Origin of the sequence: Citrobacter sp. T1.2D-1, assembly GCF_950098555.1 — a bacterium.
Classification (GTDB): Bacteria; Pseudomonadota; Gammaproteobacteria; order Enterobacterales; family Enterobacteriaceae; genus Citrobacter_A; species Citrobacter_A telavivensis.
Genome location: NZ_CATNHH010000077.1, coordinates 54369 through 112039 on the forward strand (window position 1 = coordinate 54369; position 57671 = coordinate 112039).

Consider the following 57671-nt stretch of genomic DNA (forward strand, 5'->3'; position numbering starts at 1 on the left):
CAACCGGGAAGATAAATAGTCATCCGCTGTTACGCGATTCCAGCGCCTGGGTGACCTTGCGTAGCAGCGTGGGTAAGTCGGCTTTCGGTAGCACAACTTCAATTAGCGAGAGCCGCTGTGGATGCTCCAGCCGGGCCAGTACCTCCTCGAGTTGGATGGCCTGAGTCACCCGCCAGCATTCAGCCTGATCCGCAAGGCTGAATGCCCGTGGGATCTGCGTCCAGTTCCAGGAAGCAATATCGTTGTACCGCTGTTTCTCCCCGTGGATCGCTCGCTCAACGGTATACCCGTCGTTATTGAGCACCAGAATCACCGGCGTGTGCCCGTCACGCAGCATGGAGCCTATTTCCTGGATCGTCAGTTGCGCTGCGCCGTCGCCGGTTATCAGAATAACCCGACGTCCAGGTGCCGCCGTTTGTGCGCCAAACGCTGCGGGCAGCGAGTAGCCTATCGAACCCCAGAGCGGTTGTACTATCAGTTCCGCCCCCGTAGGCAGCGACAAAGACGCGGCCCCAAACGCCGCCGTTCCCTGATCGGCGAGGATCAGATCGCCGGGTACCAGCGCCTGCTGCACGGTATGCCAGAAATTCTCCTGGGTCAGCGCCCCTCTTTCGATGTGCGGCTGCACGGCCGCAGATTTAGCGGACGGCGGCGCAAAAGAGAGCTCCAGACACAGCTCACGCAACGTGGTGACCGCCTGTTCCATAGACAGACCACTGAACCAGGTTCCTCCCACCCGCGATGCCTGCGGCTGAACCTCAATGGTACGTTCCAGCGCCAGTTGCTGGGTAAAACCGGCAGTCAGCGTATCGACGAATCGGGTTCCCACACAAATCGTGGTATCCACCTGTTCTATCGCCTGACGGACATCGTCACTGCTGGCCCCCGCGCTGTAAGTGCCGACAAACCCCGGTTGCTGTTCGTCGAAAAGCCCCTTCCCCATCAACAGCGTGGCGTGGGCCATGGGCGTCTCAACCATCCAGCGTTGCAGGACCGGTTGTAGACCAAAGCGATGGGCGAGAAAATCTGCCAGCAGCGCAACGCGTGGACTGTTGATCAGCATTTGTCGTGCATGGTAGCGAAATGCCGTCACCACGTTCTCCTGCCATTCCGGCCCAGAGAGAGCCAGCTCCGCCGAGGGAGGCAATGCGGGACGTTTTGCTACATCAGCAGGCAGCATCAGGTAACCCGGGCGATGGGCGGTCAACATCGCGCACAGGACGCGGTCAATCTCGTAACAGGCGTTTGGCTCATCCAGCAGCGCACTGGCAGCACAGAGGGACTGGCTCATACGGTAGAAGTGCTGGAAATCGCCGTCGCCCAGCGTGTGGTGCATCAGTTCGCCCCGACGCTGCGCGCCGCTACACGGGGCGCCAACAATATGCAAAACGGGGACATATTCCGCATAGCTGCCCGCCAGGCCATTCATCGCACTGAGTTCACCCACGCCGAACGTGGTCAGCAACGCGCCTGCTCCAGCGACCCGTGCGTAACCGTCCGCCGCATAGGCGGCATTAAGCTCGTTTGCGCACCCGACCCAGCGCACGTGCGGATGATCGATCACATGGTCAAGAAACTGCAAATTGTAATCGCCCGGTACGCCAAACAGATGCCCGATGCCGCACCCGGCAATTCTGTCGAGCAGGTAATCCGCAACGGTATAAGGGGTTTGCATGACAGCTTTCCTTCTGACGGTAACCTCATGTTGAGTATTGAAGAAGCGTCGGGGCTGTCCAGAAAGCGGCGGCGATGAGGGTGGAAAGCAGAATTTACAGTGGCCGGGGTGAAAATGTCATTGAAAAATGATGAGTGTAAACGTATACACTTGAGAGCTGAATTCACTGCGAGGGAAGAAAATGGTTTACCAGCCTGATGAAAATCGCTATCAGAGGATGGCATTTCGCCGCTGCGGTCAGAACGGTCTGAAGCTACCCGCTATCTCGCTTGGCCTGTGGCATAACTTCGGCGATACCACCCAGGTGGAAAACAGCCGGGCCCTGCTTCAGCGCGCGTTTGATCTGGGGATCACCCACTTCGACCTCGCAAATAACTACGGCCCTCCGCCGGGTTCAGCGGAACGTAACTTTGGCCGTCTCCTTCAGGAAGATTTTTTGCCGTGGCGCGATGAGCTGATAATCTCCACCAAAGCGGGTTATACCATGTGGGAAGGCCCTTACGGCGACTGGGGATCCCGCAAATATCTGATTGCCAGCCTTGACCAAAGTCTGAAGCGGATGGGGCTCGAATATGTGGATATTTTCTACCACCACCGTCCCGACCCTGAAACGCCCCTGCAAGAGACGATGAAAGCACTGGACCACATCGTGCGCCAGGGAAAAGCGCTGTATGTGGGGCTCTCCAATTACCCTGCCGACCGCGCCCGTGAAGCTATCGATATCCTCAATGATTTGGGCACACCGTGTCTGATTCATCAGCCTAAATATTCGATGTTTGAACGCTGGGTAGAGGACGAACTGCTGGAGATGTTGCAGGAAAAAGGGGTGGGAAGTATCGCGTTTTCACCGCTGGCAGGAGGACAACTCACCGATCGCTACCTGAATGGGATCCCGGCTGACTCCAGAGCCGCGAGCGGAAGCCGTTTTCTGAATCCGGATCAGCTCACCGCCGGGAAACTGGAAACCGTACGCCAGCTCAATACGCTGGCCGAAAAACGTGGGCAAAAACTGTCGCAGATGGCGCTCGCGTGGATACTGCGTAACGATAACGTCACCTCGGTGCTGATTGGTGCCAGTAAAACCACGCAGATTGAAGATGCGGTCGGCATGCTGGCCAATCGTCATTTCACCGACCAGGAGTGCGCCGATATCGACAACATTCTGAACAGCACGCGTTAACTGCATTTTTAGCAATTCGTGCTCTCATTCATGATTTAAGAGTTAAGGCGATGAAATGGGGCTTTACGGCCCCGTAATATTACGTTAACAGGCCGACTACGGCTTCGATCGTGAAGGAGATAAAGAATGTTCAGGTCACTGATTCTGGCGGCAGCCTTACTGGCTTTTACACCGCTTGCCGCAAACGCGGGCGAAATCACCCTGTTGCCATCGATAAAATTACAAATTGGCGATCGCGATAATTACGGTAACTACTGGGACGGCGGACACTGGCGTGACCGTGACTACTGGCATCGCAATTATGAATGGCGTAAAAATCGCTGGTGGCGACATGACAATGGCTATCACCGTGGCTGGGATAAGCGTAATGCTTATGAGCGCGGATACCGGGAAGGCTGGCGCGATCGCGACGACCACCGGGGTCGCGGCAAAGGTCACGGACACCGTCATTAATTCCATTTTTATTGAAAGCCCGATGCGCAGGCCTCGGGCTTTTTCATTACCGGTTACAAACCCAGCGCCGTGCCAACCAGTAGCCACAGATTCAGCGCCACCACCAGCACCACAATCATCCAACCAATCTGTTTAACCCAGCGAGTGTTCACCAGATCGCCCATCAATTTACTGTCGCTGGTAAAAATCAGCAGCGGCACCAGCGCCAGTGCGATACCGAAGCTTAACAGCACCTGGCTCATCACCAGAATACGCGTCGGGTCAAGACCTATCAGAATAACGATAAATGACGGCATCATGGTGATGGTACGACGCACCCACAAGGGGATATGAAAGCGGACAAATCCCTGCATCACAACCTGCCCCGCCAGCGTTCCCACCACCGTTGACGACAGTCCCGCCGCCACCAGGCTCAGCCCGAATACCGTTGCCGCCGCGTGGCTTAATAACGGCTCCAGCGTCAGATAGGCTTGATCCAGATCGGCAATACCCGTATGACCACTAAAGTGAAACGCTGCGGCAGCCGTCGCCATCATCGCCAGATTGACGAACCCCGCAATGGTCATGGCGATAGCCACATCCCATTTTGTCGCCGCATAGCGCTGCTGACGAGTACCGCCGTGCAGATGTTGCGTTAACGAAGAGTGTAGGTAGATGACGTGCGGCATGATGGTTGCGCCCAACACCCCGGCAGCCAGAAACACCGCTTCAGAGTTTGGCAAGCTGGGGATCATCATGCCTTTACTCAGTTGCACAAAGTTGGGTTGGGAAAATATCAGTTCAACAATATAGGCCATGGCGACGAACAGCAGCAGGCCGCCGATCACTTTTTCCAGCGGCTTTTGCCCGCGCCGCTGGAGCATCAGGATCAGGAAGGTGGCGATCCCGGTCAATACCGCTCCCTGCAATAGCGAAACGCCGAGGATCAGTTTGAATCCTATTGCCGCACCGATAAATTCAGCAAGATCGGTCGCCATCGCGATGATCTCCGCCTGTACCCAATAGAACCAGACCACCGGACGCGGGTAGCGATCGCGAATTTGTTCAGCCAGATTCTTACCCGTGGCAATGCCCAGTTTGGCTGACAAGACCTGGATAAGCATCGCCATCAGGTTTGCCCAGACCACAACCCACAGCAGTTGATAACCAAAGCTGGCACCGGCCTGAATATTCGTCGCGAAGTTGCCCGGGTCGATATACCCGATAGCCGCAACGAACGCAGGCCCCATTAATGTGAGCCTTAACTTGCGCGCTGCTCTTCCACTGCTACTCTCAACGCGATCGTTTGTCATTTTCTGCCTCTGAAACATAGCCTGTGCTATGTTTTATGTTATGCCTGATGAGAATGGTTATCAAGTGCATGTAATAAAGGTAACCTTGATTTCTCTGACAGGCGGGAACGATAACGAGTGCGGGTACAGGAAATGCGCGCAGCATGTTTAATAATTGTTATTATATTAGCACAATAACTTAACTATTTACTTTCGAATTAGACATAACAGAAGTGTATGCCGGATCACTATTTTTGAATCTCGTCACAGGTCCTGATTATAGTGTGTGTTAGATCTCGTTTTCTTTGCACGCGTTGCATAGAATGTGCACGGAAATTTAACCTGCCTCATATTTGGAGCAAATATGGACCGCGTCCTTCATTTTGTCCTGGCACTTGCCGTTGTTGCGATCCTCGCATTGCTGGTAAGCAGTGACCGTAAAAAAATTCGCATTCGTTATGTCGTTCAACTGCTTGTTATCGAAGTGTTACTGGCGTGGTTCTTCCTGAACTCTGACGTCGGCCTCGGCTTCGTTAGAGGCTTTTCCGAAATGTTTGAAAAACTGCTCGGATTCGCCAATGAAGGGACGAACTTCGTCTTTGGCAGTATGAACGACAAAGGCCTGGCCTTCTTCTTCCTGAAAGTCCTGTGCCCTATCGTCTTCATTTCAGCGTTGATCGGTATTCTGCAGCATATTCGCGTGCTGCCGATTATCATCCGTTCTATTGGCTTCCTGTTATCCAAAGTCAACGGTATGGGCAAACTGGAATCCTTCAACGCCGTCAGCTCGCTGATCCTTGGCCAGTCTGAGAACTTTATCGCGTATAAAGACATTCTGGGCAAAATGTCCCGCAACCGCATGTACACCATGGCTGCAACGGCAATGTCCACCGTTTCCATGTCTATCGTCGGCGCGTACATGACCATGCTGGAGCCAAAATACGTCGTTGCGGCGCTGGTTCTGAACATGTTCAGCACCTTTATCGTACTGTCGCTGATCAACCCGTATCGCGTTGACGCCAGCGAAGAAAACATCCAGATGTCCAACCTGCACGAAGGCCAGAGCTTCTTCGAAATGCTGGGTGAATACATCCTGGCTGGCTTCAAAGTTGCGATTATCGTTGCGGCCATGCTGATCGGTTTCATCGCCCTGATCGCCGCGCTGAACGCCCTGTTCGCTACCGTGACCGGCTGGTTCGGCTACAGCATCTCCTTCCAGGGCATCCTGGGCTACATCTTCTATCCGATTGCCTGGGTGATGGGTGTGCCGTCCAGCGAAGCACTGCAGGTGGGCAGCATCATGGCGACCAAACTGGTTTCCAACGAATTTGTTGCGATGATGGACCTGCAGAAAATCGCCTCCACGCTCTCTCCGCGCGCTGAAGGTATCCTCTCAGTGTTCCTGGTTTCCTTCGCCAACTTCTCTTCTATCGGTATCATCGCGGGCGCGATTAAAGGCCTGAACGAAGAGCAAGGTAACGTCGTGTCCCGCTTCGGTCTGAAGCTGGTTTACGGCTCTACGCTGGTGAGCGTCCTGTCGGCATCTATCGCCGCACTGGTTCTGTAAGACAGCACTGACATAAAAACGGGGAGCGCATCCCCGTTTTTTTATCCCTGTAATTCCCCTAACGGCCTCGGTCGTCCAATCAAATACCCTTGCAGGTAGTTCACCCCCAGGCTTAACAGCAGCTCCCGCTGCGCAGGCGTCTCTACATATTCCGCCACCACGCTTAACGACTTTGCTTTTGCCAGATCGGTTATCGACTTCACGATCATCGCATCCAGAGAATCGGTCATAATATCTTTTACGAACACGCCATCGATTTTGATGATGTCTGCCTGCAGGCGCTTCAGGCGCTCATAATTGGCATAGCCGGTTCCAAAATCATCAATCGCAATCCTGAAGCCAAACCTGTGCAACTGTTCGATGTTTTGCATGCTGGTTTCCGAATTGGAAAACGCCTGCTCTTCAGTTATCTCAATGATCACCGTTTCTGGCGCGATACCATAACGGGTAAACAGGCGAATGATGCGCGGCGCCGTCTCTTTTTGCAGCAAGGTCAGCGGCATTAAATTGACCGAAAAAAGCGGCCCTGGCTCAGTAGAAGGATGCTCCGATAACCAGTTCAGCAAGGCTTCAACTACCTGCAGATCAAAGCGGGCGCTGAGGTTAAACTGTGCTATTAGCGGGATAAATTGATCCGGGGTCATGATGCCTTCATCGCTTTTCAGCCGCGCGAGAATTTCATCGTATCCTTTGCCCTGAGCGTCGCGGATAGGCTGCGCGTAAAGCAGAAGATCGCCACCATCGAGTGCTTTACGTATTTTATTGAGCAGCAGCACCCGTTCGGTTGTCTGACCTGTCGCCACTTCCTGGCTGTGAGTCAGTGCCAGCACCCGGTGATTTGCGCAGGATTGTTCCGCCAGCCAACTCAACTGACCCAACAGCGGTTGCAACGTCTCCTGCTTACCGTCCCATTGTCCCCAGGATGCGCCATAGCCCATGTCCAGCCCGGTGTTGTTCCAGTAAATTTTACGACTGTTCAACAGGTCGAGCATATGTTGCAGGCGGGCGTCCACCTCCGACCCATTGAGCACCAGCAATAATTCACTGCCGGGCAACTGGAAGATTTTTTCATCCTCAAGCATCAACGGTTGCAGCATACGGTGCACCGTGCGTTTGCTATGCACGCGCATCAGCATGCCGTAATGACGACTGAGAAACTCCATATTCTCCAGGCGCAGACAGCAGACGCTCTGCCCGGCCCCTTTTTGCAGGAACTGTTCCAGCGCGCGCAGATTCGGCAAGCGGGTTAAAGGATCGGTAAGCGCCTGCTGATGCCAACGACGATTTAACCATTCGCTACGCTGGTAGATACGCATCATATAGAGCAGACAAATACTGAACGAAACCAATACCGACAGGACGAAGGCCAACGAATACTCCGACCCGACGCCCTGTAAAAAATTGCGGTTGTAGGTCAGCAAGAACAGCGTTGAAACCGCCCAGCTCAGGTTCAAAAAAGGGTAAGTCAGCTTGCCCACGCCGGAGGTGAAAATGATAAAGAAAACAGGAACCAGATACCCGGCGATGTAATCGTTGTCATACGGGGTGCACATCAGGATGAGCAAAACAGCGATGACAGCGAGCCAGCACAAGGTAAATAAGCGAATTTCCTTCTTGAAACAGGGGGCGATATCTCTACGCCAGAATGTTCGGGCATAGTGTGGACTCACGATCATCCGCATCGGGTAATAAAAAAGCATGGTGAAAATTAGCACCGCGGAGATCAGGCTTAGAATATCGACAATCGTGAAAATAGCGGCTGCAGTACCAAAGAACGTCGAGACGGCCACCGGAAAGTCGAGATAATGACCCGCCAGATACATGCTGATTTTGATGCCCACAGGGGTAATAAAACCGAACAAAATGACGCGTCGCCAGATATTGCGATTGGGTAGCCCACAGCGCCAGCGCGAACCCAATTGCCAGCGAGCAATAGCGCAAACACCCACCACAACAAACATCTGGCAAAACAGAAGTACTGCCCCCTGGGCAAACGGCAGATGAAGATTCCAGAGGTTAGTAATATACAACGCTAACATGACGGGCAGAACACCGCGCCTGCCGAAAAGAAACATCATCGACAGCAGGACGCACAGCGGCAACCACGAAAGATAGATATAACTGGAATCCACAATCGCAAGCGGGGAAATCAAACGCGAAAACTGGATGGCTGCGATGGAGAGCACGATCGCAAGAGCGAATATTCTTATATTATTTATCAGGTTGCGCTTGACTGGCATGGATTGACTGCTCTCACGGAACGAACTATTAATCACATTAATAATAAGTTTATTCGCATCGCGAAGCAAACCTATGCCCACCAGAAACAGATGTCACAATTTGCAGAAAAGACTCTGGCTTATCAGCAACTGTATTACAAAAATGGAAGGTATGCAGAGATAAAAAAACCCCCGCTTTACAGCGAGGGTTCTGAATTTGGTGGAGCTAAGCGGGATCGAACCGCTGACCTCTTGCATGCCATGCAAGCGCTCTCCCAGCTGAGCTATAGCCCCACGATGCGTTTACGTACCAAAATTGTTGGGTTCAATTTTTGGTGGAGCTAAGCGGGATCGAACCGCTGACCTCTTGCATGCCATGCAAGCGCTCTCCCAGCTGAGCTATAGCCCCATTACGTAAAGCTTGTCGAGTTGACGGGCGGCATCATATGAATTCCCTTCGCATGTGTCAACGGCAAATTGAAAACGCCGATTCTAATCGCTGAAAAAGCAGACAACTGAATAGCAATGCGTAACAACTCGCATTCAGTAGTTAAACACGTCACGGTTTCCACTAAAATGGTGCTATAAAATGAACCACTAATTAACCATACGACTATTCAGGGAATCTTTATGTTCAAGGAGCGGATGACGCCAGAAGAACTCGCTAATCTGACGGGTTACAGCCGACAGACCATCAATAAGTGGGTACGAAAAGAGGGTTGGGCGACATCACCAAAACCAGGCGTCCAGGGCGGTAAAGCACGACTGGTGCATGTTAACGAACAGGTTCGTGAATATATCCGCAGCGCAGAACGCTCGGCGGAAGGGCTGTCTGACACCTTCTCGCCCCCAGGCGATGCCTCACTGGAAGCGCTACTGGTCAAACTGGTGAAAGAGATGACACCAGCCGAACAAAAACACTTTACCTCTTTGCTACTGCGGGAAGGGATTACCGGTTTATTACAACGCTTAGGGATCCGCGACAGCAAATAATATGAAAAGATTACGCAGCAAAATGACCACCGAAGAACTGGCGGATTGTCTCGGTGTGGCTAAACAAACCGTGAATCGCTGGATCCGTGAGCAAAAATGGGAAACGGAAAAATTTCCAGGTGTTAAAGGTGGTCGGGCAAGGCTCGTTCATATCGACACGCGCGTGCGAGAATTTATTCTGAACATCCCGGCGTTTCGTAACCATTCTGCATTTTATCAGGCTGAGGAGTCGCTGGCTGAATACAACCCTGCCATACGCAGTCATGCCTATCGCCAGATTATTGATGCCGTGGAAAATATGTCCGAAGAGGAACGGGAAAAGTTAGCGCTGTTTCTTTCACGCGAAGGCATCCGCGGTTTTCTTACTCGCCTGGGTCTGAACGATTCTGAGTGACGCAAATAAAAACGGCAGAGTCTCCCCTGCCGTTCTGCTAATGCGCCGATCGCTTACTGCTGCGCTTCACGCTCTGCAATAAAAGCCAGTGCTTTATTGATACGCTCGATGCTTCGGGTTTTACCAATCGCATGTACCGTTACGTCTAAGCCAGGAGACTGGCCCGCACCGGTTACCGCAACGCGCAGCGGCATACCAACTTTGCCCATCCCCACTTCAAGCTCATCGGCGGTCGCCTGAATGGCATGGTGCACGTTTTCAGCCGTCCACTCGGTAATGGCCGCCAGTTTGTCGCGCACGACTTCCAGCGGCTGACGCGCAACCGGACGCAGGTGTTTCTTCGCAGCATCAGCATCAAACTCGGCAAAGTCTTCGTAGAAGTAACGGCAGCTCTGCGCCATCTCTTTCAAAGTCTTGCAACGCTCGCCCAGCAGTTTCACCAGATCAGCCAGCTGTGGACCATTGCGCGTGTCGATGTTTTCCTGCTCGATGTGCCACTGCAGATGCGTTGCCACATACTCCGGTGCCAGCGAGTTAATGTAGTGATGGTTCAGCCACTGCAGTTTTTCCGTATTGAACGCGCTGGCAGATTTGCTGACCGCACCGAGGGAGAACAGCTTGATCATCTCTTCACGGGTGAAGATTTCCTGATCGCCGCTGGACCAGCCCAGACGCACCAGGTAGTTCAACAGGGCTTCCGGCAGATAACCGTCATCACGATACTGCATAACGCTCACCGCGCCGTGACGTTTGGACAGTTTTTTACCATCGTCGCCGTTGATCATGGAAACGTGGGCATACACCGGCACCGGTGCGTTCAGCGCTTTAAGGATGTTGATCTGGCGCGGAGTATTGTTGATATGGTCTTCACCACGAATCACGTGGGTGATCTCCATATCCCAGTCGTCCACCACAACACAGAAGTTATAGGTCGGGGAACCGTCGGTGCGGCGGATAATCAGATCGTCCAGCTCCTGATTACTGAATTCGATCGGGCCACGGATCTGGTCGTCAAAAATGACAGAACCGTCCTGCGGGTTGGCAAAACGGACAACGCAAGGCTCGTCATCTGCGTGATGTTCATGACCATGACGGCAGCGACCGTCGTAACGCGGCTTTTCGCCCTTCGCCATCTGCTCTTCACGCAGTGCGTCCAGACGCTCTTTGGAGCAGTAGCATTTATAGGCTGTGCCCGCTTCCAGCATCTCATCAATCACTGCGTTATAACGATCGAAACGCTTAGTCTGGAAGTACGGACCTTCGTCCCATTCCAGGCTCAGCCAGTTCATCCCATCCATAATGGCTTCGATCGCTTCCGGCGTGGAACGTTCAAGATCGGTGTCTTCAATACGCAGCACAAACTCACCGCCGTGATTACGTGCAAAAAGCCAGGAATAGAGAGCAGTACGCGCACCACCGACGTGCAGATAACCTGTCGGGCTTGGCGCGAAGCGAGTTTTGATTTTCATGAAATGGCCTTACGTTTATAAAGATGCCGACAACCGGCAAATCCGGGGAAAATGGAATGGCCGATATTCTATCACTGTGAGGTAAATCCTCAATGTTGTTACCGGGTAAACGCCGCGCATAGACGTTTTTGTTTAGAAATCATGCGTCAGAGACCGTTTCGCTATCGTTTTGTTTAAAATTACGACGAACGAACAATTTCTTTAGAAAAGGCGTTGACTCATTTTCAACTCTCCCTATAATGCGACTCCACACAGCGGGGGTGATTAGCTCAGCTGGGAGAGCACCTCCCTTACAAGGAGGGGGTCGGCGGTTCGATCCCGTCATCACCCACCAACTACTTTATGTAGTCTCCGCCGTGTAGATAAGAAATTGAGAAGTGGGTGATTAGCTCAGCTGGGAGAGCACCTCCCTTACAAGGAGGGGGTCGGCGGTTCGATCCCGTCATCACCCACCACTTTCTCACCAGCTAAATTTCTTATTGTGAAGTACCGAAGTGGGTGATTAGCTCAGCTGGGAGAGCACCTCCCTTACAAGGAGGGGGTCGGCGGTTCGATCCCGTCATCACCCACCACTTCGGGTCGTTAGCTCAGTTGGTAGAGCAGTTGACTTTTAATCAATTGGTCGCAGGTTCGAATCCTGCACGACCCACCAATGTAGAAAGGCGCCCTAAAGGCGCCTTTTTGCTATGCGCAGAATGTCACGATTCGAGCCTGATGGCGCTTCGCTTATCAGGCCTACACTGCTCAGTTAAGCCGCGTAGGCCGGATAAGACGTCAGTCGCCATCCGGCGATATCAGGATTCACAAGGCTCAAACCTGCTTACCTGATGGCGCTACGCTTATCAGGTCTACGGTTCTCCGTTACGTCGTTAAGGCGACAATCATATGGTCCAGTGCTGGTGTCGCCTGCTGCTGGTCATACACAATGTACAAATCTGCCGGAATACGCTCTTCTAATGGACGGAACACCACTCCCGGCCAGTTCATCTGCGCATAACTGTCTGCAATCAGCGTAATGCCGATCCCCATGCTAATCATCGCCAGTACGGTTTGCGGCTCCATCACTTCACGAATAATCATTGGAGAGAATCCGGCGCTCTGACAAACGCGTTGCAGAAACGCCCAGTCTGTGTGAATGGACGGCATGGTGACGAAATATTCATTGCGCAGTGCGGCTAACGGCACGGCCTCACGGGCAGTCAGCGGATGTTCTTCCGGCATCGCAACCAGAAAAGAGGATTCATGCAGCCGCAGGCTGGTAAATCCAGGCGCAGGGTCAATCGCCATTCGCCAGACACCAGCATCCAGTTCACGTCGCTCCAGCATAGCCATCTGCATTGCCGGCATATTTTCGCGAAACAACACCTCAACGTTGGGATTCGCCTTCAGGAATCGCCGCATGACCGGGCGCATTTTTCCCCACATCGCGGTGCCGATCACCCCCAGTTCGATCCGCCCTGCTTCACCGCGCCCAATCTGTTCGACTCGTGCCAGTACCTGATTAGCGCTGGAAAGCAGACGCCGCGACTCTTCCATCAGGATTTTCCCCGCATGGGTCAACGCCACGCTGCGGGAATGCCGGATAAACAACAGCGTGCCAAGCTCCTGTTCCAGCTCCTTAATATGAATGCTCAGCGGAGGCTGCGACATATTCAGACGAACCGCGGCGCGTCCAAAATGCAACTCTTCGGCGACGGCAAGAAAATAACGCAGTAACTTGAGATCGATACGATGCGTGCGTTCCATGGGTAATGCGCTCCTGAGGGGAAGAGTGATGCGCCAGGTTACCACATTGCATCGCAGAACTGGAACGGCGGGCAACACTCGCCCGCCGCAAAGGAGGATTAACGGGCCAGCGAGTGCTGAGTCAGTTTTTCAGGCTCATGCTTATACTTAAAGAACAGCGCGAAAATCACCGCCAGCGCCAGGGCATACGCCGCAAAGACGAGCCAGATAGTTTGCCAGTCCTTCACACCCTCCACAGAGAAGTAATCCACCGCCATACCGCTCAGGATGGAACCAACCCACGCCCCGACGCCGTTGACCATCGTCATAAACAACCCCTGCGCGCTGGCACGGATCCGAGATTCCACTTCCTGCTCAACGAAGACGGAGCCAGAAATGTTGAAGAAGTCGAATGCACAGCCGTAGACGATCATCGACATCAGCAGCAGGACGAAACCGAACGGTGACGGGTCGCCAAAAGCAAAGAAACCAAAGCGCAATGTCCACGCCAGCATACTCATCAGCATGACCGTTTTGATGCCAAAACGTTTGAGGAAAAACGGGATGGTCAGAATAAAGCCCACTTCCGCCATCTGCGAGACGGACAGTAAGATGGACGGGTATTTCACCACAAAGCTATCGGCAAATTGCGGATCGCGGGCAAAGTCGTGCAGGAAGGGATTACCGAAAACGTTGGTAATTTGCAGCACGGCACCCAGCATCATGGCGAACAGGAAGAAGATCGCCATCCGCGGATTTTTAAACAACACGAACGCATCCAGCCCCAGCTTACTGGCAAGCGACGCGCTCGCATTCTTCTCGGCCACCGGTATTTTTGGCAGCGTGAGTGCATAGATAGCCAGCAGCAGTGATGCGCCGGACGCAATGTACAGCTGCGCGCTGCTCAGTTCCAATCCCATCAGGCTCACAGTCCACATTGCAACGATAAAGCCAATCGTGCCGAAAACGCGGATAGGAGGAAATGCCGTTACCGGATCCTGCCCTGCCTGCGCCAGACAGGAATAGGAGACGCTGTTGGAGAGAGAAATAGTCGGCATGAAGGCCATTGCGTTGATCAACATCACCCAGAACATGGTGTCCGGGTCAGTCACCGTGGTCGCGTAGAGCAACACGCCTGCGCAGAGCAGATGACAGAACATATAAGCGCGCTCCGCACGCAGCCACTTGTCAGCAATAATCCCCATAATACCGGGCATAATAATCGCCGCCAGCCCTTTTGAGCTGTACACCATACCCACATTGGCACCGGTAAAATGAAGGGTGTTAATCATGTATGAGCCCAGGGTCACCAGCCAGCTTCCCCAGATAAAATATTGCATAAACGACATGATCTTTAATCGGGACGCAATACCCATTTTTCTCTTCCTTGCCGTAGAGTACGAACCCCGCCTGCTGGCGGGGTCATTATTATTCTCTGTTTCAGGCCAGTTTGCGCAGGAACCCGCAAATCAGGTCGATAAAGTTCTGTCGTGAAAGTTCAGCCGCCGCCAGGGTTTGCGCATGCGAGAGTTTCACATCACCCAGGCCTTCCGCCAGATTGGTGATCGCCGACACGGCAACCACTTTCAGTCCGCAATGGCGGGCGGTGATGACTTCAGGTACCACCGACATCCCCACCACATCACCACCGATAATCTGCATCATGCGGATCTCTGCTGCTGTCTCAAAGTTAGGCCCCGGATAGGAAACAAACACCCCTTCGCTCAGCGCGAAACCTTCGTCGGCTGCGACGCTCTGCAAAACCGCGCGATAGTCGGCGTCGTAAGCATTGGCCAGCGAGAAGAAACGCTCGCCAAAGCGGTCGTCGTTCGGCCCAACCATCGGCGTCCCCGGCATGGTGTTAATATGGTCGCTCAGTGCCACCAGGCTCCCTGGCCCCACTTCCGGACGCAGAGAACCCGCCGCGTTGGTGCAGAACAGCAGTTCGCAACCCAGCAGCTTCAGCGTGCGAATGGCGTCGGTCATCACGGTCATGCCGCGTCCTTCGTAGAAGTGCCCGCGCCCTTTCATACAGGCGACGGGAACCCCGGCCAGATGACCGAGCACTAACTCGCCCGCATGCCCGTGAACGGTACTCACCGGAAAACCCGGCAGCTTCTCGTAGGAAATCGCCACCGCGTCTTCTATCTGCTCAGCCAGCGCGCCTAAACCCGAACCAAGGATAAAGGCGACGCGCGGCGTGAAGTCAGGCTTGTAGCCGCGAATAATATCAGCGCTGTTCCAGGGATTCTGGGAAAAGTGGGAGTCGGTCATGAGATGTCCTTATAATCGGCTAATCACTCATTGAGTGAGAGAGGTAATGGTTATAACCAGAGCACGCAATCGATTACCAATACAGTTTTCCCTGCCGATCGATAGTAAATATATATTGATATGGCAAATCAGAACCGTTGGGTAAGAAAAAGCGTCCCTGCCAGAAATGGCAGGGAGTACTGAAGGTCTGCTGACTTGTGCCGATATCGTAGTTTTAATGGCAAAAGGAAACCACGATGACCACCATTAACGTCTCAACCCCTTCCGTACAAAGCGGTGGCGGTGGGGCAAAAGCCGCCGCCGGTAACAGCCTCTCTGCACAAATCGCGCAGATTGCAGAGAAAATCACCCAACTGACGCAGAAGCTCAAAGAAGTGTCGGACGGCAGCGGCAGTGCCGAAGAGAAGCAGAAGCAGCAGGAGTTGATCCAGACGCAGATCAAAATGTTGCAGGCGCAACTGGCACAGTTACAGCGTCAGCAGGCCGAAGAGGCGCAGCAAAAGCAGGATCAAACACAGGTTAAAGCAGAAGGCGTTAATTATCCTTCTGACGATCATCAGATTGATGTCTATATCTGATAGAGCGGATCCTGTGCACGTAAATCCGTTAATTCATTCGCCTGGGTGCGAACCACCTCCCACAGCGCCTGGGCTGCCGTCGACAGCGAGCGATTTTTGCGCCGCGCCAGCATCAACTGTCGTTCCACCACCGGCGTCAGGCGCTTCACCTGCAAATGACTTCCCTGCGGAAGCGGTAAGGCCAGCGCAGGCAAAATGCTAATGCCTATCCCCGCTTCCACCATCGGAAACAGCGTCGCCGGATGACCAATCTCCTGCACAATATTGGCTTCTATCGCAAAGTGCGCGAGCGCCGCGTCAATGAGCGGCCGACTTCCCGACGCGTAATCCTGCAACACCAGGCGTTCCTGCTGGAGATCCTGCCAGCTCACCCACTCCTGTTGCGCCAGCGGATGCGCCTGATGGCAGAGCAGAAGGAAGGGTTCGGACAGTATTGCTTCACACTGCAAATCGCTCACGGCACCGGGATCAATCACAATACCAAAATCCACTTCCCCCTGACGGATACTCTCCAGCACCCACTGCTGCGGTCGATCGTGCAGGACAAAGTCGATCGCCGGATAACGCTGATTGCTTTGCGCAATACACTGCGGAATGAGATGGGCGGAGATAGTCTGGCTTGCCGCCACGCGGACAGTACCGGCGAGTTGCGTGCCCACTCTGCCCGCTTCCCGTAGCGTGATATGAAGTTCATCCAGCAGCCGCTCCAGGCGGCCTGCCAGTTGTTGCCCGGCATCCGTCAGCACGACTTCACGCGTCGTGCGGTTCAGTAACTTCACTCCTGTCTGGCGCTCCAGTTCTTTGATACTGTGACTGACGGCCGACTGGCTCAGACCAATAAACTCACCGGCCCGGCTGAAACTTCGCTCCTGAGCAACGGTAACAAACACACGTAATTGACGCAGAGAATAATTCATCAACTCAATTCATATATAGATGCAATAAATCAATTTTATTTCTCAAAATGAAAAACGCAAAATGAGGACACCGAATTCCTGGAGTATTTATGAATATTTTTCGAATCCTTGATCCGTTTACCCTGACCCTGGTTGCGGTCGTCCTGCTGGCCTCATTTTTTCCAGCTGAGGGAGATTTTGTTCCTGTCGTTGAAGGCATTACCACCGCCGCCATTGCGCTCCTGTTCTTTATGCACGGGGCGAAGCTCTCGCGCGAAGCCATTATCGCTGGCGGCAGTCACTGGCGTTTGCACCTGTGGGTGATGTGCAGCACCTTCATTCTGTTCCCGGTACTCGGTGTACTGTTTGCCTGGTGGGCGCCCGTCAACGTTGACCCAATGCTGTACACCGGTTTCCTGTATCTGTGCATTTTGCCCGCCACGGTGCAGTCGGCAATTGCCTTTACGTCGCTGGCTGGAGGGAACGTTGCGGCGGCGGTCTGCTCAGCGTCGGCCTCCAGCCTGCTGGGGATTTTCCTCTCCCCGCTGCTGGTCGGCGTGGTGATGAACATTCACGGCGCAGAAGGAAGTCTGGAGCAGGTCGGCAAAATCATGCTGCAACTGCTGTTGCCGTTTGTGCTCGGACACCTTTCCCGTCCGTGGATCGGCAAATGGGTTGCGCGAAATAAAAAATGGATTGCGAAGACGGATCAGACGTCGATTCTGCTGGTGGTCTATTCGGCCTTCAGCGAAGCCGTGGTTAACGGGATCTGGCACAAAGTGGGCTGGGGATCGCTGCTGTTTATCGTCGTAGTCAGCATTGTGCTGCTCGCCATCGTGATTGCCGTAAACATCTTTGTGGCACGCAAATGCGGCTTCAACAAGGCCGACGAAATCACGATTGTCTTCTGCGGGTCGAAAAAGAGTCTGGCGAACGGCGTACCCATGGCCAACATCCTCTTTCCGACGTCCGTCATTGGGATGATGGTATTGCCGCTGATGATTTTCCACCAGATCCAGTTGATGGTCTGTGCGGTACTGGCGCGTCGCTATAAGCGCCAGGCCGAACAGTTACAGGCGCAGCAGGACAGCCGCGCCGCAAAAGCTTAAAGCGGACGTTTCAGGGGCTGAACCAGTTGGCTCAGCCCTTCGGTTTTGATCAGCAGCGTGATTTGCATCAGTTCGCCCAGTTTACCCGCCGGGAACTCATCCTTGCGGGCAAACCACAACAGATACTCTTCCGGCACATCGATCAGCCGACGCCCTTTGTATTTACCAAACGGCATCACCGTGTTGGCAATCTCAACGAGCTGCTCTTTCTCCATCTCAGACACCCAGCAGGCGGAGCATTTCCGCTTCGTCAATGACCGCAATCCCCAACTCCTGCGCTTTTGCCAGCTTGGAACCTGCCGCTTCGCCGGCAATGACCAGATCGGTCTTCTTCGAGACGCTGCCCGCCACTTTCGCCCCGAGTTCCGCCAGCCGCGCTTTGGCATCATCGCGCGACATCTGACTCAGACTCCCCGTCAGAACGACCGTTTTCCCGGCGAAAGGACTGTCGATTTCATCCGCATTGATAACCACCGGCGCGGGCCAGCGAATGCCTTCCGCCAGCAGTTGTGCGATCACCTCGCGATTGCTCTCTTCGGCAAAAAAGTTAAACACATGGGTAGCGACCACAATGCCCACGTCCGGAACTTTTTGCAGTTCGTCAATAGAAGCGGCTTCCAGCGCGTCCAGCGTACCAAAAAAGGCCGCCAGCCCTGCCGCAGTAGCCTCGCCGACTTCCCGGATCCCCAGCGCATACAGGAAGCGCGCAAAGGTCGTCTCTTTCGATTTTTCCAGCGCATCCACCACGTTTTGCGCCGACTTCGGCCCCATCCGGTCGAGACCGGTCAGTTTACCGGCTGTCAGCCTGAACAAGTCCGCCGGCGTGTGGACATACTCTTTCTCAACCAGTTGGTCGATAATTTTGTCACCCATCCCGTCCACGTCCATCGCCCGTCGAGAGACGAAATGCTTGAGGGACTCTTTACGCTGCGCGGCGCAAATCAGGCCACCGGTACAGCGAGCGACCGCTTCACCTTCCACGCGTTCGACGTCGGAATTGCATACCGGGCAATGCGTCGGAAATTCCACTGGCCGCGTGTCGTCCGGACGTTCGGAAAGCACCACGTTGACCACCTGCGGGATGACATCGCCAGCACGGCGAATCACCACTTTATCGCCAATACGCAGCCCGAGACGCTCGATTTCATCAGCGTTATGCAGCGTGGCATTACTCACCAGCACGCCCGCAACCTGAACAGGTTCAAGGCGCGCAACGGGCGTAATCGCTCCGGTACGTCCCACCTGGAACTCCACGTCACGAACAAAGGTCATCTGCTCCTGCGCCGGGAATTTAAAGGCCACCGCCCAGCGCGGCGCGCGCGCGACAAAGCCCAGTTGCTCCTGAAGCGCCATCGAGTTGACCTTAATCACAACGCCGTCAATGTCGAAGCCCAGCGTCGGACGGTCCTCTTCCACTTTGTGGTAAAACGCCAGCACGGCTTCCGGGGAGTCGCACAGGGTCACGCGATCGCTGACCGGCAGCCCCCACGCTTTAAACTGGAGCAGGCGGCCCAGATGGGTATCGGGCAGTTCGCCGCCTTCCAGCACGCCAACGCCATAGCAGAAGAAAGTGAGCGGTCGCTTCGCGGTGATACGCGGGTCGAGCTGGCGCAGCGAACCCGCCGCCGCGTTACGCGGGTTAGCAAACAGCTTACCGCCCGTCCGACGAGCATCGTCATTGATCTTTTCAAAACCCGCCTGCGGCAAAAACACCTCGCCACGCACTTCCAGACGCGTCGGAATGTTATCGCCGCGAAGTTTTAACGGAATGGCGCGGATCGTCCGCACGTTTGAGGTAATGTCTTCACCGGTCGTGCCATCGCCACGGGTTGCAGCGCTTACCAGCACCCCGTTTTCGTAGAGGATACTGACCGCCAGACCGTCCAGCTTCAGTTCGCAGCACCAGGTCACCTTATCGCTGCTCTTAAGACGGTCCTGGACGCGTTTATTAAATGCCAGGAAACTCTCTTCATCAAAGACGTTGTCCAGCGACAACATCGGCACTTCATGACGAATCTGGCTAAAAGACGCCAGCGGCGCAGCGCCCACGCGCTGGGTCGGAGAATCCGGGGTGATCAGTTCCGGGTGCTGCGCTTCCAGTTCACGCAGTTCGCGCATCAGGCGGTCGTATTCTGCATCCGGGATTTCTGGCGCATCCATCACATGGTAAAGATACTCATGATGGCGAAGCGTGGTTCGCAGTTCAGTCAGTTGTTGTTCGATTGATTCCATATCGCACCATCAATGATAAAAAACCCCCGACAGGCGGGGGTTCAGAAAGGAAGTTGTCGTGCCTTGAGTGTATCAGGCGTTCGCGTCTTTCACTTCGCGGATACGGTCCTGATACTCGCGCAATTTTTGCGGCGTCATCATCCGACGCTGATCGTCGAGCACCACGCCGCCGACTTCATCGGCAATGTGCTGTGCGGATTGCAGCATCAATTTGAAGTTTTGCAGTTCATCACCATAAGACGGCACCTGCATGAAGATGGTCACGCCCGGCGTGGTGAAGTCGACCATTTCTGGATCAAACGTACCCGGGTTAACCATATTCGCCAGGCTGAACAACGCCGGGCCACTGCCATCCGGACTCAGATGACGATGGAAGATATTCATGTCGCCAAATTTGAAACCGGCCTGCTGAATGCTGTTGAGCAGCACTTCACCGTTCAACTCGCTGCCATGATGGGCGGCGACGTTCATGATGATCACCGCTTCTTTACGCTGCGGTTTTTCCGGAGCTGGCGCCTCTTCAACGACGGGCTCAGGCTGCGGCTCAACCACGGGTTCCGCGGGTTGGAAGGCCTGCTGAGACGGTTGTGGCGCAGTCGGCTGAACAGGCTGAACCTGCGGCGCGATGGGCTGTTGTTGAACCGGCTGCGACGGATGGACAGGTTGCTGTGGCGCAGGTTGCTGGACTGGTCGCGGCTGAGCGGACTGCTGCGGCGCAGGCTGCTGTACCGGCTGTTGCGGCGGACGCTGGGCATGCTGCGGCTGTACCGGCGTTTCAGGCGGTTGCTGAACCGGCTGACGCGGTTGAGCCGACGCATAAGGCGGCTGGTACTGGTGTTGCGGCGACTGGCGAGGAGCTTCATGCTCCTGCGGATTGCCAGGGGCATGATTCACGCGGTGAACACGAACTTCACCGACGCCTTCGTCAGCTTCAACATCATCGTCATACGAGTCGTCGTCGCGTTTTGATTTCATGCGTTTCAGTGGACGATCGCGGAACATAGAAGATCGTTCTTTACGGCTGGTCCAGAAACCATGTACCAGTAAAGCGATTATGGCGATCGCGCCAACAATGATTAATATCAGACGCAAATCCTGCATCATTATATTCTCTGTTGTTCTAACACCTTGCCACCACGGCAAACATTTACTCACTAAGAGTATTTGCCGATTACGTCAAGTGCAAGTGTACTCTTAGCTTTCACAGCATAAAGATGAACGAAATTGTGCTTTTTGCTGTTTTTTCGAACATTTCTGAACTGTTCTGCATGCGATAACCCGGTAAGATACCCGTGTTCACTTAGGACTTATACTAAAAGGAGCATGTCCTGACTATGGTGTCATCATCTGTCACTGCACCACGTAGCGGTTTTTACTACTTTGCTCAGGGATGGAAACTGGTTTCGCAGCCGGGGATCCGTCGCTATGTCATTTTACCGCTACTGGTAAACATCCTGCTGATGGGCAGTGCATTCTGGTGGTTATTCACACAACTGGATGTCTGGATCCCGTCATTAATGCGTCACGTCCCCGACTGGTTGCAATGGCTGAGCTATTTGCTGTGGCCCATCGCCGTCCTTTCTGTACTGCTGGTGTTTGGTTACTTTTTCTCGACCCTGGCCAACTGGATTGCCGCACCGTTTAACGGGCTACTGGCGGAGCAACTGGAAGCGCGTCTGACTGGCGCAGCGCCGCCGGATACCGGGGTTCTGGGCATCATGAAAGATGTGCCGCGCATTATGAAACGCGAATGGCAAAAGCTCGCCTGGTATTTGCCACGCGCCATTGTGCTGCTGATCCTCTATTTTATTCCCGGTATCGGGCAAACCGTCGCCCCCGTGTTGTGGTTCCTGTTCAGTGCCTGGATGCTGGCGATTCAGTATTGCGATTACCCTTTTGATAACCATAAAGTGCCGTTTAAAGAGATGCGTACCGCCCTGCGCAGTCGTAAGGTCATCAATATGCAGTTTGGTGCGCTCACCAGCCTCTTTACTCTGATCCCGATACTCAATCTCTTCATCATGCCGGTGGCAGTCTGTGGCGCCACGGCGATGTGGGTAGATTGCTATCGTGCTAAGCACGCGTTATGGAAGTAATGCAAAAATGTGTAAACGAGAGGTGGCTTATACCACCTCTTATTCCATACTGATCCCCATTATTTCTCCACAGCATATAGATATGCGAAATCTTTACTTCCCCATCTCAGCCTGAAGGGTATGCTGGGAAGGTATCCCAATTTCATACAGTTAAGGACAGGCCATGAGTAAGATTTTTGAAGACAACTCGCTGACTATCGGTCATACGCCGCTGGTTCGACTGAACCGTATCGGTAACGGACGCATTCTGGCGAAGGTGGAATCACGTAACCCGAGCTTCAGCGTGAAATGCCGTATCGGTGCCAATATGATTTGGGATGCTGAAAAACGCGGCGTGCTGAAACCGGGCGTCGAACTGGTTGAGCCTACCAGCGGCAACACCGGTATCGCACTGGCCTATGTCGCCGCTGCGCGTGGCTATAAGCTGACGCTGACCATGCCCGAAACCATGAGTATCGAGCGTCGCAAGCTGCTGAAAGCGCTGGGTGCCAATCTGGTGCTGACCGAAGGCGCTAAAGGTATGAAAGGCGCAATTCAGAAAGCAGAAGAAATTGTCGCCAGCGATCCGGCGAAATATCTGCTGCTTCAGCAGTTCAGCAACCCGGCTAACCCGGAAATTCACGAAAAAACCACCGGCCCGGAAATCTGGGAAGATACCGATGGTCAGGTTGACGTCTTTATCTCCGGCGTGGGTACTGGCGGTACGCTGACCGGCGTCACCCGCTATATTAAGGGTACCAAAGGCAAAGCCGACCTGATTACCGTAGCCGTTGAGCCGACGGATTCCCCGGTTATTGCTCAGGCGCTGGCTGGCGAAGAGCTGAAGCCAGGTCCGCACAAAATTCAGGGTATTGGTGCCGGTTTTATTCCAGGTAACCTGGATCTGAAACTGATCGATAAAGTGGTCGCCATCACTAACGAAGAGGCGATCTCCACCGCTCGCCGTCTGATGGAAGAAGAAGGCATTCTTGCCGGTATCTCCTCAGGAGCCGCAGTCGCTGCCGCACTTAAACTTCAGGAAGATGAAACCTTTACCAACAAGAATATTGTGGTTATCCTACCGTCATCGGGTGAGCGTTATCTGAGCACAGCACTGTTTGCCGATCTCTTCACAGAGAAAGAATTGCAACAGTAATGCCAGCATGTTAAAAACGCGTAAAAAAGCACCTTTTCAGGTGCTTTTTTGTGGCCTGCTTCAAACTTTAGCCCCACCTGCCATTGCTTCACCCCGCCAGGTCTGGTATTTAACCTGATTAATTATTTTGAAGCGCGAAATTAATCGTTACAGGAAAACTGCTGGCTGAATCGATTTTATGATTTGGTTCAAGTATTGATTTAGCGGCATAATGTTTAATGACGAGCGAAACGTCAGCGGCCAGAGGTTGACTGCAACGGATTGCGTAAAACACCTGGTGTGTCGCGCCCGTTTACGCCGGCGCTAACAATACAGGCTAAAGTCAAACCGCCAGGCTAGACTTTAGTTCCACAACACTAAACCTATAAGTTGGGGAAATACAATGTTCCAGCAAGAAGTTACCATTACCGCTCCGAACGGTCTGCACACCCGCCCTGCTGCTCAGTTTGTTAAAGAAGCGAAAGGCTTCACTTCTGAGATTACTGTGACTTCCAACGGCAAAAGCGCCAGCGCGAAAAGCCTGTTTAAACTGCAAACTCTGGGTCTGACTCAGGGTACCGTCGTGACTATCTCTGCAGAAGGTGAAGACGAGCAGAAAGCGGTTGAACATCTGGTCAAGCTGATGGCGGAACTGGAATAAGTTTTTCCGGGTTCTTTTAAAAATCAGTCACAAGTAAGGTAGGGTTATGATTTCAGGCATTTTAGCATCCCCGGGTATCGCTTTCGGCAAAGCACTTTTGCTGAAAGAAGACGAAATCGTCATTGACCGGAAAAAAATTTCTGCCGACAAGGTTGATCAGGAAGTTGAACGTTTTCTGAGCGGTCGTGCCAAGGCATCTGCACAGTTAGAAGCGATCAAAACGAAAGCTGGTGAAACGTTCGGTGAAGAAAAAGAAGCCATTTTCGAGGGGCACATTATGCTGCTCGAAGATGAGGAGCTGGAGCAGGAAATCATAGCCCTGATTAAAGATAAACACATGACGGCTGACGCAGCTGCGCATGAAATTATCGAAGGTCAGGCCACTGCCCTGGAAGAACTGGATGATGAATACCTGAAAGAACGTGCGGCTGACGTACGTGATATCGGTAAGCGCCTGCTGCGCAACATCCTGGGGCTGGCAATTATCGACCTGAGCGCAATCAAGGACGAAGTGATCTTGGTTGCCGCTGATCTGACCCCGTCCGAAACCGCACAGCTGAACCTGCAGAAGGTGCTGGGTTTCATTACCGACGCGGGTGGCCGGACCTCCCACACCTCTATCATGGCGCGTTCTCTGGAACTGCCGGCTATCGTGGGTACCGGTAGCGTCACCTCTCAGGTGAAAAACGACGACTATCTGATTCTGGATGCCGTAAACAACCTGGTTTACGTCAACCCGACCAACGAAGAAATTGAAAAACTGCGCGCCGTTCAGGAGCAGGTTGCCACTGAAAAAGCGGAACTGGCTAAACTGAAAGACCTGCCGGCAATCACGCTGGATGGCCATCAGGTTGAAGTGTGCGCCAACATCGGTACCGTGCGTGACGTCGAAGGCGCAGAGCGCAATGGTGCGGAAGGCGTTGGTCTGTATCGTACTGAATTTCTGTTTATGGACCGCGACGCGCTGCCGACTGAAGAAGAACAGTTTGCGGCGTACAAAGCCGTGGCTGAAGCCTGTGGCTCCCAGGCCGTGATCGTGCGTACCATGGACATCGGCGGCGACAAAGAACTGCCGTACATGAATTTCCCGAAAGAAGAGAACCCGTTCCTGGGCTGGCGTGCCGTGCGTATCGCGATGGATCGTAAAGAGATCCTGCGCGATCAGGTTCGCGCTATCCTGCGCGCGTCTGCTTTCGGTAAACTGCGCATTATGTTCCCGATGATCATCTCTGTTGAAGAAGTTCGCGCACTGCGCAAAGAGATCGAAATCTACAAACAGGAACTGCGCGACGAAGGTAAAGCATTTGACGAAACCATTGAGATTGGCGTGATGGTGGAAACACCGGCTGCGGCAACGATTGCTCGTCATTTAGCCAAAGAAGTTGATTTCTTTAGTATCGGCACCAATGATTTAACGCAGTACACCCTGGCAGTTGACCGTGGTAATGATATGATTTCACATCTCTACCAGCCAATGTCACCATCTGTCCTGACGCTTATCAAGCAAGTTATTGATGCTTCTCATGCTGAAGGTAAATGGACTGGCATGTGCGGTGAGCTTGCAGGCGACGAACGTGCTACACTTCTGTTGCTGGGGATGGGTCTGGACGAATTCTCTATGAGCGCCATTTCTATCCCGCGCATTAAGAAGATTATCCGTAACACGAACTTCGAAGATGCGAAGGTGTTAGCAGAGCAGGCTCTTGCTCAACCGACAACGGACGAGTTAATGACGCTGGTTAACAAGTTCATTGAAGAAAAAACAATCTGCTAATCCACGAGATGCGGCCCAATTTACTGCTTAGGAGAAGATCATGGGTTTGTTCGATAAACTGAAGTCTCTGGTTTCTGATGATAAGAAAGACACCGGAACTATTGAGATTGTTGCACCGCTCTCTGGCGAGATCGTCAACATCGAAGACGTACCGGATGTCGTTTTTGCTGAAAAAATCGTGGGTGATGGCATCGCTATCAAACCAACCGGTAACAAGATGGTTGCACCGGTTGACGGTACCATCGGCAAAATCTTTGAGACCAACCATGCGTTCTCTATCGAATCCGATAGCGGTATCGAACTGTTTGTTCACTTCGGTATCGACACCGTTGAGCTGAAAGGCGAAGGCTTTAAGCGCATCGCCGAAGAAGGCCAGCGTGTGAAAGTGGGTGACCCGGTTATTGAATTCGATCTGCCGCTGCTGGAAGAAAAAGCCAAGTCTACCCTGACTCCGGTTGTTATCTCCAACATGGACGAAATCAAAGAACTGATCAAACTGTCCGGTAGCGTGACTGTGGGTGAAACCCCGGTTATCCGCATCAAGAAATAATTCTTGCCGCAGGAAAAAATGGCGCCTTCTGGCGCCATTTTTTTTATACACGTCATCCACCAACGATGCTTCCGGCCTGCCTGATGGCGCTGCGCTTATCAGGCCTACGCGACTTTTCACCACGGAGTTAGACCTGTAGGCCGGATAAGGCGTTTGCGCCGCCATCCGGTATCGGTGCTGCGCTTATCAGGCCGACGAGATTTTCACCACGGAGTTGGACCGCCAGGCCGGATAAGGCGTTTGCGCCGCCATCCGGCATCGGTGCTGCGCTTATCAGCGCCTACGCGACTTTTCACCACGGCGTTAGACCTGTAGGCCGGATAAGGCGTTTGCGCCGCCATCCGGCATCGGTGCTGCGCTTATCAGGCCTACGCGACTTTTCACCACGGGGTTGGACCGCCAGGCCGGATAAGGCGTTTGCGCCACCATCCGGCATCGGCGCTGCGCTTATCAGGCCTACGCAACTTTTCACCACGGCGTTAGACCTGTAGGCCGGATAAGGCGTTTGCGCCGCCATCCGGCATCGGTGCTGCGCTTATCAGGCCTACGCGATTTTTCACCACGGAGTTAGACCTGTAGGCCGGATAAGGCGTTTGCGCCGCCATCCGGCATCGGTGCTGCGGTCACAATGGCGAGGTCACCGGACGATAACACTTTTCCCGCATCAGGATTTTCATCCCTTCCGGCCCGCTCTCCAGCATCCGCTTTTCTGAATCAGAAACCAGCAGTTCGCACTGATAGCCGCCCGTAATGCCAAACATCGCGCGCGCCACGCAAACATCCTCCAGCGCATTCAGCCCGCTGGTTTCAAAATGCCCTACTATGCGTCCCTGCTGGCGCACCACCAGCCGATAGCTCTTCATCGCGCCTCCCCTGCCGGAGGCAGTATCAGTTCGTCACAACCGCATTGCTGCGTCCAGGTCATCACCTCCAGCACGCGTTCCGCAGCCTGTCGCGTTGCCTGCGTCAGTGATTTTCCCAGCACAATGCCGCTAATCAACTCGGCACAAAACAGATCGCCGGTCCCTTTCAGATCGGTTTCTACACGCGGATGTTCAATCACATCCTGCGTTTGCGCCGTCACCACCGCCACAGTAATGGTGTCGCTGTCCTGTCCTGGCGCGCTGGTGATCACAATCCACTTCAGCGTGTCGGTCAGCAGCGATCTCGCCGCGACGACAGCCTCCTCCAGCGTGCGGCACGGCATGCCGCTGAGCATCTCCAGCTCAAAAACATTCGGCGTCAGCCCCTGCGCCAACGGCAGCAGATGGCGGCGATAAGCATCCGGAATCTCGGCTTTCACATACATCCCGCTGTCAATATCGCCAATCACCGGATCGACCAGAACCGCGACGTCTGGATGCGATTCACGCACGGTTTTCAGCCACTGCGCCAGTCGCGCAATTTGCTCCGCGCTACCCATGTAACCGGTCGTCACCGCCTTTAACTCGCGCAGCGCATCACGCTCATTGAGCGCCTGCAAATAGCCACTGAACCAGTCAGCCGGAATCACGCCCCCATAGAACGTGTCATAGTGCGGAGTATTACTGAACAGGACGGTAGGCACCGCCGTCACCCGCAAACCCTTTGCTTTGATGGCAGGAACAGCGATGCTGTTGCCGACGCTGCCATACACCACCTGTGACTGAACGGCGACAATATCGGTCTGTAACGCCCGATGCTTATCGTCGAAGAGCACTGATTGAATATCACTCTCCTGCCCCATAGACTTCTCCTCTCACTGGACAGCGGGCTGGTGCCTCACTATTATCGTCATATGCTAAAATTCATTTTGTCATAGGTCAATAATGATCGACGGAAAAACCGCCAGCGAAATCTTTGACAGTATACGTCAGCACGTCACCAGCGGCGTGTTGTCTGCGGGTGAAACACTGCCGCCGGTGCGGGAACTGGCCGCGCAGCTCAACGTCAATCGCAATACCGTCGCGGCGGCCTACAAACGCCTGGTCACTTCCGGACTGGCGCAAAGTCGTGGCCGCAACGGTACCGTCATAAAAAGCGCCGCTACGCCCATCGCGTGGGAGGGCGGCGACCTCCATACACCACTGCACGACCTCTCCAGCGGGAATCCGGATCCGACTCGTCTACCCGACCTGAGTCGCTACTTTGCGACTCTCCATCACGGCCACCGCCTGTACGGCGACGCGCCGGTAACACCGGAGCTAACGCGCTGGGCGACACGGTGGATGCAGAATGCCGTTCCCACTGCGGGCGAAATTGATATCACCAGCGGCGCAATTGATGCCATTGAACGCCTGCTGAGCGCCCATCTGCTGCCGGGCGATAGCGTGGTCGTTGAGGACCCTTGTTTTTTAAGCAGCATCAACATGCTGCGATACGCCGGATTCAGCGCCAGCCCGGTGAGCGTCGATAGCGAAGGGATGCTCCCCGAAGGACTCGAACAGGCGCTGAGCAAAGGTGCACGCGCGGTGATCGTGACGCCACGGGCGCACAACCCGACGGGATGCAGCTTAAGCGCCGCACGCGCTGACGCGTTACAGGCTATTCTTGCGCAATATCCGCAGGTGCTGGTGATTATTGACGACCACTTTGCCCTACTTTCAGCCTCCGCATGGCATCCGGTGATTGCAGCAGAAACGCTCCACTGGTCGGTCGTTCGCTCAATGTCGAAAGCGCTGGGCCCGGACCTGCGTCTTGCCATTGTCGCCAGCGATCCCGCTACTTCGGCAAAGCTACGCCTGCGCCTTAACGCCGGCAGTCAGTGGGTTAGCCACATTTTGCAGGATCTGGTTTACGCCTGTCTGGCAGACCCCATCTGGCAGCAAACCCTCACGGAAACCCGCCAGTTTTATGCCGATCAACAGCGTAAACTGGCTGAGGCGCTGCACGCGAAAGGCATCAGCCACTTTTTCCCCGGCGATGGCCTGAACCTGTGGCTACCGCTCGCCGAAGCCAGTCAGAACACCGCATTCGCGCTGGCGAAATTCGGCTGGCTGGTGCGTGAAGGCGAAGCCTTCGGCGTCAACACGCCCGCACAGGGTCTGCGCATTACCCTTTCCACACTCAACGACAACGACATCAACCGCCTGGCCGCCCACATTCATCAGGCGCTGGGCCAATAACAGGAGAGCACCGTGCACGTCCATTTTATCATTCACGAATCGTTTGAATCGGCCGGTGCTTATTTGCCGTGGGCCGAAGCGCGTGGCTACAGCATCACCTGGACTCGCGTCTACGACAGCGAACCCGTTCCGGCTAACGCCGATGGCTTTGATATGCTGGTCGTTTTTGGCGGCCCACAATCACCCCGCACCACGCTCGCAGAGTGCCCTTACTTTGATTCTCTGGCCGAACAGCATCTGATTAACCAGGCCATCTCGGCGGGTCGTATTGTGGTCGGGATCTGCCTGGGCTCACAGCTGATTGGTGAGGCGCTGGGAGCCAGAGTCTGCCAGAGCCCGGAGAAAGAGATTGGTCACTATCCCATCACCCTGAGCGAAGCAGGCAAGCAGCATCCGCTGCTTGCCCACTTCGGATCTCCGCTCACCGTCGGTCACTGGCACAACGACATGCCAGGGCTTACCGATCAAGCAACGGTACTTGCCGCAAGCGTTGGGTGTCCACGGCAGATAGTGCAGTACGGCAATTTCGTCTATGGCTTCCAGTGCCACATGGAATTTACCGCCGAGGCGGTGGAAGGGCTGATCCAGCACTCTGAACAGGAGCTGGCAGAAGCCAAAGGGAAGCGTTTTATTCGCTCGAATGCGGAAATGCGCGAATGGGATTACCGGGAGATGAATGAAAAGCTCTGGCAGTTCCTGGATCTGCTGGTGAAAAAACGCCAGAGTTAGTCCACATAGCCCGGCCAGGGCCGGGCCAGGCAGATGATTAAATCCCTGCGCCCTGGCTGAAGTGCTCTTCGCCAAACACACCGGTAGAGAGATAACGATCGCCGCGATCGCAAATAATCGCCACCACCACCGCGCCTGGATTCACTTTCGCAATGCGTATCGCGCCAGCGACTGCACCGCCTGAACTGACGCCACAGAAGATCCCTTCACGCACGGCCAGTTCACGCATGGTGTTCTCCGCTTCCCGCTGGTGAATATCCACGACCTGGTCGACAAGCTGAGCGTTAAAAATGCCCGGCATGTATTCCGCTGGCCAGCGGCGAATCCCCGGAATACTGCTGCCCTCTTCCGGTTGCAGCCCCACAATGGTGACCGCGCTGGCCTGCTCGCGCAGAAAGCGGGAAACCCCGGTGATGGTGCCGGTAGTCCCCATACTGGAGACAAAATGGGTGAGGCGTCCGGACGTTTGCTGCCAGATTTCCGGCCCTGTGGTGGTGTAGTGCGCGTACGGGTTATCAGGGTTGTTGAACTGGTCCAGCAGCTTACCTTCGCCGCGCTGGGCCATTTCCAGCGCTAAATCACGCGCTCCTTCCATCCCCTGCTCTTTGGTGACCAGAACCAGCTCAGCACCGTAGGCGCGCATCGCCGCACGACGCTCCTGACTCATGTTGTCCGGCATCAGCAGCTTCATGCGATAGCCCTTCAACGCGGCAATCATGGCCAGCGCAATGCCGGTGTTCCCGCTGGTGGCCTCAATTAACACGTCGCCAGGTTTAATCTCGCCGCGTTTTTCCGCTTCAACAATCATCGATAACGCGGCGCGATCTTTCACCGATCCTGCCGGGTTATTACCTTCCAGTTTGACCCAGATTTCACTGCCGTTGTCCGGCGTCAGGCGCTGGAGCTTGACTAAAGGAGTATTGCCAATGGTGTTTTCTAATGTCGTCACTTCTGCATTCCAATAAAAATGCCGGGTAAGCGGAGCGTCACCCGGCAACATCAGGATGCAATAAAGCTATCAGTCTGTGAAAGTCAGGTCTACTGAATCATCGGGTAAATAGTCGATACGGTACTCACCAGAACCTGCCGTCGCAGACCAGCCCGCGTCTGAGCGACGAAATGCCAGTCCGTCTGAATTTTCGATCTCTTTTACCGCCTGCAATTTCACCGTTGCAGTGGTATTCGCCGGAATGCGGAAAGTCATGGCAACCTTGCCATTGATAGCCTGCCATTTTACGGCAATCTCACCGTAAATTGATTCATAGGTTGCCTGAACCCAGCTCAGTTGGCCACCGGGCAGAGGCGAAATCATCACATGCTTAAAGCCAGGCGCTGATTCATCAGCCTCAATCCCTGCGACAGTTCGATACAACCATTCGCCCACTGCGCCGTAGGCGTAATGATTAAATGAGTTCATGTCCGCACTCCACATGGAACCGTCTGGCTTGATGCCATCCCAATGTTCCCACACCGTCGTCGCCCCGGCTTTCACCTGATACAACCAGGACGGGAAGTCGTCTTTCAGCAACAGCGCCCAGGCTTCTTTTGCCCGACCATTCTGACTTAGCGCATGGCAGAAATACGGTGTACCCAGAAAACCTGTCACCAGATGCCCGTCGTGCTCATTGAGCAACGCGACTAACCTGTCCGCCACGCGCTGACGAAGGGTTACGGGCGTCAGATCGAAACAAAGCGCGACAATGTGCGCCGTTTGCGTCTGCGCCGTCAGATTGCCTTCTGGCGTGAAGAAACGCGCATGGAAGCGTTTCACAATTCTGGCCTGTAGTGCGCTGTAATATCGATGATCGTCTTCGTGGCCCAACACCTCTGCCGTCTTAGCAAACAATGACGTCGACAAGGCATACCAGGCTGTACACAGCAGGTCTTCCGGCGTGGCGCCGAAGTAGCTGCCTTCCTGCGCATCCAGCGCCACCCAGTCACCAAACTGTAGCTTATAGCGCCAGATATCATTGTCAGCATGGGCCTGCATAAAATCGACCCAACCTTTCATGCTGGCATACTGATTTTGCAGGATGCGCTTGTCGCCATACATCAGATACATCGTCCACGGATTGATCACGGCGGCATCCGCCCAGCCTGTCGCTGAGTGCGTTCCACCTTCTGCGAGGAATTTATCCTGACTGCAATGCCCGGTCAGAATATCCGGGATCACATGCGGCACCCCGCCTTCTGGCGTCTGGTCATACTTCAGATCCGTCAGCCATTTGGCAAAAAAGGTGCGGGTTTGCATCAGATAGCTGGCCGTACGACAGAAGATTTGCGCGTCGCCCGTCCAGCCCAGACGTTCATCGCGCTGCGGACAATCGGTCGGTACATCGACGAAATTGCTTTTCAACCCCCAAAGAATATTGTGGTGAAGCTGATTCAGGTCCGGATTTGAGCAGGCAAACTGCCCGGTTGCCTGCATCGCAGAATGAATGACAATGGCGGTAAAATTGTTCGGGTTGAGCTCGCCCGGGTACGCCTCAACCTTCACATAACGGAATCCCTGCCAGCTAAAACGAGGATGCCAGACTTCTTCCCCCTCACCGCTCAATGTATATTCCACAAGCTGCTTCGCGCTGCGTAAATTGTCGAGATAGACATTGCCGCAGGCGTCGAGCGTCTCAAAATGACGCAACACCACGTTGTCACCGGGCTTGCCCCTCACACGGAATTCCACCCAACCGCTCATGTTCTGGCCGAAATCCAGCACATTGTCGCCCTGGGGCGTCACAATCAGTGCAGCAACAGGAAGACGTTCGATCTGTTTGATGGTGCCCGCACCCTGGGCAACCAGAGCGTTTTTCTCCCAGGGAATCACAGAAACGTTGCGCCAGGCCGAATCATTGAAGTCCGGCTGCTGCCAGCCCTGTCGATTCAGAGAGGCATCATAGCGTTCACCATCGTAGATTTCGGCAAACTGGCGTGCAGAATCGCTGCCGCACCATGACAGGTCGCTGACCACGCTCTGCTGAGACCCGTCTTCATACTCAATCATCAGTTGGCACAATAACGCCGTCTGCTCCCCGTAGTAGTTGCGGTGGCGACTGAACCCCATATCCCCTTTGAACCAGCCCGCCCCAAGCTCTGCACCAACTACGTTCTCCCCGCTGTTCAACAACCCCGTAATATCGTACGTCTGGTACAAAAGGTGGTACCGATAGCTGGTCCAGCCCGGCGTGAGTTCATCCGTTCCCACTCGCTGCCCATTCAGAAAGAGCTGATAAATGCCTAATGCCGTGGCATGCACATAAGCGCTAGCCACCTTCTTTTCAGCCGTCACTGAAAAGACTTTTCGCAGCAGTGTGGCTTTTGAGTTCGCCTTGTCCTGCAGCGTTTCCGCTGAGATAAAGGTCCCTTTCCAGGGTAAATCCAGTAGCCCCGTGACGAACTGTGCCATCGGACTCCACTCGCTGCGTTCGCCGTTGTTGGCGGTAATACGCACCCGCAGAAAATAGCGCGTAGAAGGCCGAAGCGTGAATTCGTTCAATTCGATATTATTCGACGTCTCGCTATTCACAACACCGCTATCAAAAGCCAGCGTTGAAAAATCAGTCCGGGTACTGCACTGCAAGTGCCATGAACGCTGCAAAACGTTGCGTTGCGTACTCTGCATCTTCCAGCCGATAAGCGGCAGCCTATCCACGCCGGTTAACGCCGTTTCTCCATTCAAAGTAAGTTGACTGACTGACAGCATGATTCAATTCTCCTTGCGGATAACATTAATGGGGGACAGAGGTACGCACGGGGACCGGCATAGTTTGTGAGGTGGCTTCCTGAATCGTCTCTGACTCACTCAAAAACTCATTGCGTGATTTGCCATGAAAACAAAACCAGCCAATTAACATGCCTGAAGCCACAACGGCGGAAAGGATGGTGTAGAGAACAATCGGGCCTGCATCGAGCAGCACCGGCGTGACAAAGGCCAGCACGCCGCAGGTCAGCCGCGCAAGGCCGACAATCGCGCCCTGCGCCGTGGCGCGCAGCATGGTCGGGAAAGATTCCTGCGACCAGACCTTCATAATCCCTTCAAACGCCATCCCGCTGCCAATCGCGGTGAACAGCAGACAGCAGAACCACGACACCGGCGAAAATTGCAGCAATACCGGCATAAAGAAGCCCCCGGCAAAAAAGCAGGCGCCGATAATGAACACCCGCATCCTTTTTTCAGTGTCCACCATCTTCATAAACAGCAGCCCAGATACCATCCCCACGGGCATCAGCAGTAAATTCCACAGTGCGTTCTTTTCAACTGTGATTCCCACCACATTCACCGCCACGTAAGCCCCAAATTGGCCGCCGGTATTAGCCGCAAGATTGGTGAACATATAGAACAGGCAGAGTGCTACAAAGGGCCACAGGTACTTTCCGCGAAGCAAATCCGCATAAGAATTCTTTTGCGCCCGCACCGTCGCTTTTCCGCTTAGTCGCTCTTTACGCGCGATCAACCACATGGGCGACTCCGGCAAAGACCACCGCAAGATCAGCAGAAGCGCGGCGACAACGCCAACATGCATATAAAGAATTTGCGCGCCAGGCTTCCCCCAACCACCGATCAGGGCAGAAAGCGCCATGGTCGAGCAAATACCGGCAAACCAGAGTAAATTCGACAGACCGATAATTTTGCCCCGATTCTTATCTGAAGCCGCCTCTGAGATAGTGGCCAGAGAGACGGGCAGATCGGCCCCGGTTGCCAGCCCGACAAAAATAGTGCCGACCAGTAGTAACGTGAAGCTCGGACCAAAGGCTAATAATAAAGAACCCGTCAGAACCATTGCCATGGTGATAATAAAAACGGTACGTCGTCCGTAATAATCTCCAAGGCGACCACCAAAAAAAGCGCCCAGTGCTATACACAATGTCAATACACCAGAAAGCGTGCCAATTTCAGCGGATGTCGTTCCCAGCGATTTTTGATAAATAACCAGCGCAGTACCATTAGAGACAATGGCTGCAGAATCAATATATGAGGCCATCCCTGATACCACACCAATATACCAGGGATTCTGCTTTTTTATCTCAGGCATTATAGTTACTCCATTTATGTTAATTAACGAATAAACAGACTCCTGAATGAAAAATGCTGAATATCACTCTCGTTACCCCAGACAAAAGTCAGCCAACTCAAAGTCTGAACGCCTTTAAGTCATTACTGGCAAAAATCAGTTAAATCATTATGAATCAGACTGAACAGATAAACTCATCTGTCGTTCCCGCGAAGGCGTGCGCCGAAAATAGCGGCGATAAGCCTCGGTTAAACGCGTAGGATTAGAAAACCCGCACGATGTCGCAATCCGACTCACAGGAATATCAGTGGTTCTCAATAACTCTTGTGCTTTTAACAGACGGTACACCTGTTGAAATTTCTCGGGGGTTTGCCCGGTCATTTCATGAAAAAAACGGTACAGCGTGCGTAAGGCAATACCGCTCTCTTCGCAGACGCTTTTCCAGTTGATCTCCTGCGCATACTTTTGCCTGACCTGATCCAGAAGATAAAATTTCCCTTTGCTTTCAATAGGTATTCCTTTGTATTCCATCACACACTGGCACAGAATGGTTAATATTTTCAAAAATGAAGATTCCGTACCAGAAAAGTAGAGCGCATCAAAAGCGTCATCCCGGCGCTGGCTGATGCTTTCTGCCAGCATCACTACCGAATCCAACACTTCATCGACCAGGGGCTGATAATTATCATTAAAAGGATGAGTGCTAATACTGAGTGCATCAATCATATCATCGATATTTTTAATGTATTTAAAATTACGCCCCCGATGAATTAAAATATTAATAAGACAAAGTTCACTGGTTGACTCATAATAATGGACGTCATTCGCTGTCACCAAAAAGAAATCACCGCGACGGATCATCTCAGCATGATCGTTAACAATATGAAAACCACTACCGCCACGCACAATCACCAGCTCATCAAACTCATGTCCGTGCAAATCAGCCATTGACTGGTTGTTTAGCATAAAAACACAAAACGCATGAGCATCTGAGGGGAAAAAATCTTCACACTGTTTGATATCAACCATTACTCCCCCAAGAGACGCAGCTTATATCCTTACATTTAACAGACATGATATCCTTGCGATATCGTTTTATTAGACAGTAATAGCGATGCCAAGTCATTACGCAAAAATGGCACTGATGCGTAACTCTCTGTGACATTATCGTCAGTTTTCTTAATAATTCGTGAGGGAGAAGAGGCTATAAAATAAAAAAGGCCCACCGGGTGAGCCTTTAAAAGAGAAGATCGAAATGATTAAGCTGATTGTTCAAACAGTTCACGTTCAAACTGCACAATACCTTCAATACGCTGCTCACCGTTATACAACCGCGCGTTTTGCAGGCCGACAAACAGACGTTCGCCGCGCACCGGGGCATCATCCCCCTGCATGACCACCGTTAGCGGTTCGTGATACCACCCGAGCGGCTGCACGATTAACTGGGTGTAGTGCCCCTTCGGGCTGGCTTCGATAACCTGTACCGGCAACGGCGAATCCAGACTGGTACGGCGGCTAATGTCGACTTCCCACGGACGCAGGAACAGATCCACCGGCCCCTGATACGCAGGCGTATAGCCCAACGGCCAGCGGTGCGCGCCAACATGGAACTGTCCGCCGCGAATCGTGCCCTGCAGACGATTAACTTCGCCCATAAATTCCAGCACAAAGCGGGTCGCCGGTTCACGCCAGACCTGATCCGGCGCATCGGCCTGTTCAATATTGCCCTGGCTCATCACCACCACGCGGTCTGCCACTTCGGTGGCCTCCTCCTGGTCGTGTGTCACAAAAACGCTGGTGAATTTCAGCTCTTCATGCAGTTGACGCAACCAGCGACGCAGCTCTTTACGCACCTGCGCATCAAGGGCGCCGAACGGTTCATCCAGCAGCAGAATTTGTGGTTCAACGGCTAAGGCACGGGCCAGAGCGACACGCTGTTTTTGCCCCCCTGAAAGCTGTGCCGGGAAGCGATCCGCCAGGTGTGCCAGTTGCACCATCTCCAGCAGTTTCATCACTTTCGCTTTGATCGCTGCCGCATTGGGGCGTTCACGACGCGGCAGGACGTTCAGGCCAAAGGCGATATTGTCGAATACGGTCATATGGCGGAACAGCGCATAGTGCTGGAACACAAAACCGACTTTACGTTCGCGGGCATGCAGGCGGCTGACGTCGGTACCGTGAAAGCGAATATGGCCGCTGGACTGATGCTCCAGCCCGGCAATAATACGCAGCAACGTGGTTTTACCGGAACCGGACGGCCCCAGCAAGGCAACCATCTGACCTGAAGGAATATCCAGTGAGATATCGTTCAGCACCTGGGTGCGACCAAAAGACTTCTTAATATTGGCAATCTCAATGCTCATGATTTTCCTCCTGTTGCGCGCGTTTTTCCTGATTTTCCAGGCGCCATTGCAACATGCTCTTCAAAAACAGGGTAACAATCGCCATCAGCGTTAGCAGCGCGGCGGCGGTAAAAGAGCCGACGGTGTTGTAGTCCTGCTCCAGTAATTCAATCTGTAACGGCAGCGACAGGGTTTCGCCGCGAATCGAGCCGGACACTACCGACACCGCGCCAAACTCGCCAATCGCACGGGCGTTGGTCAGCACCACGCCATACAGCAGCGCCCAGCGGATGTTCGGTAACGTCACGCGACGGAACATCTGCCAGCCGGATGCGCCCAGTAAAATCGCCGCTTCATCCTCCTGGCTGCCCTGGCTGAGCATCACCGGCACCAGCTCACGTACCACAAATGGACAGGTGACGAAGATAGTGACCAGCACCATCCCCGGCCAGGAGAACATTATTTGCAGGTTATGCTCGTCCAGCCAGCCGCCCAGCGGACCATTGGAGCCGTAGAACAGCAGATATACCAGCCCCGCTACCACCGGCGAGACGGCGAAGGGAATATCCAGCAGCGTCAGCAATAACTGGCGTCCTGGAAAGTTAAAACGGGTCACCAGCCAGGCCAGCAGAATGCCAAACACCAGGTTCACCGGCACCGCAATCAGGGCGATCATCACCGTCAGCCAGATGGCATGTAGCATATCCGGATCGGCCAGATTCTGTAGCACGGGCAGCAACCCTTTGCTGAACGCCTGGACGAAGATGTAGATCATCGGCACCAGCAGGATGAATGCCGACACCAGCATGCCAGTGCCAATCAGAAACCATTTTCCCCAGTTAATGCGGGGGGCGTCATAACGCTTCAATTGAGTAACTTCCGCCATTAGTGACCTACCACACGTCGGCCAAAGCGACTTTGCAGGGTGTTAATCGAAAACAGCAGCAGCAACGATGCTGCGAGGATCACTGAAGCAATGGCGCTGGCGGCAGGATAATCAAACTCCTGCAAACGGACAAAAATCATCAGCGAGGTGACTTCCGTTTTCCAGGCGATGTTGCCGGCGATAAAAATCACCGCGCCGAACTCGCCGAGGCTGCGGGTAAACGACAGCGCGATACCCGCCACCAGCGCCGGAGACAGTTCCGGCAGTATCACTTTGCGAAAGCTTTGCAGCCGCGTGGCCCCCAGCGTTTCCGCCGCTTCTTCGTATTCCGGGCCTAACTCTTCCAGCACCGGTTGCACGGTACGCACCACGAACGGAATACTGGTGAACGCCATCGCCACCGCGATGCCGAGCCAGGTGTACGTCACCTTGATATCAAACTTCGCCAGCCATTCGCCGTAGAAACCGTTAACGGAAAACAACGAGGCCAGCGTCAGACCTGCGACTGCCGTTGGCAGGGCAAACGGTAGATCCATCAGCGCATCCAGCAGCGTCCGCCCCGGGAAACGATAACGGGTTAAGATCCACGCCATCAGCAGGCCAAACACGCCGTTAAAAATCGACGCCACAAACGCCGACAGCAGCGTCACCTTATAGGCGGCGACCACCTGCGGATTGGTGATCACCTCCCAGTATTGCGCCCAGCTCATCTGCGCCAGTTGCATCACCAGCGCACTGAGCGGCAGCAGCAAAATCAGGCAAACAAACAGCAGACTGGTGCCCAGACTTAAGGTAAAGCCGGGCAGCACGCGTCGGGAGGAGACTGCAAACATTACTTACGCCCCGCCGCCAACAGTTTGTCCAGTTCACCACCGCTGGTGAAATGGGTTTTCATCACCTCAGGCCAGGAGCCAAATTTATCTTCCACGCGGAACAGTTCAGTCTGCGGGAATTTGTCTTTCAGCTTGTCCATCACTTCCGGGTTGTTCACGCGATAGTAGTAGTCCGTGATGATGGTTTGCGCCTGCGGGCTGTATAGCCAGTTCAGGTAGGCTTTCGCCGCTTTCTCGGTGCCGTTAGCCTGGACGTTTTTATCCACCCAGGCGACCGGGAACTCGGCCAGAATATTGGTTTTCGGGATAACGACTTCAAAACCCTGCGCTTCATACTGTTTGCGAATGTTGTTCACTTCAGACTCGAAGCTTATCAGTACATCGCCCAGTCCGCGTTCGGCAAACGTGGTGGTGGCGCCGCGACCGCCGGTATCAAACACTTCGACGTTTTTCAGGAACTGCGTCATGAACTGTTCGGTTTTGGCTTTATCGCCGCCGTCCGCTTTATCAGCTGCACCCCATGCTGCCAGATATGTGTAACGCGCGTTACCAGACGTTTTCGGATTCGGGAAGATCAGTTTCACGTCAGTGCGGACAAGGTCGTTCCAGTCATGGATGTTCTTCGGGTTGCCTTTACGTACCAGGAATCCCATCGTGGAGTAGAACGGTGAACTGTTGTTCGGCAGACGACTTTGCCAGTCGGCCGGGATCAGCTTGCCTTTGTCATGCAGGATCTGCACGTCAGTCACCTGGTTGTAGGTCACGACGTCGGCTTTCAGCCCCTGCAAAATCGCCAGCGCCTGCTTTGAGGAGCCCGCGTGCGACTGCTTAATGGTCAGCTTATCGCCACCGTTATCTTTCGCCCACTGCTGTTCAAACGGCGGGTTGAGGGCGGCAAACAGTTCTCGGGAGACGTCATACGAGCTGTTCAATAGCTCCGTCGCCTGCGCCTGACCGACCAGTAACAGCGACGCCATCAGCGTCAGATATCTTTTTTTCAGTAAGTTAACGGCCATTGCGCACCCTTATAAATTTGATGACTTTCTAATAGCCATAATATTTATAACGAGTGTGAAAGGAGTAACGGTTTTATATACCGTTTGCTGATTTGAAAGTTGAAAAGGGAATAAGAGAAAACCCCTCCTGAGTGTCAGAAGGGGCTATGCGGTCGTCAGACCCCGATGCTGACGGTCTCCGGCAGCGTACTGCCGCCATCAATCACGTTTTGCGTGCCCGTGAGATAGCTGGATTCATCGGACGCGAGAAAGGCCGCCAGTTCACCCACTTCCAGCGGACAGGCCAGTCGGCGTAGCGGAATAGCCTTCGCCATTTCGCTCAGTACCGATTCCGGATCGGCGGGATTTGACTGCTGCGCAATGCTTTCCGCCATCGGAGTACGCACGTAGCCCGGGCAAATCGCATTCACGCGAATCCCCGCCTGGGCATACTCAACCGCCAACGATTTGGTCAGTCCCACGATTGCCGCTTTCGATAACGCATAGGCGGTTTCCCCCGGATCGGCCACCATATCACCGGTAACCGATGACATCATCACGATGCGCCCGTCCTTACGCTTGATCATCTCCGGCAGAACGGCTTTGGTCACGTTCCAGACGCCTTTGATGTTCACATCAATGTGGAAGTCGCGGTCTTCGTCACTCATGTCGAGGAAGCTTCCCAGACGGCAAACGCCCGCATTGTTGACCAGAATGTCGATGCGGCCTTCCACCGCTTTCGCTTTCTTCAGCGCCGCTGCTACAGACGCGGGATTGGTCACATCCGCAATCACTGCGGTACAGCGATGCCCGCGGCCACCCAGTTCATCGGCCAGCTTTTCAATCTCATCGGAGATATCCAGCAAGATTAAGTTCGCGCCATGACGTGCAAATACTTTGGCGATGCCTTCGCCAATGCCCTGTGATGCGCCCGTAATCAATGCTGTTTTGCCCGTGAGTTTACCCATTTCAATGCTCTCCTTGTGAAAATGGAGTCTCACACTCCATTAACACTGAAAATACAGTAAAAACAGATAAGTGCTGAGTAACAGCTCACTAATTAAGGTAAATCTTAGGTAAAAATAATCCCCGCCAAGGCGGGGATTGGTATTTTTCACTGTTGTGCCGGATAAGGCGAAGCCATCATCCGGCACAACAACGCATTCGCGCCTGATGGCGCTACGCTTATCAGGCCTACGCGGCGCGCCAGGAACAGACGTTGTACTTGTAGTATTTGTAGGCCGGATAAGGCAAAGCCGCCATCCGGCAAACATTACAGCGCCAGCAAACGATCCAGCGACGGCGCAAAGTAATATCCGCCGGTCACCGGCTTGGTGAAGCGCAGCATGGCGTCACGCTTGCCGTCGGTGTCGCCAAACATGCTCAGCAATTGTTGTTCGATATTGTGCAAACGCGCACAGTAAGCACAGAAATAGAGACCGTGAGTGCCGCTGGCCGTCCCGTATGGCAAGCTCTGGCGAACAATTTTCAACCCTTTACCGTCTTCTTTCAGATCCACACGGCTCAGGTGCGATGTGGCCGGACGGGAGTCGCCATCGATCTCTTCGTTGGCTTCTTTGGTACGCCCGATCATCATCTCCTGATCGTGAATGCTCATACGATTGAGCTGCTTCAGATTGTGTTCCCAGCGCTGAACAAAAACGTAGCTGCCGCCAGCATCCACACCGTCTTTGATAACCGCCACGTCGCGGCGCGTTTCTTCACCTGCCGGGTTTTCTGTGCCGTCGACAAAGCCGCTGAGGTCACGCTCTTCCACCCAGCGGAAACCATGGATCTCTTCTTGTACCTCAATGCAGTCGCCAAAGGCTTCCATGGCCGCCTGGGCGACAGAGAAGTTGACATCGTGACGAAGAGAAAGAATGTGGATCAACACGTCGTACTGCGTGGCCGGAGCCAGACCTTTACCATAAGGGATGAAGTCTTTCAGCTCTTCAGCCCCGACCCCGCCGCTCAGGGCGCGCCAGGTTTTGTTGCCGAACGCCACAACCGCGCCCAGATGAGCGTCAGGGAATTTCGCTTCGAAGGTCGCCAGTTTATCGGCGAACGCTTTGCTGGCCCCACGCAGGGCGTCAACGTCGCCTTTCACATTCGCTTCAATCCAAATCGCCGCACGGCAATGTTCTGGCAAAATGCCACTCTGAACCTGAGACATCATTCCTCCTGAAAAATGAGAATGCCACGCAATCGTGGCATTGATGGGCGTTATTTTACCCTCTTTTTACGCTCGAGGGTTTGTTCAGACGCAAATTAACGACGCCAGATAATTTTGCTCACTTTCCACACTTTCAGCGTATCGTCCGGCGGCATTAATCCTTCCGGTCCCTTCCATTCACCGGTAAAGAGATAGCTAATATGTTGGCTGCCTTCGGCTTTGCATTCCACGGTACCAGGATCGTCACCGGCGGCAGGCTGACAATGGCCAAACGCTTTGCTGTAGAGGTCGCTAAACGGTGCGCCAACCTCAACACCGGCCTCGGAAGGAATTTCGCTATCCAGGACATCAATGCGGCTGATGTGACCCTGCTCGCCGTGGATGACCATCGCCACCTTGTCACCGTTTATGGCTTCGAAAAAGCGCACCACATTGCCGTTCTCGGTTTTCATGCCGCTACGCAGGCGATAGTCGCCGTCCAGCGCATCGGCAATAGCCTGCTCATCCAGCGGCGTCGACGCCGTGAGTGCACCAACGCCCTGCTCGGTCACTTCTGTCGATGAACCAAACCAGTTCCACGGATTAGCGGCAGACCAGTTTACCGACGACAGCGTCGAACAGCCGGTCAGCGCCAGCGGCATGGCACATAACAAGATACGCAGCGATTTCATCTCACTTCCTTTCATTAATATTCAACGTTACCTGGAGTCCGGCTTCAGCAAAAAGTTCCGTTATTCTTTTTCCAGAGCAAAACAGGCGCGCAGCCGTCGGTTGGTCAATAGCCACAAAAGCGCCACGATATCCGCCACCACCAGCGCCAGACCTACGCCATTGACAGGGGAGCCATTTAACCACAGCACGGGCTGCCAGCAGAGTAGCGCCACCTGAGCCGCGATCAGCAGCGGTCGCAACGCATGCCACAGACGCACAAAGGAGTAACGTCGCCCGCTCAGCAAAAACGCCAGCACCGCCGGAATGCCGGGCAGCAGTCCCAGCCAAAAGTTGTCGTGATCGGGATAAAACAGATTTAGCAGCGTGGTGCCCTGCTCGCGAGAGGAACCCGCGATCACAAACAGCACCCAGGTTCGCGCCTGGAGCAGCAGCACAAACCAGAATAAAAAGGGTAACTTCAGTACCCCATTACGATCATAATCTGAAGGAAAATACATTCGTATCCCTGGCAATAAAATAGCGTTATGCATCTTAACTAATTCGGATGCTCTTTGTCCGGTTACAGTCTGTCTTTCTCTGACAGAGTTAATCTATATTATCCTGATATTTTTCTATGACAGGGAGTTGTACATGCTTTTTTTCCGCTATGGTCTGCTTACAGGAATATTATTTTCAACCATTTCCTGTAACCAGGCCGATGACGTTATTGAGATCCCGGATACCGGCCATCAGATCACCGTCAGTCGCCAGTCACTTCGCGATGCACGCAGCAATTTTACTACCCATATTATACAAAGCAGTTTTACGGATTCAGGCGACCTGCTGACAGCCCCGGCAGACGCTTATGTGCTGACACACTACCCGACAAAATCGGGAAACATGTCGGCTTATGTCACGCCCGATCCGAAAGATGGAAAGCAGCACCCGGCGGTTATCTGGGTACACGGCGGCTATGGCGGACTGAGCGACAGTGATTATTTCTGGGAACCGCAGGAAAGAAATAACGACCAGAGCGGCAGCGCATTTCGCAAAGCTGGGCTAGTTGAGATGGTGCCCAGCTTTCGCGGCGAAGACCATAATCCCGGCAGTTATGAGATGTTCTACGGTGAGCTTGATGATATCGAAGCAGCTTATGATTGGTTAGCAAAGCAGTCATGGGTCGATCCGGAGCGCATCTATCTGGCGGGACACAGTACTGGCGGCACCCGCGTTTTACTCTCCAGCGAATATGGTAACAAATTTCGCGCCTACTTCAGCCTTGGTGCAATCCCTGATTTGAAGGCCCGGGTAGAAGGAGGAAAAATGATGGTGCCCGTGCCGTTTGAACAAACGGATCAAGAATACCGTTTACGTTCGCCAGCAACGTTTATTACCTCGATTAAGAAGCCCACATGGTATTTTGAAGGAGAGGAGAGCTACTGGTCTGCGTTCGATAACATTGCGAAGCTAGCCAGGAAAGACAACATACCCATCGAAATCCACAAAATACCTCAAGCCGATCATTTTAATATCATCGCGCCAGTGACTGAAATGATCGCCCAGAAAATCCTCCAGGATACAGGCAAGGATTGTAATATCTCTTTCAGTGAAGATGATATCGCGCAAATCGCCAGCCGCGTTGCACGTTAATCAATTATCCCCTGTCCCGATACGCGGCAGGGGAATCAGTATTCTTCATCTTCGATCAAGCGTTTTCCCAGACACAGCACGTCGGAATGCTCATAGCCGAGTCGCTCATACATCCCCAGCACGACATCGTTATCTTCACGCACCATGATCTGAATCTTCGGGCAACCGCGCGCAATGAGTTTCTTCTCGAGTCGGTTAAGCAGCGCATTGGCGATGCCGCGACCGCGAAATTCCGGATGCACGCCGAGATAATAGGCCGACCCGCGATGGCCGTCGTAACCGCCCATCACCGTCCCCACGACTTCCCCGTTCACTTCCGCGACGAGAAACAGGCTGACGTCATGATTCACCTTCCGCTCGATATCCATTTCCGGGTCATTCCACGGCCGCAGCAAATCGCAGCGCTCCCAGAGGGTGATCACCTCTTCGAAATCTTCCTGGCGAAAAACGCGTATCTCCATGGTATTGAGACCCTTTTAGCCTTAAAAATAATGATTATGGCGTGAACAACTGATTTAGCCAATATCTGACGCGAAACGGCGGAAAAAATGGCATAATAGCGAATTGTCACGTATTGAAATGAAAAGTAAAACAATTCTCAACATCAAGCGTCGTAACGGATTACGCGATACGATATAACATCAGGATTATTTTTTTTACAACTCAGGCCGTATGAGCACTTTTAAACCGCTAAAAACTCTCACATCGCGCCGCCAGGTGCTGAAAGCCGGACTGGCGGCGCTGACATTAACAGGGATGTCGAACGCCACAGCCAAAGAAGCCCCACTGAAAACCAGCAATGGTCACAGTCAGCCCACGAAAAAATCGGGCGGCAAGCGCATTGTCGTGCTGGACCCCGGACACGGCGGTATCGACACCGGCGCTATTGGCCGCAACGGCTCCAAAGAAAAGCACGTCGTGCTGGCGATTGCGAAAAATGTGCGTTCTATTTTACGCAGTCAGGGGATCGATTGCCGCCTGACGCGTTCGGGCGACACCTTTATCCCCCTGTACGATCGCGTTGAAATCGCCCATAAGCACGGCGCGGATCTATTTATGTCGATCCACGCCGACGGCTTTACCAATCCCAGCGCGGCGGGCGCGTCGGTGTTTGCCCTCTCTAATCGCGGAGCCAGTAGCGCCATGGCGAAATACCTTTCCGATCGCGAAAACCGCGCCGACGAAGCAGCAGGCAAGAAAGCGACCGACAAAGATCACCTGTTGCAACAGGTGTTATTTGACCTGGTGCAGACGGATACCATCAAAAACAGCCTGACGCTGGGTTCGCATATTCTCAGGAAGATCAAACCCGTACATAAATTGCACAGTCGCAATACGGAACAGGCGGCGTTTGTGGTGCTAAAATCACCGTCAATCCCCTCGGTATTGGTGGAAACGTCGTTCATCACCAACCCGGAAGAAGAGCGACTGCTGGGCACCACGGCGTTTCGCCAGAAGATTGCCACCGCCATCGCCAACGGCGTGATCAGCTATTTCCACTGGTTTGATAATCAGAAAGCACACTCGAAGAAACGTTAATCATGAAACCCGATGCTCTACGCGTAAAACAGTTCCTGCTGAACCTGCAGGATGCCATTTGCCAGCAACTCACCGCCATTGACGGCGCAGAGTTTATTGAGGATAGCTGGCAGCGTGACGCGGGCGGCGGCGGACGCAGTCGGGTGCTGCGTAACGGCGGTATCTTCGAACAGGCGGGGGTCAATTTTTCGCACGTACACGGTGACGCTATGCCAGCGTCAGCCACCGCGCATCGCCCGGAACTGGCGGGACGCCGTTTTGAAGCGATGGGCGTCTCGCTGGTCGTGCATCCCCTCAACCCTTATATTCCTACCAGCCATGCCAACGTCCGTTTTTTTATTGCCGAAAAGCCGGGTGCCGATCCGGTCTGGTGGTTTGGTGGCGGCTTCGACTTAACGCCCTACTACGGCTTTGAAGAAGATGCCGTTCACTGGCATCGCACCGCGCGCGATGTGTGCCAGCCGTTTGGCGACGATGTCTATCCGCGTTACAAAAAGTGGTGCGACGACTATTTCTTCCTCAAACATCGCAACGAGCAGCGCGGCATCGGCGGGCTCTTTTTCGACGATCTGAACACGCCAGATTTTGACCGCTGTTTTGCCTTCATGCAGGCCGTTGGTCAAGGTTATACCGAGGCGTATCTGCCGATCGTTGAGCGCCGCCAGGCGATGAGCTGGGGTGAACGTGAGCGTAACTTCCAGCTCTATCGTCGTGGTCGTTACGTGGAGTTTAATCTGGTATGGGATCGCGGCACCCTGTTCGGGCTACAAACCGGCGGGCGCACCGAATCCATTCTGATGTCAATGCCGCCGCTGGTGCGCTGGGAATATGACTGGCAGCCGGACGCCGACAGCCCGGAGGCTGCCCTGCACGATTTTATTCAGGTACGCGAGTGGGTGTGATTGCCGGATGGCGGCTTCGCCTTATCCGGCCTACGGGGCCCGGCTTTACAGGCCGGATAAGCGAAGCGCCATCAGGCACTACGGGGTCCGGCTTTGTAGGCCTGATAAGCGAAGCGCCATCAGGCACGCCACTACATCCACTGGCGCATTCGCTGGTGCAACGTCAGCGACGGCTTCTCGGCGAACAGTTGCTGGTAGTCGGTGGCGAACTGCCCTAAATGCCAGAACCCCCACTGCATTGCCGCATCCTTGACCGTGGTACTCTGCGACCACGGGCTGATTAATTCTCGCCGCACCGCATTCAGGCGGATCCGCTTCAGCCACGCATTCGGCCCAATGCCTAAAATGGCGTGAAATGCATTCTGCAACGTACGACGGCTGACGTGGAGCTGGTTGCAGAGGTCGAGTACCGTCAACGGCTCCGACATATTTTCCAGCACATACTCCCGCGCCCGGGAGAGCAGTTTGCGGTAGCCCTGATGGCTGATACTTTCCGCCGAGTTGATGGGATGCGCGTCCTCCAGCATCATCCCCATCGCCAACAGCAGATTATCCCCCAGCACCTTACGCACTGCGGGTTGATGAAGATTCTCCGGGTTCTCGCTAAAGGTCGCCAGCGCCTGCTGGACGAAGCCCCACAGCGCCGCCTTGTGCTGCTCTTTGACCTCCAGCGCCGACTGGTTGCGCAGCATATGCAGCACCCTTTCCGGATTATGTAAAAACTGTGCCTGACGGGAAATCACATCTTCTGAGATAACTACCCCGAGGATCGTGTAATCATCCGGCGTGCTCAGCTCGAACTCCGTACCGCCCGGGCGGGTAGCAATCTCGGCGCTGCCAAGACACTGCGCGCCAATAAATCCCTGCTCCCCTCGCGTGGCCGGAATGCCAAACCAGAACGAGTTCGGCCATACCAGGCAAGACTGACGCAGCGCCAGCCCGGTGTATTCGCGAAAAACCTGAATGTCATCGAGCAGGATTTCCGTGAATTCGCCATGAAATTTCCCCGGATGCAGCTGATCGTAAATCTGCTGCCAGGCGGTGATCGTCAGGGCGTGCTCATAAACATCCGTGGTCCGCCGCTGGTGAACGTTATCCACTTCAACCTTTGGCGTGAGTTTAACGTCTTCGGGTAACGCTTCATGATAAAGATGGTGCAAACTGGCTGAACGGGTCTTTTTCATGATCTTTTATGCCGGACGCCTGGTAAGACGCCCGGCCCTCCGACAGGTTAATTTTTTAAGCGATAGCGACTACTGCGTTTACGCAACGCCCCGTCAGTAAAGAGCTGTTCCAGCGCGTTTCTGGCCTCTTCAAGCGGCCAGCCAAAGTGCGCGGCGACTTCTCCTGCCGTCATGCCCTGACGCACTGTGGCGAGCTGTGCCAACAGCGCGTCGGCGTACTCAGACCGTGCAGGCGCTTCAGGCTTCGGCGCTTTCTTCTGCTCAGGGGGTTTCGACGCACGCTTAAATCCGCCGATCAGCCACTGGGTGTCGTCTTCTGGCCGACCAATTTCTTTGCGGCTGATGACGCGACCTGTCCGCTGCGCCGCGGCGCTTCCGGCATCCAGCGCCGCGCGGCACGCCGCCAGATCGCCTTCCACCACCAGCGTCACCTTGCCCGGGTCAAGCACTTCATGGCTCAGCAGGTTGACGTTGGCGGCTTTCAGCATGGCATCCGCCGCGTCAACGGCGGCAACCATGCCCTCCACTTCCAGTAACCCCAGTGCATTGATCATCGATGACCTCCGTTACGCGCGCTGAACAGGGTTACGGGCGATATCCAGAACCGCATCGGCAAAGGCATTGCAGGCGGCTTTACAGGCAGCCTGGCTGCCGGTCAAAAATGCCGCCGAGTAGTTGGTTTCCGACGGTGGCGGCACGTAGGTCACCAGTTGTACATCGGCAGATTTCATCGCCGCATCAATGCCATACGTCGCTTCCAGCGGCGGTGCCACCAGATAAGCCAGCGGATCGCCCAGCGCAATGCCTGCCGTTGACGAGAGATAAGAACCGGTGCGCGAGACCACGTGCGCCAGAAACGCCGTGTTTTCTGCATCATTCGCCCACTGGAACGCCGCGCCGCCTTCAATATGGGCGACCATCGCATCCAGACCGGCGCGCACTTCCGCCGGGTTCGGTCCCCCCAACATGATCAATACTTCACCAGCCGTCGGTGACGGCCCGTGAGCCGCCCCGGCGTACAGCGAACGGCCATACACCACTTCGACCATCGCCTGTTTCGTCGCTTCGTCTGCGGCAATATACGTGACGTCATCAGAATCTGCCGTGATGAGACCGAGGCTACGTATATGCGGCGGTAATTTAAGTTCGCGCGCAAACCCGTCGTTCACGGAAGCAATCACGCGCATCGCGCTGACCGAGGGTCGAATCAAATCTAATGCTGGCATGATGCCTCCTTAACGGGTCATGTTGATGCCGGACGCTTTCTGCTCCAGCATACGTTTGGCCAAATCCACGATCACGGCGGCCGCTTCTACCGGCGGCGTGCCGCCCTGGTGGATGTTGGAAATACAGGTACGGTCGGCCTCAACGGTGGTCGCCACTTTCGGTGAATAGACCGCATAGCAGGAGAGACTTTCTGATTGCCCCAGCCCCGGACGTTCACCGACCAGCAGAATCACCACCTTCGCGCCGAGGATTTCGCCGATCTGGTCTTCAATCTTCACGCGGCCATAGCGAACAAAGAACGGTGTCCCGACCTTGAGCCCGGCCTGCTTCAGACCGGACAGCAGCGGTGGCAGGATCTCTTCATAGTTCGCGGTGATCGCATCGGTAGACAGACCGTCAGACACCACGACCTGGACATCCGGGTTCGCGACGCACTGCGATTTCAGCGCGTCAATGGCTTCCTGGCTCAGTCGGCGACCCATATCCGGGCGCGTCAGGTAGAGATTTTTATCGCTGATTTCCGAACGCACTTCCAGCAGTCCCTGGGCTTTCACCCACTCTTCCGGCACCTCTTTCAGTACGGTGTCTTTCGAGCGCGAGTGGTCGGCAAGAAAGCGCAGCAGCGCCTGAGTGCGCGGACGCGGACCGGCACGGCCGGTGCAGACGCGCGCCGCAGTACTGCGCCGCAGTTCAGTCAGCACTTCGGCACGGTGCGGATTCTCCACGCCAATCCACGCTTTCGCTTCTGCGGAGCCCAGATCCAGCGCACAGCTTTCTGCGCTGGACGGTGCCGCGCACTGTGACTGGCTGCAGGACTGCGGCGACGGGGCGGCGGTCTGCGGCTCGGTCTGTCCCATTGACGCCATCACGCTGCGTACAATTTCTTCAATCTGTTTTTGATCCATTGTTTGTCATCCCCGCGTCATCAGAAGAACAGTGACGGATCGCCCGCCCGTTTGGTCAGGCGACCATTTGCCATAATGCCCATTGTTTCCAGCCAGCGTTCAAATTCCGGCGACGGGCGCAGATTCAGCAACTGGCGTACGGTCGCGGTATCGTGGAAAGCGGTGGTCTGGTAGTTGAGCATGATGTCGTCGCCAAGCGGCATACCCATGATGTAGTTACAGCCCGCAGTGGCGAGCAGAATCATCAGGTTTTCGTTGAGGTTCTGATCGGCATCGGCATGGTTGGTGTAGCAGCAGTCACAGCCCATCGAGATGCCGCTCAGCTTGCCCATAAAGTGGTCTTCCAGGCCGGCACGAATGATCTGCCGGTCATTGTAGAGATACTCTGGCCCGATAAAGCCCACCACGGTGTTTACCAGGAACGGATCGTAGTGGCGCGCCAGACCGTAGTTACGGGCTTCCATCGTCACCTGGTCCGCGCCGAAGTTCGCCCCGGCGGAGAGCGCCGAGCCCTGTCCGGTTTCGAAGTACAGGCAGTTTTCCCCGGCGATGCGGTTAAACTCCGCCCCCACCGCACGCGCTTCGTCCAGCATTGCCAGTTCCACGCCGAACTCTTTTAAGCCTTTTTCGCTGCCGCAGATACTCTGGAAGATCAGTCCGCCCGGCGCGCCGCGACGAATAGCTTCAATCTGCGTAGTGACGTGTGCCAGCACGCAGCCCTGGGTCGGGATGTTGAACTTGTCGATCACCCCATAAACCGTGTCAAGTACGCGGCTTAGGTTCTCCACGTCATCGGTCACCGGGTTGACGCCAATCACCGCATCGCCGGCACCGAAAGAGAGTCCTTCGTAGATTTGTGCGGCAATACTCTGCACATCGTCACGGGTATCGTTCGGCTGTAGACGACAGCTAAAGGTGCCCGGAATACCGATCGTGGTGTTGGCCTTTTTGATAACCGGCATTTTCTTGCCGCCGTAGATCAGATCGGCGTTAGAACAGATCTTCGCCACCGCCGCGACCACTTCCGAGGTCAACCCTTTACGCGTAAAGGCAATATCATCAACCGAGGTTTCATCGCTCAGCACGTGCTCACGCAGCTCGCTGATGCTCCAGTGCTTAATGCGGTTATAAGCCGTTTCGTTGACGTCGTCCTGAATCAGACGCGTGACGCAGTCCTCTTCATAGGAAATCACCGGGTTGTTGCGAATATCCGCCACCGTCATTTCCGACAACACCTGTTTCGCCGCCACGCGCTCCTGCGAGCTTTGCGCCGCGACGCCAGCCAGCACATCCCCCGAACGCAGTTCGTTGGCTTTTGCCAGCACCTCTTTTACATCCTTAAACTGATAAACATTGCCGAACAATGTAGTCTTTAGTTTCATAAGTCGTTCCCTCAGGAAGGAAATGCGAGTGATTTCACCGTCACCGGCACAACCGATCCGCCAAATAAAGGCGTACCAATGTCGATATAGTCGCCCGCCCGGACAATCACTTCGTCAATGACCGCCAGCGGGAGTTGCTGTAACTGTGGGCGCAACAGCATGCCCAGCGCTTTACCAAAGTCCTGCTCGGCCACCACCAGCAGGGGATGCGGATTCGGATAACGCGCGATAAACGCGAGCAGCGCGTCGATGACCGTGAGTAATGCGGCATAACGCACCGGCAACGAGGCGGGAAGCGCCAGTACGTATGCGTCAGTCTGTGGATCCAGATCGAGCTGTATCAACGCCTGTTGCCACGCGTTCACCAGATCGGCGTCATCCACCGGGATCGCCACCGGCAGATTGCGCAGCGGCAGTTGAACCCCTTCCAGCCAGATGGTGCTGCCGGAGAGCGAAAGCGTGTGCGCCCCCGCGCCAATCACCGTGGCGCGCACGGTTTGCGCCGGGAACTGCACGTTCATTTCGCGCAAACGCGGGTGCTCATGCAGCGCCGTCGCCAACAGCGGCCCAATATCAGAAAAACAGAACGGGTCGGCAGGAAGGTTGCGATAGCACTCCCCCACGCCGCCGGACAGGGTGATAACCTCCGGCTTCGCGCCCGTCGGCAGTAACCCGGTTTGCATCAGCGCTTGCGCCAGCGGCGACAACGTACCGTCGATCACTTCCACGATCAGACTCGCCATCCGCTGCGCAACCTGCCCTAACTGCGAGACGGTCAACAAACGGGCGTCGGTACCGGTACCGAACACCTCGTCGACAATCTGCTGTCCGGGCTGATGGGCATGCACGACGCGCCCTTGACCGTCGGTTTCCAGCAGACGTCCGCCAACGTTCAGGCAGGCGGTACCGCTTACCTTTCCGGCATCGAACAGGGCGTAATTCGAGGTGCCACCGCCGATGTCAATATTCAGTACCCGGCACATCCGCTGCTCAGACAGGGTCTGCGCCCCGGCGCCGTGACCGGCAATCACTGATTCCAGATGCGGTCCGGCGCTGGCGACCACAAAGTCACCGAGCGACTGAGAGAGCGTCATCACCGCCGGACGCGCGTTGCGGGTTTTCGCACTCTCGCCGGTGATGATGATCGCGCCTGAATCAACCGATTCCGGGGCGATCCCCGCCGCCTGATACTGTGCAAGGATCAGCGCTTTTAGTTCGTCCTCCCGTAACCCGCCCTGCTTATCGACGGGAGTAAAGAAGACCGGGCTTTGCCAGCTAATGTCGCGTTTAATAAATTCGTAACGGGGCACCTGCGACACTGCCGCACGGTTAACCAATTCCAGGCGCGAGAAGATCACCTGAGTGGTCGTGGTGCCGATATCGATACCGACGCTCAGTAGCTGGCGGGTGTTCACGATTGCGCCTCCGCTTCCGTTTCTGCCGGAACGTTTTCATCTTTTGGCACCAGCATCATGGCCACGCCAATCGCCGTCACACCGCCAATCAATTTGCCGACAATCATTGGGAAGATCATGGCGTTCATGTTGGCAGCCGCGAAGCCTAAGTGGTCACCCAACGCGAAGGCCGCAGAGACGGCGAAAGCACAGTTGATCACTTTGCCGCGGGTATCCATCTGCTTCATCATGCCGAACATCGGGATGTTGTTTGCCAGCGTCGCGACCATGCCACCTGCCGCCATATTGTTGATTTTCAGCAGGCTGCCGACGCGCATCAGCGGTTTTTCAAACCAGCGGGTCAGCAACAGCACCATCGGATACGCCCCGAGCAGCACGCAGGAGATGGAACCGATGACTTCAATAGCGCGCATCACTTCACCGGGAGTGTCGCCAGGCGCCATGAAGATCGGGTCAAGACCGGGGATCAGTTCCCAACCCAGCAGGAACTTGATGACTGCCGCCGCGAGGCCAATGGTGATCAGCGCAACAAGGAATTTCGCGAAGATCTGGAAGCCGCTGATCATTTTTTCCGGGATGAACTTCAGCCCCAGCGCCACCAGCACGGCGACGATGATCACCGGGATCATGTTCATCAGGATCAGCGCGAAGGTGAACTCGACGGGCTGCCCGTTGATCTCAACCCCCGAGTACATCGCGACCAGACCGCCGGCGATACAGCCGATAGGTATGGTGACAATGCCTGCCAGCACGCCAAGCGCCAGATAACGGCGGTCAGACGGTTCAATAATGCCCAGCGCAACGGGGATAGAGAAGACGATGGTTGGTCCCATCATTGCCCCCAGAATCAGCCCGGAGTAGAGCCACGCCGCGATATCGCCACCCGCCAGTTCTTTGGCGAGGAAGAAGCCGCCCATATCGCACGCCAACAGCGTGCCGGCGAACATGGACGGGTTTGCGCCCAGCATTTCATACAGCGGAATAATCACTGGCCCGAGCAATTTAGCTAACACCGGTGCCAGCGCGGTCATACCGACCATCGCCAGCCCCAGGGCGCCCATCGCCATAAACCCTTCTTCGAACTGACCGCCGGATCCCTCGATGCTTTTGCCGAACTTTCCAAGGAAGCGCGCTGACCCGCCGAACTGTGACAGGATCCTGTCAACGGCGGCAATCAGCATAAAGAACATCATGATGTACATGATGATTTCGTTAATTCCCATACCCTTGTCTCCATTTGCCAGGGTCTTCGTAGGCCTGATAAGCGCAGCGCCATCAGGCAATGATGCCGCGTTTTGCCGGATGGCGGCGCGAACGCCTTATCCGGCCTACGTCCTGGTATGCTTTTATTGTGCCGCCGCGTACAAATCGATAATGTCGCTCTGCGTAGCGGTGCGTGGGTTACTGCGAATACAAATATCCTCCAGCGCGGCTTGCGCCCAGGCGCTGTAGTGTTCTGGTTTTGCGCCGACGTCGGCGAGCCGTTTGTTCTGGCCCACTTCAGCAATCAGTTCACTGACCGCATTGATCGCATCGCGATCGTCTGATTTCTTATTGGTCAGCGCCCGCCCGATATGGCTGAAGCGTTCCCGACATACCATGCGGTTAAAGCCCATCACCGTCGGCAACAGCATGGCGTTCGCCTGGCCGTGCGGAATGTGTAATGTCGCGCCCGGTTGATGCGCCATCGCATGGCACAGTCCCAGTCCGGCGCTGGAAAACGCCATCCCCGCCATGCAGGAGGCAAGCAGCATGCTCTCCCGCGCCGCGAGGTCGTGACCGTAGCCCACCGCCTTCGGCAGCGATTTGCCGATCATCGCAATCGCGCCAATCGCCAGGCTGTCGGTGAACGGTGACGCATTCAGCGCGCTGTAAGCCTCAACCGCATGCGTCAGCGCGTCAATCCCGGTCATTGCCGTCACATGAGGTGGTACCCCTTCGGTCAGCGCGGCGTCGAGGATCGCCACGTCCGGCATCAGCGTCGCATGCGCCAGTACCTGCTTGCGTCCCGTCGCCGCGTCGATAATCACCGTCACGTTGGTGGTTTCCGATCCGGTTCCGGCCGTCGTCGGCACGGCAATCAGCGGCAGACGAGGACGTAACGCGCTGTATTCCGTCATCTCCGCCAGCGTCTGATTCGGATTGGTTACCAGCAGCGCGACCGCTTTTGCCGCATCCAGCACCGAACCACCGCCAAAGGCGACGACGCCGTCGCATTTTGACTCACGCAGTTGGGCTACCGCCGCGCAGACGTCGGTGATGCATGGCTCGCCCATCGGACACGGCCAGACCGTCATCGCCACGCCTTTCATCGCCAGACTGCGCTCTAACGACGCGGTCATTCCCGCCTGATGCAGGAAACTGTCGACCATCACGAACAGATGGCTTAAGCCTCGTGATTGCGCTTCTTGTCCGCAGGAACTGAGCGCCCCGAGCCCGCACAGCGTGACCGGCGGTACGCTGAACGTTTTCACGCGTTGCAGATTCAGGGTATCGAATGCCTGAAAGAGCGCCGTCTGCAATTCAGCTTGCATAGATTCCCTCCGCTTTCTCTCTCCCGCTGTTTGCGATCGCCAGCGGTGTCATAAACAGGCTGTGCCGGGGCAGATGCACCTGGAGTGCCGGGAAGCGCTGGCGAAACAACGCCTCCACGCCCGGCTGCATACAAGAGCCGCCCGCCAGCCATAAATCGGCTATTCCTTGTCCTTCGATATGACGGGCAACGATCTCCGCCATTTTTTCGTAGACCGGTTTCACCACCGGCCAGATATCCTGCGCGTTGCTGCGCTTGACCTGCTCGGCGTCTTCCAGTGGGATACGACGATTTCCGGCCAGAGTCAGAGAAATATGGTGACCGCCCGTCGCTTCATCCGCCGAGTACGCCACCTTGCCCCGCTTAACGATGGCGATCCCGGTCGTGCCGCCACCGATATCCACGACGCCGGCGTTATCCAGTTGCAGCAGGTCGGCAACGGCGGTCGGTTCATCCAGCACATGACTGACTTCCAGCCCGGCAGACTCCAGCACGTTGATGGAGATGCGCGGGTCGGTGCCCGGCGGAAACGAGGTCGCCGCGTGGGTAAACCGACTGCCGAGTTGCTGTTCGAGCGTATCGAGATGGCGACGCACGATGGTGACCGCCCCAAAGAAATCCCAGACGATGCCGTCGCGCACGACGTCAGCCCAGTCAAGACACACCGCAACCGGCTGTCCGTCGCCGTCGACAACCATCGACACCACATCACAGGTGCCCAGGTCAACGCCCAGCCACAGTGGGGAATCGCTCGTTGCAGGCGCCTGATTACACAGGTCGGCTGCTTTTTGCAGTCTTGGGGTGAGCCAACTTTCTTCGTCGTGCGCCATCTCTCTTTCTCTCCGTTGGCCTGAGGCACTTAAACGATGCGAAACGCATCCACCAAAACACAGCGACGCAGACGCACAAACGTGCGCGCACTGGTCACCCCTTCCCCGGTTGGCGTGGTGATGGTCATGGTGGTCCAGCCTTCACCGCCCAGCCCCAGTCCGGCAATGCACGGCCCGTTCTTGACGAAGATGCTGGTATCAATGGCGTTTGCCATCTGGTTCATGTTGTCGATGTTGCGCGAGTGCATCGCGGCGGTATGGTGACAGCCGCCTTCCAGTTGCACCGCCAGCGCGATAGCCTCGTCGACATTTGCCACCCGTACCACCGGCAGAACCGGCATCATCAGTTCAGTGACGGCAAAGGGATGCGTGGCAGGCGTTTCAACAAACAGCAGTCGGGTTTGATCCGGGACGTGCAGACCAATAGCGGCGGCGATTTTGGTCGCATCGCGTCCGACCCAATCACGGCTGACGGTACCTTTGCCGCGTTCATCGATATTTTTCAGCAGTACCGGCTGGAGCTGTTCGGCCTGCGCGGCGCTCAGTTTCACCGCCTGCTGACCTTCCATCAGGCGCATCAACTCATCCGCTACGCTGTCGACAACAATCAGCACCTTCTCATCAGCACAAATGATGTTGTTATCAAACGACGCGCCTTTGACGATGGATTGCGCAGCCCGTGCCAGATCTGCGGTTTCATCGACGACGACCGGCGGGTTACCGGCACCGGCGGCAATCAGACGTTTATTAGTGTGTTTGCGCGCGGCGTCGACCACCGCTTCACCGCCGGTCACGACCAGCAGGCCAATGCCTGGGTACTTAAACAGCCGCTGCGCGGTTTCAATATCCGGATTCGCAACGGTCACCAGTAAATTTTCCGGGCCACCCGCTGCAACCACCGCCTGGTTAAGCAGCGTAATCGCACGTTGTGAAACCCCTTTCGCCGCGGGGTGGGGAGCAAACACGACGCTATTTCCCGCCGCAATCAGGCTAATGGCGTTGTTAATCACCGTTGCCGCCGGGTTTGTGGATGGCGTCACCGACGCGACAACGCCCCACGGCGCATTTTCGATCAGCGTCAGGCCGTTATCGCCGGTCAATACCTGTGGCGATAAACACTCCACGCCCGGTGTACCGCGCGCCTGCGCCACG

General features: G+C 54.9%; 55 protein-coding genes and 6 tRNA genes (2 of these 61 cut by a window edge). 22 read left to right on the forward strand and 39 right to left on the reverse strand.

From position 1 onward, the window contains the following. Positions 1-19, forward strand: partial view of an ion channel protein gene (locus QQZ17_RS24195; protein WP_152403124.1) — the final stretch only. Its footprint begins 1217 nt before the window's first position; 19 of the gene's 1236 nt are visible here — the last part of the coding sequence; its start codon lies beyond the left edge, outside the window; its stop codon occupies positions 17-19. Here the strand turns inward: QQZ17_RS24195 and QQZ17_RS24200 are convergent, their stop codons facing one another. Beyond that, positions 20-1675, reverse strand: coding sequence for an alpha-keto acid decarboxylase family protein (locus QQZ17_RS24200; protein ID WP_152403122.1), 1656 nt, complete (start codon positions 1673-1675; stop codon positions 20-22). A 181-nt stretch (positions 1676-1856) separates the two neighbouring features. Between QQZ17_RS24200 and mgrA the strand changes: the two genes are divergently transcribed. Together mgrA and ypeC are read left to right on the forward strand one after the other, a co-directional pair. Further along, positions 1857-2855 (forward strand): L-glyceraldehyde 3-phosphate reductase, encoded by a 999-nt coding sequence (gene mgrA / locus QQZ17_RS24205; RefSeq protein ID WP_152403120.1) that lies wholly within the window; start codon positions 1857-1859, stop codon positions 2853-2855. Positions 2856-2981: 126 nt separating this feature from the next. Further along, positions 2982-3308: a DUF2502 domain-containing protein YpeC gene (gene ypeC / locus QQZ17_RS24210; RefSeq protein WP_061074882.1), complete on the forward strand. Its 327-nt coding sequence runs from the start codon at positions 2982-2984 to the stop codon at positions 3306-3308. 53 nt (positions 3309-3361) lie between these two features. Here the strand turns inward: ypeC and QQZ17_RS24215 are convergent, their stop codons facing one another. Next, a complete protein-coding gene (locus tag QQZ17_RS24215) occupies positions 3362-4600 on the reverse strand; it encodes an Nramp family divalent metal transporter (RefSeq protein ID WP_152403118.1) in 1239 nt (412 codons plus the stop codon). Then, a complete protein-coding gene (locus QQZ17_RS26530; RefSeq protein WP_442548505.1) occupies positions 4581-4745 on the reverse strand; it encodes a hypothetical protein in 165 nt (54 codons plus the stop codon). The genes QQZ17_RS24215 and QQZ17_RS26530 overlap by 20 nt, the downstream gene beginning before the upstream one ends. Before the next feature lie 198 nt (positions 4746-4943). On the opposite strand from QQZ17_RS26530, the gene nupC reads away from it, so the two are divergent. After that, positions 4944-6146: a nucleoside permease NupC gene (nupC, locus tag QQZ17_RS24220; RefSeq protein ID WP_042317699.1), complete on the forward strand. Its 1203-nt coding sequence runs from the start codon at positions 4944-4946 to the stop codon at positions 6144-6146. A gap of 41 nt (positions 6147-6187) precedes the next feature. Here the strand turns inward: nupC and QQZ17_RS24225 are convergent, their stop codons facing one another. From QQZ17_RS24225 to QQZ17_RS24235, 3 genes are all read right to left on the reverse strand, one after another. Beyond that, positions 6188-8386: a bifunctional diguanylate cyclase/phosphodiesterase gene (locus QQZ17_RS24225; protein ID WP_284554206.1), complete on the reverse strand. Its 2199-nt coding sequence runs from the start codon at positions 8384-8386 to the stop codon at positions 6188-6190. A gap of 197 nt (positions 8387-8583) precedes the next feature. Continuing rightward, positions 8584-8659: transfer RNA gene (locus QQZ17_RS24230), tRNA-Ala, on the reverse strand. 39 nt (positions 8660-8698) lie between these two features. After that, a tRNA-Ala gene (locus QQZ17_RS24235) sits at positions 8699-8774 on the reverse strand. A 221-nt stretch (positions 8775-8995) separates the two neighbouring features. Here QQZ17_RS24235 and QQZ17_RS24240 point away from each other — a divergent pair. Next, positions 8996-9358, forward strand: a complete 363-nt coding sequence (locus QQZ17_RS24240) for a MerR family transcriptional regulator (RefSeq protein ID WP_042317698.1) — start codon at positions 8996-8998, stop codon at positions 9356-9358. A gap of 1 nt (position 9359) precedes the next feature. Further along, the gene (locus QQZ17_RS24245) at positions 9360-9752 is read left to right on the forward strand and encodes a MerR family transcriptional regulator (RefSeq protein WP_152403113.1); all 393 of its coding nucleotides are present in this window, start codon (positions 9360-9362) and stop codon (positions 9750-9752) included. A gap of 53 nt (positions 9753-9805) precedes the next feature. Here the strand turns inward: QQZ17_RS24245 and gltX are convergent, their stop codons facing one another. Further along, the gene (gltX, locus tag QQZ17_RS24250) at positions 9806-11221 is read right to left on the reverse strand and encodes a glutamate--tRNA ligase (RefSeq protein ID WP_152403111.1); all 1416 of its coding nucleotides are present in this window, start codon (positions 11219-11221) and stop codon (positions 9806-9808) included. Between the two features lie 258 nt (positions 11222-11479). Between gltX and QQZ17_RS24255 the strand changes: the two genes are divergently transcribed. The 4 genes from QQZ17_RS24255 (at position 11480) to QQZ17_RS24270 (ending at position 11873) form a co-directional block, all read left to right on the forward strand. Continuing rightward, a tRNA-Val gene (locus QQZ17_RS24255) sits at positions 11480-11555 on the forward strand. Positions 11556-11600: 45 nt separating this feature from the next. After that, positions 11601-11676, forward strand: a tRNA-Val gene (locus QQZ17_RS24260). A gap of 41 nt (positions 11677-11717) precedes the next feature. Beyond that, positions 11718-11793: transfer RNA gene (locus QQZ17_RS24265), tRNA-Val, on the forward strand. Positions 11794-11797: 4 nt separating this feature from the next. After that, a tRNA-Lys gene (locus QQZ17_RS24270) sits at positions 11798-11873 on the forward strand. Positions 11874-12082: 209 nt separating this feature from the next. Here QQZ17_RS24270 and QQZ17_RS24275 read toward each other — a convergent pair. From QQZ17_RS24275 to xapA, 3 genes are all read right to left on the reverse strand, one after another. Then, positions 12083-12967 (reverse strand): LysR family transcriptional regulator, encoded by an 885-nt coding sequence (locus QQZ17_RS24275; RefSeq protein ID WP_152403109.1) that lies wholly within the window; start codon positions 12965-12967, stop codon positions 12083-12085. A 98-nt stretch (positions 12968-13065) separates the two neighbouring features. Next, complete coding sequence (locus QQZ17_RS24280) at positions 13066-14322, reverse strand: nucleoside permease (RefSeq protein WP_152403107.1); 1257 nt, start codon at positions 14320-14322, stop codon at positions 13066-13068. Between the two features lie 64 nt (positions 14323-14386). Further along, positions 14387-15220: a xanthosine phosphorylase gene (gene xapA, locus QQZ17_RS24285; protein WP_152403105.1), complete on the reverse strand. Its 834-nt coding sequence runs from the start codon at positions 15218-15220 to the stop codon at positions 14387-14389. Between the two features lie 236 nt (positions 15221-15456). On the opposite strand from xapA, the gene QQZ17_RS24290 reads away from it, so the two are divergent. Next, complete coding sequence (locus QQZ17_RS24290) at positions 15457-15798, forward strand: FlxA-like family protein (protein ID WP_152403103.1); 342 nt, start codon at positions 15457-15459, stop codon at positions 15796-15798. Here the strand turns inward: QQZ17_RS24290 and QQZ17_RS24295 are convergent. Continuing rightward, on the reverse strand, positions 15789-16715 hold the full coding sequence (locus tag QQZ17_RS24295; RefSeq protein WP_152403100.1) for a LysR family transcriptional regulator: 927 nt from the start codon (positions 16713-16715) through the stop codon (positions 15789-15791). The two genes, QQZ17_RS24290 and QQZ17_RS24295, sit on opposite strands and share 10 nt — an antisense overlap. A gap of 89 nt (positions 16716-16804) precedes the next feature. Here QQZ17_RS24295 and QQZ17_RS24300 point away from each other — a divergent pair, with 89 nt between their 5' ends. Further along, positions 16805-17803, forward strand: a complete 999-nt coding sequence (locus QQZ17_RS24300) for a bile acid:sodium symporter family protein (RefSeq protein WP_152403098.1) — start codon at positions 16805-16807, stop codon at positions 17801-17803. Here QQZ17_RS24300 and QQZ17_RS24305 read toward each other — a convergent pair. The 3 genes from QQZ17_RS24305 to zipA form a co-directional block, all read right to left on the reverse strand. Then, complete coding sequence (locus QQZ17_RS24305) at positions 17800-18018, reverse strand: DUF3820 family protein (RefSeq protein ID WP_042317684.1); 219 nt, start codon at positions 18016-18018, stop codon at positions 17800-17802. The two genes, QQZ17_RS24300 and QQZ17_RS24305, sit on opposite strands and share 4 nt — an antisense overlap. A 1-nt stretch (position 18019) precedes the next feature. Further along, a complete protein-coding gene (gene ligA / locus QQZ17_RS24310) occupies positions 18020-20035 on the reverse strand; it encodes an NAD-dependent DNA ligase LigA (RefSeq protein WP_152403096.1) in 2016 nt (671 codons plus the stop codon). A gap of 72 nt (positions 20036-20107) precedes the next feature. Continuing rightward, entirely contained in the window at positions 20108-21139 is a 1032-nt protein-coding gene (gene zipA, locus QQZ17_RS24315; RefSeq protein ID WP_152403094.1) for a cell division protein ZipA, read from the reverse strand. A 230-nt stretch (positions 21140-21369) separates the two neighbouring features. Between zipA and cysZ the strand changes: the two genes are divergently transcribed. From cysZ to crr, 5 genes are all read left to right on the forward strand, one after another. Further along, the gene (gene cysZ, locus QQZ17_RS24320; protein WP_152403093.1) at positions 21370-22131 is read left to right on the forward strand and encodes a sulfate transporter CysZ; all 762 of its coding nucleotides are present in this window, start codon (positions 21370-21372) and stop codon (positions 22129-22131) included. A gap of 163 nt (positions 22132-22294) precedes the next feature. Continuing rightward, on the forward strand, positions 22295-23266 hold the full coding sequence (cysK, locus tag QQZ17_RS24325; protein ID WP_046483505.1) for a cysteine synthase A: 972 nt from the start codon (positions 22295-22297) through the stop codon (positions 23264-23266). 382 nt (positions 23267-23648) lie between these two features. Further along, positions 23649-23906 (forward strand): phosphocarrier protein Hpr, encoded by a 258-nt coding sequence (gene ptsH, locus QQZ17_RS24330; protein WP_000487600.1) that lies wholly within the window; start codon positions 23649-23651, stop codon positions 23904-23906. Positions 23907-23952: 46 nt separating this feature from the next. Then, positions 23953-25680, forward strand: coding sequence for a phosphoenolpyruvate-protein phosphotransferase PtsI (gene ptsI / locus QQZ17_RS24335; RefSeq protein WP_152403090.1), 1728 nt, complete (start codon positions 23953-23955; stop codon positions 25678-25680). Positions 25681-25720: 40 nt separating this feature from the next. Then, a complete protein-coding gene (gene crr, locus QQZ17_RS24340; RefSeq protein ID WP_000522253.1) occupies positions 25721-26230 on the forward strand; it encodes a PTS glucose transporter subunit IIA in 510 nt (169 codons plus the stop codon). 623 nt (positions 26231-26853) lie between these two features. On the opposite strand, the gene QQZ17_RS24345 is transcribed toward crr, so the two are convergent. Continuing rightward, complete coding sequence (locus tag QQZ17_RS24345; RefSeq protein WP_152403088.1) at positions 26854-27093, reverse strand: cytoplasmic protein; 240 nt, start codon at positions 27091-27093, stop codon at positions 26854-26856. Further along, positions 27090-27956: a pyridoxine/pyridoxal/pyridoxamine kinase gene (pdxK, locus tag QQZ17_RS24350; protein ID WP_152403087.1), complete on the reverse strand. Its 867-nt coding sequence runs from the start codon at positions 27954-27956 to the stop codon at positions 27090-27092. The genes QQZ17_RS24345 and pdxK overlap by 4 nt, the downstream gene beginning before the upstream one ends. Positions 27957-28038: 82 nt before the next feature. On the opposite strand from pdxK, the gene ptsJ reads away from it, so the two are divergent. Continuing rightward, positions 28039-29334: a MocR-like B6 salvage transcription factor PtsJ gene (ptsJ, locus tag QQZ17_RS24355; RefSeq protein WP_152403085.1), complete on the forward strand. Its 1296-nt coding sequence runs from the start codon at positions 28039-28041 to the stop codon at positions 29332-29334. Between the two features lie 12 nt (positions 29335-29346). After that, complete coding sequence (locus QQZ17_RS24360; RefSeq protein WP_152403083.1) at positions 29347-30063, forward strand: type 1 glutamine amidotransferase; 717 nt, start codon at positions 29347-29349, stop codon at positions 30061-30063. A gap of 37 nt (positions 30064-30100) precedes the next feature. On the opposite strand, the gene cysM is transcribed toward QQZ17_RS24360, so the two are convergent. From cysM to QQZ17_RS24420, 12 genes are all read right to left on the reverse strand, one after another. Further along, complete coding sequence (gene cysM / locus QQZ17_RS24365; RefSeq protein WP_152403081.1) at positions 30101-31012, reverse strand: cysteine synthase CysM; 912 nt, start codon at positions 31010-31012, stop codon at positions 30101-30103. 69 nt (positions 31013-31081) lie between these two features. Continuing rightward, a complete protein-coding gene (locus tag QQZ17_RS24370) occupies positions 31082-33763 on the reverse strand; it encodes a glycoside hydrolase family 78 protein (RefSeq protein WP_152403079.1) in 2682 nt (893 codons plus the stop codon). Between the two features lie 25 nt (positions 33764-33788). After that, positions 33789-35093 (reverse strand): MFS transporter, encoded by a 1305-nt coding sequence (locus QQZ17_RS24375; protein ID WP_152403077.1) that lies wholly within the window; start codon positions 35091-35093, stop codon positions 33789-33791. Positions 35094-35240: 147 nt separating this feature from the next. After that, complete coding sequence (locus QQZ17_RS24380) at positions 35241-36101, reverse strand: helix-turn-helix domain-containing protein (RefSeq protein WP_152403075.1); 861 nt, start codon at positions 36099-36101, stop codon at positions 35241-35243. Between the two features lie 230 nt (positions 36102-36331). Continuing rightward, positions 36332-37435, reverse strand: coding sequence for a sulfate/thiosulfate ABC transporter ATP-binding protein CysA (gene cysA / locus QQZ17_RS24385; protein ID WP_152403073.1), 1104 nt, complete (start codon positions 37433-37435; stop codon positions 36332-36334). Beyond that, positions 37425-38300: a sulfate/thiosulfate ABC transporter permease CysW gene (cysW, locus tag QQZ17_RS24390; RefSeq protein WP_152403072.1), complete on the reverse strand. Its 876-nt coding sequence runs from the start codon at positions 38298-38300 to the stop codon at positions 37425-37427. Before cysW ends, cysA begins: the two co-directional genes overlap by 11 nt. Continuing rightward, positions 38300-39133, reverse strand: a complete 834-nt coding sequence (gene cysT, locus QQZ17_RS24395) for a sulfate/thiosulfate ABC transporter permease CysT (RefSeq protein WP_152403069.1) — start codon at positions 39131-39133, stop codon at positions 38300-38302. The genes cysW and cysT overlap by 1 nt, the downstream gene beginning before the upstream one ends. Further along, positions 39133-40149: a thiosulfate/sulfate ABC transporter substrate-binding protein CysP gene (gene cysP, locus QQZ17_RS24400; protein WP_152403067.1), complete on the reverse strand. Its 1017-nt coding sequence runs from the start codon at positions 40147-40149 to the stop codon at positions 39133-39135. Before cysP ends, cysT begins: the two co-directional genes overlap by 1 nt. A gap of 155 nt (positions 40150-40304) precedes the next feature. Beyond that, on the reverse strand, positions 40305-41096 hold the full coding sequence (gene ucpA / locus QQZ17_RS24405; RefSeq protein ID WP_152403065.1) for an SDR family oxidoreductase UcpA: 792 nt from the start codon (positions 41094-41096) through the stop codon (positions 40305-40307). Positions 41097-41401: 305 nt separating this feature from the next. Beyond that, entirely contained in the window at positions 41402-42301 is a 900-nt protein-coding gene (gene yfeX, locus QQZ17_RS24410; protein WP_152406279.1) for a porphyrinogen peroxidase, read from the reverse strand. Between the two features lie 95 nt (positions 42302-42396). Further along, positions 42397-42972, reverse strand: a complete 576-nt coding sequence (locus QQZ17_RS24415; protein ID WP_152403063.1) for an RpoE-regulated lipoprotein — start codon at positions 42970-42972, stop codon at positions 42397-42399. A 60-nt stretch (positions 42973-43032) separates the two neighbouring features. Next, positions 43033-43470 (reverse strand): DUF2919 domain-containing protein, encoded by a 438-nt coding sequence (locus QQZ17_RS24420; protein WP_152403061.1) that lies wholly within the window; start codon positions 43468-43470, stop codon positions 43033-43035. Between the two features lie 133 nt (positions 43471-43603). Between QQZ17_RS24420 and QQZ17_RS24425 the strand changes: the two genes are divergently transcribed. Beyond that, positions 43604-44602 (forward strand): alpha/beta hydrolase family protein, encoded by a 999-nt coding sequence (locus QQZ17_RS24425; RefSeq protein WP_152403059.1) that lies wholly within the window; start codon positions 43604-43606, stop codon positions 44600-44602. Between the two features lie 35 nt (positions 44603-44637). Here the strand turns inward: QQZ17_RS24425 and QQZ17_RS24430 are convergent, their stop codons facing one another. Then, positions 44638-45063: a GNAT family acetyltransferase gene (locus QQZ17_RS24430; RefSeq protein WP_042317665.1), complete on the reverse strand. Its 426-nt coding sequence runs from the start codon at positions 45061-45063 to the stop codon at positions 44638-44640. 211 nt (positions 45064-45274) lie between these two features. Here QQZ17_RS24430 and amiA point away from each other — a divergent pair, with 211 nt between their 5' ends. Both amiA and hemF read left to right on the forward strand, forming a co-directional pair. Beyond that, entirely contained in the window at positions 45275-46141 is an 867-nt protein-coding gene (gene amiA / locus QQZ17_RS24435; RefSeq protein ID WP_152403057.1) for an N-acetylmuramoyl-L-alanine amidase AmiA, read from the forward strand. Positions 46142-46143: 2 nt separating this feature from the next. Beyond that, complete coding sequence (hemF, locus tag QQZ17_RS24440; RefSeq protein ID WP_152403055.1) at positions 46144-47043, forward strand: oxygen-dependent coproporphyrinogen oxidase; 900 nt, start codon at positions 46144-46146, stop codon at positions 47041-47043. Positions 47044-47174: 131 nt separating this feature from the next. Here the strand turns inward: hemF and eutR are convergent, their stop codons facing one another. The 10 genes from eutR to QQZ17_RS24490 all read right to left on the reverse strand — a co-directional run. Continuing rightward, on the reverse strand, positions 47175-48227 hold the full coding sequence (gene eutR / locus QQZ17_RS24445; RefSeq protein ID WP_042999892.1) for an HTH-type transcriptional regulator EutR: 1053 nt from the start codon (positions 48225-48227) through the stop codon (positions 47175-47177). A gap of 47 nt (positions 48228-48274) precedes the next feature. Continuing rightward, positions 48275-48781 (reverse strand): ethanolamine utilization microcompartment protein EutK, encoded by a 507-nt coding sequence (eutK, locus tag QQZ17_RS24450; RefSeq protein ID WP_152403053.1) that lies wholly within the window; start codon positions 48779-48781, stop codon positions 48275-48277. A 12-nt stretch (positions 48782-48793) separates the two neighbouring features. Continuing rightward, positions 48794-49453 (reverse strand): ethanolamine utilization microcompartment protein EutL, encoded by a 660-nt coding sequence (eutL, locus tag QQZ17_RS24455; protein ID WP_046484833.1) that lies wholly within the window; start codon positions 49451-49453, stop codon positions 48794-48796. 9 nt (positions 49454-49462) lie between these two features. Then, positions 49463-50359: an ethanolamine ammonia-lyase subunit EutC gene (eutC, locus tag QQZ17_RS24460; RefSeq protein WP_152403051.1), complete on the reverse strand. Its 897-nt coding sequence runs from the start codon at positions 50357-50359 to the stop codon at positions 49463-49465. A gap of 20 nt (positions 50360-50379) precedes the next feature. Then, the gene (eutB, locus tag QQZ17_RS24465) at positions 50380-51741 is read right to left on the reverse strand and encodes an ethanolamine ammonia-lyase subunit alpha (RefSeq protein ID WP_152403049.1); all 1362 of its coding nucleotides are present in this window, start codon (positions 51739-51741) and stop codon (positions 50380-50382) included. Between the two features lie 11 nt (positions 51742-51752). Then, positions 51753-53156 (reverse strand): ethanolamine ammonia-lyase reactivating factor EutA, encoded by a 1404-nt coding sequence (eutA, locus tag QQZ17_RS24470; RefSeq protein WP_152403047.1) that lies wholly within the window; start codon positions 53154-53156, stop codon positions 51753-51755. After that, positions 53153-54379, reverse strand: coding sequence for an ethanolamine utilization protein EutH (gene eutH / locus QQZ17_RS24475; protein WP_152403044.1), 1227 nt, complete (start codon positions 54377-54379; stop codon positions 53153-53155). The genes eutA and eutH overlap by 4 nt, the downstream gene beginning before the upstream one ends. 123 nt (positions 54380-54502) lie before the next feature. Further along, positions 54503-55690: an ethanolamine utilization ethanol dehydrogenase EutG gene (eutG, locus tag QQZ17_RS24480; RefSeq protein ID WP_152403042.1), complete on the reverse strand. Its 1188-nt coding sequence runs from the start codon at positions 55688-55690 to the stop codon at positions 54503-54505. Further along, positions 55680-56519 (reverse strand): ethanolamine utilization protein EutJ, encoded by an 840-nt coding sequence (gene eutJ, locus QQZ17_RS24485; protein ID WP_152403040.1) that lies wholly within the window; start codon positions 56517-56519, stop codon positions 55680-55682. Before eutJ ends, eutG begins: the two co-directional genes overlap by 11 nt. A 29-nt stretch (positions 56520-56548) precedes the next feature. Then, positions 56549-57671, reverse strand: partial view of an aldehyde dehydrogenase family protein gene (locus tag QQZ17_RS24490; protein WP_152403038.1) — the 3' portion only. Its footprint extends 281 nt past the window's final position; 1123 of the gene's 1404 nt are visible here — the last part of the coding sequence; its start codon lies off the right edge, out of view; the stop codon is at positions 56549-56551.

Bases quoted from the DNA above. Each gene is read 5' to 3' on its own strand.
- QQZ17_RS24200 (WP_152403122.1), bottom strand. From the start codon at position 1,675: ATGCAAACCCCTTATACCGTTGCGGATTACCTGCTCGACAGAATTGCC.
- mgrA (WP_152403120.1), top strand. From the start codon at position 1,857: ATGGTTTACCAGCCTGATGAAAATCGCTATCAGAGGATGGCATTTCGC.
- ypeC (WP_061074882.1), top strand. From the start codon at position 2,982: ATGTTCAGGTCACTGATTCTGGCGGCAGCCTTACTGGCTTTTACACCG.
- QQZ17_RS24215 (WP_152403118.1), bottom strand. From the start codon at position 4,600: ATGACAAACGATCGCGTTGAGAGTAGCAGTGGAAGAGCAGCGCGCAAG.
- QQZ17_RS26530 (WP_442548505.1), bottom strand. From the start codon at position 4,745: ATGCTGCGCGCATTTCCTGTACCCGCACTCGTTATCGTTCCCGCCTGT.
- nupC (WP_042317699.1), top strand. From the start codon at position 4,944: ATGGACCGCGTCCTTCATTTTGTCCTGGCACTTGCCGTTGTTGCGATC.
- QQZ17_RS24225 (WP_284554206.1), bottom strand. From the start codon at position 8,386: ATGCCAGTCAAGCGCAACCTGATAAATAATATAAGAATATTCGCTCTT.
- QQZ17_RS24240 (WP_042317698.1), top strand. From the start codon at position 8,996: ATGTTCAAGGAGCGGATGACGCCAGAAGAACTCGCTAATCTGACGGGT.
- QQZ17_RS24245 (WP_152403113.1), top strand. From the start codon at position 9,360: ATGAAAAGATTACGCAGCAAAATGACCACCGAAGAACTGGCGGATTGT.
- gltX (WP_152403111.1), bottom strand. From the start codon at position 11,221: ATGAAAATCAAAACTCGCTTCGCGCCAAGCCCGACAGGTTATCTGCAC.
- QQZ17_RS24275 (WP_152403109.1), bottom strand. From the start codon at position 12,967: ATGGAACGCACGCATCGTATCGATCTCAAGTTACTGCGTTATTTTCTT.
- QQZ17_RS24280 (WP_152403107.1), bottom strand. From the start codon at position 14,322: ATGGGTATTGCGTCCCGATTAAAGATCATGTCGTTTATGCAATATTTT.
- xapA (WP_152403105.1), bottom strand. From the start codon at position 15,220: ATGACCGACTCCCACTTTTCCCAGAATCCCTGGAACAGCGCTGATATT.
- QQZ17_RS24290 (WP_152403103.1), top strand. From the start codon at position 15,457: ATGACCACCATTAACGTCTCAACCCCTTCCGTACAAAGCGGTGGCGGT.
- QQZ17_RS24295 (WP_152403100.1), bottom strand. From the start codon at position 16,715: ATGAATTATTCTCTGCGTCAATTACGTGTGTTTGTTACCGTTGCTCAG.
- QQZ17_RS24300 (WP_152403098.1), top strand. From the start codon at position 16,805: ATGAATATTTTTCGAATCCTTGATCCGTTTACCCTGACCCTGGTTGCG.
- QQZ17_RS24305 (WP_042317684.1), bottom strand. From the start codon at position 18,018: ATGGAGAAAGAGCAGCTCGTTGAGATTGCCAACACGGTGATGCCGTTT.
- ligA (WP_152403096.1), bottom strand. From the start codon at position 20,035: ATGGAATCAATCGAACAACAACTGACTGAACTGCGAACCACGCTTCGC.
- zipA (WP_152403094.1), bottom strand. From the start codon at position 21,139: ATGATGCAGGATTTGCGTCTGATATTAATCATTGTTGGCGCGATCGCC.
- cysZ (WP_152403093.1), top strand. From the start codon at position 21,370: ATGGTGTCATCATCTGTCACTGCACCACGTAGCGGTTTTTACTACTTT.
- cysK (WP_046483505.1), top strand. From the start codon at position 22,295: ATGAGTAAGATTTTTGAAGACAACTCGCTGACTATCGGTCATACGCCG.
- ptsH (WP_000487600.1), top strand. From the start codon at position 23,649: ATGTTCCAGCAAGAAGTTACCATTACCGCTCCGAACGGTCTGCACACC.
- ptsI (WP_152403090.1), top strand. From the start codon at position 23,953: ATGATTTCAGGCATTTTAGCATCCCCGGGTATCGCTTTCGGCAAAGCA.
- crr (WP_000522253.1), top strand. From the start codon at position 25,721: ATGGGTTTGTTCGATAAACTGAAGTCTCTGGTTTCTGATGATAAGAAA.
- QQZ17_RS24345 (WP_152403088.1), bottom strand. From the start codon at position 27,093: ATGAAGAGCTATCGGCTGGTGGTGCGCCAGCAGGGACGCATAGTAGGG.
- pdxK (WP_152403087.1), bottom strand. From the start codon at position 27,956: ATGGGGCAGGAGAGTGATATTCAATCAGTGCTCTTCGACGATAAGCAT.
- ptsJ (WP_152403085.1), top strand. From the start codon at position 28,039: ATGATCGACGGAAAAACCGCCAGCGAAATCTTTGACAGTATACGTCAG.
- QQZ17_RS24370 (WP_152403079.1), bottom strand. From the start codon at position 33,763: ATGCTGTCAGTCAGTCAACTTACTTTGAATGGAGAAACGGCGTTAACC.
- QQZ17_RS24375 (WP_152403077.1), bottom strand. From the start codon at position 35,093: ATGCCTGAGATAAAAAAGCAGAATCCCTGGTATATTGGTGTGGTATCA.
- QQZ17_RS24380 (WP_152403075.1), bottom strand. From the start codon at position 36,101: ATGGTTGATATCAAACAGTGTGAAGATTTTTTCCCCTCAGATGCTCAT.
- cysA (WP_152403073.1), bottom strand. From the start codon at position 37,435: ATGAGCATTGAGATTGCCAATATTAAGAAGTCTTTTGGTCGCACCCAG.
- cysW (WP_152403072.1), bottom strand. From the start codon at position 38,300: ATGGCGGAAGTTACTCAATTGAAGCGTTATGACGCCCCCCGCATTAAC.
- cysT (WP_152403069.1), bottom strand. From the start codon at position 39,133: ATGTTTGCAGTCTCCTCCCGACGCGTGCTGCCCGGCTTTACCTTAAGT.
- cysP (WP_152403067.1), bottom strand. From the start codon at position 40,149: ATGGCCGTTAACTTACTGAAAAAAAGATATCTGACGCTGATGGCGTCG.
- ucpA (WP_152403065.1), bottom strand. From the start codon at position 41,096: ATGGGTAAACTCACGGGCAAAACAGCATTGATTACGGGCGCATCACAG.
- yfeX (WP_152406279.1), bottom strand. From the start codon at position 42,301: ATGTCTCAGGTTCAGAGTGGCATTTTGCCAGAACATTGCCGTGCGGCG.
- QQZ17_RS24415 (WP_152403063.1), bottom strand. From the start codon at position 42,972: ATGAAATCGCTGCGTATCTTGTTATGTGCCATGCCGCTGGCGCTGACC.
- QQZ17_RS24420 (WP_152403061.1), bottom strand. From the start codon at position 43,470: ATGTATTTTCCTTCAGATTATGATCGTAATGGGGTACTGAAGTTACCC.
- QQZ17_RS24425 (WP_152403059.1), top strand. From the start codon at position 43,604: ATGCTTTTTTTCCGCTATGGTCTGCTTACAGGAATATTATTTTCAACC.
- QQZ17_RS24430 (WP_042317665.1), bottom strand. From the start codon at position 45,063: ATGGAGATACGCGTTTTTCGCCAGGAAGATTTCGAAGAGGTGATCACC.
- amiA (WP_152403057.1), top strand. From the start codon at position 45,275: ATGAGCACTTTTAAACCGCTAAAAACTCTCACATCGCGCCGCCAGGTG.
- hemF (WP_152403055.1), top strand. From the start codon at position 46,144: ATGAAACCCGATGCTCTACGCGTAAAACAGTTCCTGCTGAACCTGCAG.
- eutR (WP_042999892.1), bottom strand. From the start codon at position 48,227: ATGAAAAAGACCCGTTCAGCCAGTTTGCACCATCTTTATCATGAAGCG.
- eutK (WP_152403053.1), bottom strand. From the start codon at position 48,781: ATGATCAATGCACTGGGGTTACTGGAAGTGGAGGGCATGGTTGCCGCC.
- eutL (WP_046484833.1), bottom strand. From the start codon at position 49,453: ATGCCAGCATTAGATTTGATTCGACCCTCGGTCAGCGCGATGCGCGTG.
- eutC (WP_152403051.1), bottom strand. From the start codon at position 50,359: ATGGATCAAAAACAGATTGAAGAAATTGTACGCAGCGTGATGGCGTCA.
- eutB (WP_152403049.1), bottom strand. From the start codon at position 51,741: ATGAAACTAAAGACTACATTGTTCGGCAATGTTTATCAGTTTAAGGAT.
- eutH (WP_152403044.1), bottom strand. From the start codon at position 54,379: ATGGGAATTAACGAAATCATCATGTACATCATGATGTTCTTTATGCTG.
- eutG (WP_152403042.1), bottom strand. From the start codon at position 55,690: ATGCAAGCTGAATTGCAGACGGCGCTCTTTCAGGCATTCGATACCCTG.
- eutJ (WP_152403040.1), bottom strand. From the start codon at position 56,519: ATGGCGCACGACGAAGAAAGTTGGCTCACCCCAAGACTGCAAAAAGCA.